The organism is Paraburkholderia sp. J7 (assembly GCF_905220155.1).
Classification (GTDB): Bacteria; Pseudomonadota; Gammaproteobacteria; order Burkholderiales; family Burkholderiaceae; genus Paraburkholderia.
This window is the reverse complement of record NZ_CAJMYZ010000015.1, coordinates 171,026-227,348: the sequence shown is the minus strand read 5'-3', so window position 1 is coordinate 227,348 and position 56,323 is coordinate 171,026. Positions and strand designations below refer to the sequence as shown.

Below are 56,323 nucleotides of genomic sequence, written 5' to 3'. Positions count from 1 at the left end.
ATGGCCTCGGCGTTGTGACCCGCACCCGGCACCTCGAACCACGTATGCCGCAACTGCGGATGTCTTGCGCGCAGGTAGGCGTAGTAGGCGCGGGCGCGCGCGAGACGGTGCGGCCCCTGCGCGTTGGCCGCGCAGGAACGGTCGAGCGCCGCATGCGCGGGATCGCAGTCGCGTTCGCCTCCCAGATAGACCACTTCCCGCCCGATATAGCGGTGTTCAAGCATCGTGGCATCTTGCGTGGCCGCCGCGTAGCGCGGGAGCTTGCGCATGCCGTACTTCCAGTCGTCGACTTCGGGGCACGCGGCGCGATCCGCAGGGCCGAAACCGCCGTCGGGTTGCGGGCGCAACGAATCGAAGTACACCCAGGAAGAGGGATTCGCGATCACGAAGCGCAGGGGCACGCCGAGCCGTGCGCATGGCTCGGGCGCGGCGCTCAAGATGGCGTAGCGATGCGCGACCTGCGCCCCGCCCGAATGCCCCGCGATCACGATTTCGCGCAGCGCCGGGTAACGCGAGCGATCGGCAAGCTGTGCGACGAGCGCGTCGAGGGCGTCGAACGAACTCAAAGGCGCCGGGCCGCGTGCATCGGCGCCGCCCATCCACGCGGTCCACTCCCAGTGCAGGAAGTCCGCATGCGCGCGGTGGTGTTCGACATCGGCGCTTGCGAGGAACTGCGGCACGACGACGAGCGTGGCGTCGTCATGCGCGGACGAAGCGGCGCGAGCGCGCAGTGTCGAGCGCAAGTAGGCGTCGGCGTCGCGCAGGCGGCCGTGCAGCACGACAAGCGCACGCGTGGCTCGCTCGCTCGCCGTGCAACCGCCCACGAACATCGGCACGGTGCCGCTGCCTTGCGCCGTGACGACAGGCAAGAGGACATCGCCGATTGCGCGCACGGGGTACTCGTTGCGCGGGCGTTCATCGCCTGCGGTGCTCGCATTGCTCACAATGGACGGCTCGATCATTACGACTCCGACTCCGCTGGCCAGGCGTTGGGCTCGCGCAGCAGGCGCCGGCCCGACACGCTCGCGAAGACCAGCACGAGCGAGACGATGCCCGTGACGATGAGATACCACGCCGGCACGATGCGCGAGCCGGTCACGCCGATCAGCGTCGAAACCGTGAGCGGCGCCATGCCGCCGAACAAGGTGACGGCGATGTTGTACGAGAGCGCGACGCCCGTGGAGCGCGTGGACGTGGGGAAAAGCTGCGTGAGCATGCCGGGGTGCGCGCCGGACATCAGACTCAGCACGACGGTCGCGACCATTTGCGCGGCGAATACGCGCTCGGGCGTGGGCGCGGCAAGCACCCACGCGAAGAGCGGCCAGGCGGCGCAGATCCAGACGAGCGTCACGGGCAGGAAGAGCCGGTAGGCGCCGAAGCGGTCGGCGAGCTTGCCCGCGAGCGGATAGCCGACGATGCCGATGAGGCCCGACGCCGCCGTGCCGAGCAATGCGCTCTTGAGCGGCAGATGCAACTGGCGCTCGACATAGAGCGGCATGTACGAATGCCAGAGATAGTTGGTCGCCGCGCCCACGGCGATCACGCCCACCGCGCACAGCGCCGCGTCGCCGCGCTCGCGCAGGAACGTGCGCAAGGACTGGCGCGGCGCGTGGCCCAGGCGCTCGCGCAGCTGCACGAACTCCGGCGACTCGGCGACCTTATGGCGGATATAGAAGCCCACCGGGCCGACCAGCGCGCCGAGCAGGAAGGGCACGCGCCAGCCCCATGCGGCGAGCGCGGCGGGCGTGAGATGCGTGGTGAGCAGAAAACTGCACGCGGAGGACAGCAGCAGCGCGACGGCCTGGGACGTCATCTGAAAGCTGCCGTAGAACATCTTGCGGCCGGGCGGCGCGTACTCGGTGAGCATCGAGGCGGCGGTGGCGAATTCGCCGCCCACCGAAAGCCCTTGCAGAATGCGCGCGAGCAGCACGATGAGCGGCGCGGCAATGCCGATCGACGCATAGCCGGGCGTGACGCCCATGAGCAGGGTGCTCGCCGCCATCAGCACGATCAGCGCGGAAAGGGTCCGGCGCCGCCCGTAACGGTCGGCGAACGCACCGATCACCACACCGCCTAACGGCCGCACGACGAAGCCGATCGCGAAGGTCGCGAGCGTGAGCGTGATCGACAGAAAACTGCTCTGCACGGGGAAAAACACGTGCGCGATGGTTTTGGCGAAGTAGCCGTAGATGAGGAAATCGAACCACTCGAGCCCGTTGCCGATGACGGAGGCGAGCACGGCGCGGCGGACCTGCGAGGTGGTGAGGTGGGGCGCGTCGAGCGCGGCCGGGTCTGCTTCGAGAATGGATTGCATGGGTCTCCGGATGTCGTCGTCGGTGTTTTGCCTCACAGACTAGGGAGTTGCGCGGCAAATGTAAAATACATATCGGATGGGGTTGCCATATTTAATACCTATACCGGAGCGTCGTATGGAGCTACGTCACCTGCGCTACTTCCTCGCGGTTTGCGAAGAGCGCCAGTTCACGCGCGCGGCCGCGCGCCTTCACATGCAGCAGCCGCCGCTTTCGCAGCAAATCCAGGAGCTCGAGCAGGAACTGGGCTTTGCGCTCTTCACGCGGCAGCCTCGCGGCGTGGAGCTGACCGCGCCGGGCGAGGCGTTCGCTGATTGCGCGCGCAACCTTCTGCGTACGCTGGAGCAGGGCGTCACGCATGCGCGGCGCGTGGCGCTCGGGCAGGTGGGCAAGCTGCATGTGGCGCTCACGAGTTCGGCCGCGTTTCATCCGCTAGCTCCAGCCGTGATCCGCGCGTATCGCGAAGCCCATCCCGACATCGCCATCGAGCTTAGCGAGATCAACGCGGCCGAGATCATCGAGATGATGATGAACGCGCATGTCGATGTCGCGATCCTGCGCAAGCCGATCGAGACGCCCGCTCAGTTGCGCTTCGAGCGCATCGACCAGGAGCACATGCTGCTCGTGCTGCCGGTGGGGCACAGGCTGGCGGGTCCGCGTGCGGTGTCGCTCAAGCGCCTCGCGGGCGAGCCGTTCATTTTCGTGCGGCGGCCAGGCGCGCCTGGCATGTACGCCGATTTCGTGCGCGCCTGCGAAGCCCAGGGCGTGGAGCTGCGCGTGGTCGACGAGGTGCCGCGCATGGTCACAGCAATCAATCTCGTGGCTGCGGGCGGCGGCGTGACGCTCGTGCCGGCTTCCATGCGGCGCTATCAGCAGGAGAGCGTGCGCTACTGCCGCGTGGCCGGGGACGAGGCGTTTCGCGCACCGCTTCATCTCGTGACCCAACCCTCCGTGCGCAATCCGGCGGTGGAGCGGTTTCGCGAAACGGTGTTTGCGTTTGTGGAGCGTTCGCGCGAGGGCGGCTGAATCCTTCAAATATTTTCCTCTGTCCCCTTTCGAATTGCTTCGGCCTGCCGTTAACCCGTATGCCTCTATACGGGCGCCAGGTGCAATCACAAGAGCAACACGAATAAACAGTGGCAACGAGAATCATCGAAGGAGCGGCAGTGCGGGCCGCCGCCGGGCGCGAGACGCCCATCGCAGGCCGCCCGGCGGCGCTGCGCTTGCTCGGCACGCTGCGCAATCACAAGTCCAGGCTGGTGCTGCTGGCCGTCGCGGCGGGCTGCGTCATCACGTTCGCGTCCTGGCTGGACGGACAACTGCAGCCCGCGCTCGAGGCGCGTGAGCGCAACGAGCAGGCCGCCGAAGATCTGCACGAGCGCTTCGCTCCTTGCCTGCCCAATGCAGAGCGCAGCGCGAACTCGTGGTGCGGCGCTGTGAGGATTCCGCCGCCGCCTCCGCGGCCCGTTATGCCGCTTCCCCTGATCGCGGGTGCGCCCGCGGCGTTCTGCACGGCCAACGGCAGCCCTTCCTGCTGATCTCCCCGGGGTCACCTTCGAATGCTTAGCCGGGTGGCGCCGATACCGGTAGCCGCGCTCGTCTTTTTCGCGCGCCGCGTTGCGCTTACGCTTGGCTCTTTCGATACGGAACGGGGAGAGCGAAATGGTCAAGGCAACGAGGCGCGGTGAACCGTATTGCGTGGCGGTGAGCAACGGTCGCGTCGAACTGCTCGCCGATACGCACAAGAACGGTCAGGGCGGCGCGGCCGGCATGCGTCCGCACGAACTGCTAGAAAGCGCTCTGGCGGCTTGCGTGTGCATCTCGATCGAGATGGCGGCGGCGCGCGCGGGCGTGAGCGTGCCGAAGCCGACTGTCGAGGTGCAGGTCGAGCGCAGCGACGAAGCAACTTGTTTTCGCGTTGCCGTGCACTGCGAAGCGCCATTGGCCGATGCGGCGCGCGAGATCGTGCGCGCAGCCGTGGCGCAATCGCCGGTGGCGCAGACCTTGGGGCGCGCAGTGCGGGTGGAGTTGGGGGCAGTGGGCGCCGATACGTGACGGCATCACCGGGGCGTCGCGCCCGCCAACGCCTCACATGTCTCGAACAACAGCGCGCGCACCCACTGATGCCCGGGTGAGCGATGTGTGCGCTCGTGCCACGCGAGCGTCTTGGTGAACCCCGGTATCTCGAGCGGCGGCTCGATCACGGCGAGCCCTTGCGCGCTTCCCCTTGCATCCTTCACGAGCCGCGACGGCACGACCGCAATCAGATCGCTCGTCAGCAAAATGTCGGGCAGCACGAGAAAGCTGTTCACCGACACCGTCACGCGCCGCGCGCGCCCCACGCGCGCCAGCGCCTCATCGGTCACACCGCTCAGGCTTGCGCCCGCATACGACACCAGTGCGTGATCGAGCGCGCAAAACCGCTCCAGCGTGAGGCGCCGCGCGGCAGCGGGGTGATCCGCGCGCATCACGCACACGTAGCGCTCGTCGAAGAGGCGCCGCGCGTGCAAGTCGGCTGGCGCGGTTTCCGGCGTGATCAGGGCCATATCCACATCGCCGCTTTCCAGTTGCGCCTGCAGGCGCTCGTGCTGCACCGGCACGATCACGGCCCGCACGCCGGGCGCGCTTTCCCGCAGCCGCGCGAGAAACGGCACGACCACCGCGCGCAGCGCGTAGTCGGTCGAGGCGAGCGTGAGCGTCATCTCGGCCTCGGCCGGTGCGAAGGCCTGTGGCTGCAGCATCTGCTCGATTTCACTCAGCACCTGCTTGAGCGGCGCCGCCAGTTGCAGCGCGCGCTCGGTCGGCACGATGCCACGTTGCGAGCGTACGAACAGCGGATCGCCGAAACTCTCACGCAGACGCGTCAGCATCGCGCTCACGGCCGGCTGCGTGAGCGACAAGCGCTGCGCGGCGCGCGTGACGTTGCGTTCGTCGAGCAGGGCGTCGAGCGCCCGCAAGAGGTTCAGATCGAGCATTCTGATATCAACACGGTTTATGGAGGAAATAATGATCCGCGATTGGATTTATTTCAGCATAGCCCGCATGATGTTTCGTGTCCACCGCACCTAAACCGACAGCATCGAAAGGTAACGAACATGAACGAGATTTTTTGGCCCGAAGACTATTTGCCCGGCACGACCGACAACTTCTGTTCCAACGAAGTGATCGTCGCGGGCCTGTCCACCGCCGACGTCTGGCCGCTGCTCAACAAAGCGACCGCGTGGCCGAGCTATTACAGCAATTCCGCCGACGTCGGCTTTCACGACGGCCTGGGCCCCGAACTGAGCGCGGGCGCGCGCTTCCAATTCAAGACCTTCGGCTTTCCGGTACAGGCCAAAGTGACCGAGTACGTGGCGCCTGCAGCAGGCCAGCCCGCGCGCGTGGCGTGGCACGGCTGGGCCGAGGGCGACGAAGAAACGCGTCTCGACGTGATCCACGCATGGCTCATCGAAGACCTCTCCGGCGGCCGCGTGCGCGTACTCACGCAGGAATCGCAGAAGGGCAAGCCCGCCGTGGAGCTGGCGAAAACGCGCCCGAATCCGATGATCAACGGGCATCAGGACTGGCTCGACGGTCTCGTCGACGCCGCGCGCAAGGCCAAGGGAGCACGGTCATGAAGGCCGCCGTGCTGCGTGCGCCGGGTGGCCTCGACCAGATCGAGCTGCGCGATATCCCCGAGCCCGGCGCGCCCGCCGCCGGCGAGATCCGCGTGGAGCTGCATGCCACGTCGCTCAATTTTCACGATCTGCTGGTGGCCAACGGCGCCATCCCCACAGCGGACGGACGCGTGCTGATGTCGGACGGCGCGGGCGTGGTGTCGGCCGTGGGCGCGGGCGTGACGGAGTTCAAGCGCGGCGACCACGTGGTGTCGTGCTTCTTTCCGCAATGGACGGACGGCGCGCCGTGGCAAGCCGTGGGCAACTTCGCGCAGACGCCCGGCGACGGCGCGGACGGCTTCGCGACCTTGCACGCCGTGCGGCCCGCGAGTGCCTTCACGCTCGCGCCGCGCGGTTGGACCCACGCGGAAGCCGCCACCATCACGACGGCGGGGCTCACGGCATGGCGCGCGCTGGTGGCCGACGGCGGCCTCAAGGCGGGCGACACTGTGCTGACGCTCGGCACCGGCGGCGTATCGATCGCGGCGCTGCAGATCGCGCGGATGATGGGCGCTTCGGTCATCGTCACTTCATCGTCGGACGACAAACTTGCACGTGCGAAAGCGCTGGGCGCCGACCACGTGGTCAACTACCGGCAGCACGAAAAGTGGGGCGCGCTCGTGCGCGACATCACAGGCGGCAAGGGCGTGGATCACGTGATCGAAGTCGGCGGGCCGGGCACGCTCGCGCAGTCGATCGACGCGGTGCGCGTGGGCGGCCATATCGCGCTGATCGGCGTGTTGACCGGACGCGAAGGCACCGTGCCGACCTCTGTGCTCATGGCGAAACAGGCGCGCCTGCAAGGCTTGATCGTGGGCAGCCGGCGCCAGCAACAAGAGTACGTCGCGGCGCTCGACCAGGCCGGCATTCGCCCCGTGCTCGACCGCACGTTCGGGCTGGACGAACTGGCCGATGCCTTTCGTCATCAGCAGGCCGGGGCGCATTTCGGCAAAGTGTGCGCGGCGTGGTGAAGGCAATGCGGCGCCGTTTTGGCGCCGCGTTCACGGGTCATCACGAAAATTGATTTGGATGCCGAATTAATTGAGACGGTATGCGATGCGTAATGTTTCCGTTCTTTACAACGCAGCACGAAGATATATAAATAAGTAGCACACGGAAAATCCGCGAACGAATCGGCCGAACCAGTCGATCGACAAATCGGCGAATAGCAAGAGCCGGGTACGTTCCATGCTCAGGAGCCCCACCATGCCGTTTTCCCGTCGTCGCTTCATGATCCTCGCCGCCTCCGTGGCTTCCACGGCGGTGCTTTCCAACGAATCACGCGCCGACGCGCCGGTGCTCTCCGAGAGCGATCCGACCGCCATGGCGCTCGGCTACAAAGCCGACGCGAGCAAAGTCGACAAGACGAAGTTCCCGCAGTTCCAGGTCGGGCAGACCTGTGCGAACTGTCAGTTGTATCAGGGCAAGCCGGGCGCGCCGAATGGCCCGTGCGCGACCTATGGCGGCAAGATCGTCGACGCCAAAGGCTGGTGCGGCGCCTACGTGAAGAAGGCTTGACTTATGCGCCGCGAGGAGCACGCTGCAAGCAGTTGATCAATGCGTTTCAGGAGGCGCCATGAAGGCGGTGTGCCCGCTGCACGGGCCAACGACCATCGTCGGTACGAACGCGTATGGGTTTCCGGTTTATGCGTGTTGCCGCGACGACATTCCCTTTGTCATGCCACCGGACGCCTGTACGCGCGAACCGGTTCAATCGGGGGATGAGCCGAAGCGCCAACCCCGGCAGCCAACGTCTGACAAGGAACCCCACTGACGACCCAGTCACCACGCACACGAACGCGGCTGCCCGCGTCCGTGTGCGTTGGCATCAGGTCGCCGGTGCGGTCAGCGACGTGTTGTACGTGGTGCCGGCGATCACCACGTTGGTCAGCGTAATGCCGCTCACATTGCTCGCGAAGACCGGACCCGGCGCGGCCGATGCGGACGTTGCAGGCGTGGTCGGCACTGCGCCCGTGCACACCGGATTGCCGAGGTTGCAGTTCGAGATCGTGACGCCGCTGATCGGACTCACGGTCGGCACCGGCAGCGGACCGTTGTAATCGACGGCCTCGGGGCCCTGCATGACGAGCGCCTGGAAGCACGAGTTCGACCCGGCCGCGAAGCCCGAAGGCATCGAGTACGACACCGCGCCCGAGACATTGCTCGCGTTCACGTTCGTAATATTGATGTTGCTGATCACGGACGGACTCCAGCGTACTGCGTCGCCGGACGGGCTGTAGTCGCAGTCGAACGTGATCAGGCCGCCCTGGCCCGTGGACGGGTTCGTAGCAAGGCCGGTCGTTCCCGTACCCGTGATCTTGCTGATCGCCGCGCCGAGCGAACCGCCGCCGTACTTGCCGGCGAGGTTCACGCCGTTGGACAGCGTCACTCCGTTGATCCACACGTTGTTGATGAACCCGCCGCGGTTCATGTTGCTCTTGAACCGCAGCGCGATATTCAGCGGATTGCTCGCCCAGTTTTCATTTTGCATCGTCAGGTTGCGAGCGTAGACGTTGCGCACGCCCGCGCTCATTTCACTGCCGATCGTCAGACCGCCGTGCCCGCTTTGCATCGTGCAGTTTTGCACGACGATGTTCTGCATCGGGCCGTACTCGGTGTCGAGGTACTTGCCGGACTTGATCGCGATGCAGTCGTCACCGGTGTTGAACTGAACGTTCTGCACCAGCACGTGGTTACACGCGTCGGGATCGAAGCCGTCGTTGTTCGGCCCGACGCTGTCGGCGAACACGCCGTCGATCACCACGTTCGTGCAGTCGGTGGGGTGGTGTTGCCAGAACGGCGTGTTCTGCGTGTGATAGTTCTGCAAATACACATTCGTGCAGCCGATGAACTCGATCATGCACGGACGCAGATAGTGACCGTTGCCGAAAATGCGGTTCTCGACCGGCACGCGCAATTCGGAAAGCGCGGGCAGATAGTTCTGGTCCTGGTTCCAGCCCGTGCCCGTGAGCAGGCCCATTAGGGTAGTTGTCGTTCCGTACTGATTCGTGAAGGAGACGTTGGCCTGCGGGTTCTGGATTTGCGCGGCGGGGAGGCTGGTGAGCGCGACGTTGTTCGGATTCGCATAAGCCTGCGAGGGCGTTGACGAGCCCGCGCAACCGTACGTGTTGCTGCTTCCCTTGTAGGTCCACCAGCAGGAGGTTGGCGCCTGGGTGCTGGGTTGCATGGGCGTCATCGCCTGACCGTTCAGCACGCAGGTGTTGTCGTCGGCGGTGACGGCAATGTTGGTCTGGCGGAAGGCGTAAATCGGCGAGCCGAAATTCAGGCAGTCGTTCGCCTGCCAGCGCGTGTGGTACAGATTGCCGTTCGCCGTCTTGTACGGGCCATTCTTCGCGTAGTCCGCCGGGTTCGGACTGAAATAGATCGTGCAGCCCGACTCCAGGTGGAGATTCACATGGCTCAGCAGCACGATCGGGCCGCCGCAATACCAGTTGCCGGCCGGGATCACCACGCGGCCGCCACCGGCGCGACTCGCGTCGATGATTGCGGTGTTGAATGCGCTGCACGAGTCGTATTGCGTGCCCGTGTAGTCGCACGGGACCATCACGCCGGAGCCCGGGCTTTGCAGGTCGCTGGTCGGATGCGCGGTCTGCTCCGTGCCGCCCGTCACCCATGGAATCTTGCCGCTCGGCCATGCGGTCGACGTAATCAGCGCGGCGGCGGGGAGCGTGCGCGCGCCGTAGCTCGTCACGTGAAATTCGGCGCGGTTGAACAGCGAGCGATCGACGTGAGCGAGCCTCCTGATGATGGCCGTGGCCTGGCCGTCCGGGCCCCAGATCGGGTCGCCGGCGGCGTGGCCTGGCGGCTGCGGAAGGTGCCCGCCGAAGGTGGCAGGCGTGGGGAACATGGAGTCTGCTGCTGCCGCGCCGCGGCTGGCCGCGAGCAGGCTTGCGCCTGCGGACGCGCCGGCAAAGGCCATGAACGCGCGCCGTTTGGGCGAGGCGGGAGCGTTGGTGTGGCCTTCGGAAAGCAGGGGATCGTCTTTGCCTTGTGTTGTCATTTGATTCGTTCTCCTATTTTATCTCGCTGATTTATTTCGCTGACAGGGTGGCTGGACTTCGGCGGCCTTTAGGCCGCGTGACGACGCTATTGCGAACGGGAGAGGCACGGTTACAGCGAAGAGATCGAACAGGAGCGGCTGGCCGATCACCATGGATATTGTTGTCAGACGACATCGAAATCGTCAATCAGATTTATCTAGGTGATGAACCTGGTGCTTCCAGTTGTCGCGCATATCTACAGCTAGCTTACGGGCGTTGGGAATTTGTCTGACGAGCGGGGTGGGGTTCTCCGATGCAACGCGGGCGGCGTTGTTTGGTGTGAAGGTGTGTTGGGTATTTGTAATGGAGGCAAAGCCGATGTTGAAGTTTGCGACGCATAAGGGCAGGCAACGAGTGCGTGCGGTCTTTCGGCGTTCGAACGAGCAAGCGGCGTTAGTTGATGACGAAGCCCGCATGCGATTGTCCGGGGCGGCGATGATTGACTGTTAATTTGGATTCCTGATTGGTGAATTCGCACGCGCATCGGCTTGGCCGGGCGAGAACACCATCGGTTGCGGCCCAATGCGGAGCGGCGAAAGCGTGGCAGTGAGCCTGCAGGGCGCACAATCGTCATTTGGCAGCCCGCTGTCTCCAGTCGGCTTCGGGCCTCGAACGCCACCCCCGGCGCTCCCGGTCCGTCAAAATAAGGGAACCGAACGGTCGACTCTTTCATATACTGCTCGTAACAACAGTCTGATTGCATTCGACCTGCTCGCTGCCGACGCAGGTGCAATTCAGGAGAAGCGGCGATCGACGCCGGCGGCCTCACTACGCGTCGCCACGCTAATGCAATCTATGCGCGGAAGTCGAGTGCGACCGGCGGCGTCGCGCCGCGTGAGTCGTGCCTATCGGACGCGTGGAGATACGCTATGAAAACCCTCCCGAGAAACTGCGCGACGCTTGCTGCATTGGCGCTCATGCTGATGGGGTGCGTCACCGCAGGCGCGCCACAAAGCGGGCCGCATCTGAGCCCTACGGAGTGCCGTGACCTGGCCGCGCTGAAAAGCAACCCGTCGCCAACGAAGGCGCAACGCCAAAGCGAGCTTTCGGCGTTGAGGAAGGCGGGCTACGACCCGGCGCCCTGGAACGACGACCCAAACTACCCGGATGATCTACACGCGGCGCAGCGGCTGGTCGACCACTGGTTCCAAACGGATTGCCAACAGGTTCAACCCGGGTGAGATGCCCCGGCGGCCCTGCGGACCTCCTCGCACCTGGCGAGCAGCAACCGTGCGCGCCGGCAATCACGCAGGCACGACTGAACGTCGCGCTTCTTATGATTTGCCGTCGGTATAACTCTCTCGCGGAGGGTACACACCGGCGAGGCGCGCGATCAGGATCGCGACGAACAAGCTGCCGGTGATCTGTTCCACCATGCACATGCCGCGCGCCGGGCGCGTGAGTGGCGTGATGTCGCCGAAGCCGGTGCTTGTGAGGACGGTGATGCTGAAGTAAAGCGCGTCGGCATAAACGAGCCGCCCCGATTGTCCGACGATCATGTACGACTTCGGATAGAAGAATCCGATGCTCGCGTATATGTACGCCCAAAGCACGCCAATCAACAGATATGCCGCCGCCGCGCCAAACAACTTGTCAGGCGTCATGATCCTGGGCTGGAAAACGTAGCGCAGAAGATAGGCAACCGTGATGGAATAGAGCACTGCGCAGAACAGCCAGGATACGGCAAGGCTGCTATCGTCGTCGTGCCAAAGGCCGAGGTACTGGAACCACATGGCCGGAATGGCAAGCAAAAGCGCGATCGCAAACGACAGTGTCGTGCGTCCGACCGCTGCCACGGTTGCGATCAGAAGAAACATATTGACGACGTTCAGGAACAGGCGGCCACTATCGCTCGCCGGGACAAACGAAACCGCGCCGATGAGAGCGAGCAGCACGACAAACAGCCAGAAACAGCGCTGGTAGAAAATGCGGGACAGCGCTTCGCGCGTGGTATGGAAGGCCATGATGTTCTCCCCTGGGTTCGCGCATGTCTCGGCCAGACCCGCCGGGCCGCGTGTGACGGAAGTATAGAGCGGTAGCACACGCAGCCGCGTTCGCCCGCGTTGGCGCAAGTCGACCCGTGGCGGGCAGTCACGATTACCTTAACAGGACGTTCGCAAGGGTGAAACCGGCTATTTGCCTTGTAATGTGGGTGGCGTTACACTGCGCCCGCGCTGAGGCAGCGCCAGGTGGCAAGCTTCCAGTGAGGGATCTGCGAGATGCCAGTGAAAGCGAGTTAGGGCGAAGGAGGAAACAGTAACGTGACTGCTCCATTTTCCGGCGGCTGTGCATGCGGATCGATCCGTTACGTATGCTCGCGCGCGCCAATTGCGACGCTAAACTGCCACTGTCTGGACTGCCAGCGCTCAAGCGGCGCTCCTTTTGCTTCCGGCTTCATCGTCCGGGTCTCGGACATGACGATCACGGGGACGCCGAAGACGTACTCGGTCCGCGCTGGCAGTGGCCGGCTCGCGACTCGCAGCTTTTGTTCCGATTGCGGCTCTCCTCTGTTCACCTATGGCGAGACTGCACCAGAAGTCATGTCCGTTCGTTTCCCTACGCTCGACAATTCGTCGGAGTTTCAACCGATGGTGGATATCTGGACATCGAGCGCCCAACCGTGGGTTTGCCTTAGTCAGACAATTCCTCACTATCCTCAGTCGCCCTGATTCGCTCGCCGCTATCGTGCGATTGTGCGATTGTGCGATTGTGCGATTGTGCGACTGTGCACGAGCAGCGCCCTATGTCGGCGAGGCCGTTCAAACCAGCCGCTTTTCAAACCAGTGATGGGCATAGGGTTCCGCGCTGAACGCATCGACTTCGATGTATCCGGATTGCCGGTATAGCGAAATCGCTTCGCGCAGAGCGCGGTTTGTCTCCAGGCGAATCACGCGCGCTTTGGCCTGCCGGGCACGCTTCTCCGCCTCGACAATCAACCGGCGGCCTACACCCAAACCCCGGGCGGCGGGACTCACCCACATCCGCTTGAGTTCGGCCGGAGACTTCTTGTGAAACTTCAGCGCGACGCAGCCTATGGGGCTTCCATGGAGTCTCGCGACGATCAACGCGCCTTCCGGCGCCGTCAGTTCATGAGCGTCTGCGGGCAGGCTCATGGACGGGTCGAATCCCGCCTCGAAGCGTTCGTTTAGCTCGCCGAAGTATTGTTCGAAGCACCACCGCGCATCATCGCTATCCGGCTTCTCAAGCACGTATTGCACAAGGGACGCCTGTAGCAAACGCTCAACCTCAGACATGGCTGCAACCAGTCTGCGTCGCTGCTCATCGCTGAGCGGCTCGAGCGCGCGTGAAGCGACGGCGTCGGAGAGCCGTTCGAGTTCGGCCCTTTCGATGAGCCCTTGCGCAGTCAGGCAGGCCCGGCGTACGCGCCGGTCGTTCGGATGAGTGAGGACGGCAACAAGGTTTTGTCGCTCAAGAGACGCCAGGGTCCGGCTGACATAGCCTGAATCCAGGTTTAGCCGCGCGCGTAGCGCGCGAATATCCGCACCTTCGACACCAATCTCCCATAGCAGGCGTGATTCACCCATCGGGCGGCCTCGTCCGAGGAAATGATCGTCGATGGCGCCGATGCTTTCGGCGACGATGCGGTTAAAGCGACGAATCTGGAGAATGTCGGCTGTGCTCATATCTCTGACTTTAGTCAGAGATGTGGCTTCCGTCAACATAGAGTCGATGCTGTGCCGCCCCCAAAGGACAGGCTCGGACCGGATGAATGCCGGCCGCGAGCCGCCAGCCTGCTCCACGGCCGGCGTGACTTATCCCCACGGATCAGGGTTGGCGTTTGCCGCGGCCGCCCGCGGGTTTGCCAGCTGGCTTACGTGAACCCGCAGCTGGCTTGCTGGCGGGTTTGCCGCGTGGCTTTTGCACGCTGAATGGGCTACCGCTGGTCAGGCTCGTGCCTTTGCCCGCGGCCGCCGTGCGCTGCGCGGCAGGCTTGGGTTTGTTTGCGCCATTTTGCGGGCGCGTTTTTTTGCCGGGCGGCTGCACGGCACCCGTCGCCGCTTGCGGCACTTTGGGCTTCTTGGGCTTTTTGGGTTTCTTGATGATCTGGCCCGTCGCGCTGGTTTCCGGCACGCGGTGTTCGGCTTCGAAGCCCGGCTCTTCTTCGCGGCGCAGCGTTTGCCGGATCAGCGCTTCGATCGCGGCCAGTTGCGGCGCTTCATCGGCGCACACGAGGGACACCGCCACGCCGCTGGCGCCCGCGCGGCCGGTGCGGCCAATACGGTGCACATAGTCTTGCGCCACGATCGGCAGATCCACGTTGATCACGAGCGGCAGGTCGTCGATATCCAGCCCGCGCGCAGCCACGTCGGTGGCGACCAGCATCTGGACTTCGCGCGTCTTGAAGCGCTCCAGCGCCCGCAGACGCGCGGGTTGCGGTTTATCGCCGTGGATGGTGTCGACCGCATAGCCCGCATCTTCCAGCATGGCCGCCAGGTAATCCACGCCACTGCGGGTCTTGACGAACACCAGCGCGTGCTCCCAGTGGTTCTCGGCCACCAGGTGCATGAAGAGGTCGGGCTTGTTCCTTTTATCGACCGTCACCACCCATTGCTTGATCTTGCTGGCCGTTGCATTGGGCGGGCTGACGCTGATATTGACCGGGCCGTGCAGAATGTTCGCCGCCATGGCGCGGATATCGTCGGTAAACGTGGCAGAGAACAGCAGGGTCTGGCGCTGCGCGGGCAAGGCTGCAAAAACGGCGTTGAGTTCGCGCGCAAAGCCCAGATCCAGCATGCGGTCGGCTTCGTCCAGCACCAGCGTTTGTACCTGATCAAACTGCACGGCGTTCTGTCGATTCAGGTCGAGCAAACGGCCCGGTGTGGCAACGAGCACATCCACGCCTTTGCGCAACTTCATCATCTGCGGGTTGATACTCACACCGCCGTAGGCGGCCAGAAATCGTAAGTCGAGCCCTTTGCCGTAAGCCATGAAGCTTTGCAGCACCTGTTCAGCCAGTTCGCGCGTGGGCACCAGCACCAGAACACGCGCGCGGTTGCTCGACACCGCCGGTCCGTGTTGCACCAGCCGTTGCAGCAGCGGCAGCGCAAACCCCGCCGTTTTGCCAGTGCCGGTTTGTGCCCCAGCCATGACGTCACGGCCGCTGAGGACAGCAGGAATCGCCTTGGCCTGCACCGGCGTAGGTGTCTGGTAATTGAGGTCCTGCACATTGCGCAGCAAGGGATCGATCAGGCCAAGCGAGGCAAAAGACATTGGCGTATTCCGGGCTAAAATCGCAATTCTAGCGGTTACCGGCTGATCGCGCCGCGCTGGCAAGCTGTGCTACGAGGCGGCGATGCGCGGCACCGCCGCCACCCGCTGCCCGAAACAAGGATGGAGTCTTGTCAGGCCATGCGTTGTGGATATAAGCAATCCTACTCATTTACGAGTGCTATTGCTTCCTTTTCGTTAGCGAGACGCGACCCTCAGATTTTTGCCGATCGATCTGAAACATCATGTCTGTGCTGTCCTGATTCCCGATGGGTACACGCTGAATTGTCGATCAATCGGGTATTCCCAAATTCGCGCAAGTCGGTAATCTGCGAGGTATCGGTGAACAAAAATGCTTCGCTGCCGAACTGCAACCATTCGGATCCTCCATGACTGAGCCTCGTTTGACGTTCCTTGACCAGAATGAATGGGAAAACTGGTTGACGCAAAACGGCGCGACCTCGACCGGGATATGGCTTCGCCTCGCGAAAAAGGGCGCTGGGAAGCCAACCTTGACCTACGAACAGGCGCTGGAAAGCGCCCTTTGTCATGGCTGGATCGACGGCCAGAAACAGACAGAATGTGAAGCATACTGGTTGCAACGCTTCACCCGACGCTCCGCGAAAAGTATCTGGTCCAAACTCAACAAAGACCGCGCCGAAGCGCTGATCGCGGCAGGCAGAATGCGTCCTTCGGGCATGCGGGAAGTCGAGAAAGCCAAAGGGGATGGCCGTTGGGAGGCCGCCTATACCTCGGCCAGCAACTCGGTCGTGCCGGACGACCTGCAGGCCGCACTGGATGCCAATCCCGAGGCCAGCGCGTTCTTTGCGACGCTGAGCGGCCGAAACCGCTACGCCATCCTGTTCCGGATACAGAATGCCAAAAAGCCCGCAACACGGGTGCGCAAGATCGAGGAGTTCATCGGCATGCTGAATCGCGGCGAAACCATTCATCCCTAGTCGCGCATGATCGGCCGTTACGACAATCCGGCTGAGCGTCGGGTTCTGGCCGCGCGGAGAAGCCGCGAGGTTGCAAAAGACCGCTGCATCACGCAAGCGGACCCTCGGTATCCTTCCTGCTTATGGCGACGGCAATTGCACTACCGACAATCAACGCTATTCCGAAGAGGGATAGCGGTTGCATCGTCTCATGCCACACGATGTAACCGAACAACGCCGCCCACACGATGCTTGTGTAGTTGTAGGGCGCGAGCCTGCCTGCGTCCGCCTGACGAAAAGCCATCGTCATTAAAAGTTGCCCGGCTGTCGCGAAGGCCCCGAGAATTGCCATAATCAGCAGCGAACTGGCGGACGGTGTTCGCCAGCTGAATAGAAGTGTGCATCCGGTAACGACCGTTCCCACCATGGTGAAGAAGAGAACTGTCGTCTCCGAGTCGTCGGTAGAACGAATGCGCTTTATCTGCAAGATGGACAACGCGCCGAAGACCGCGCTCAGTAGAAGGAAAGCCGGGCCGAGCCAGCTCGACTGCCCACCGCCCGGACGCACCACGAGCAGCACGCCCAGGAATCCAACGATCGCTGCCGCTACCGAACGCAGCGTCAAGCGTTCTCGCAGAATCAACGGTGCGAGGAGAATAACGATCAACGTCTCGGAATAGGCAAGCGCTACCGCTTCACCCAAGGGGACGTAAGGCAATCCCGCGAAAAAGAGGCCCGATGCGCCCAGAAGCATCAACGCCCGCACCGTTTGCCCTCCAAGATCGACATTTGCCAGCCGCCTGGTCAGGGGAACAGGTCCCACACAGCACATCGCCACCGCGGGGACCAAGCCGAACAGCATCCGAAAGAACGTCACCTCATTGGCTGGATATTGCAGCGCAACCGTCTTCGCCAGCGCGTCCACCACGGCAAAGCAGAACATGGACGCGAGTATGCTGCCGATGCTGCTCAGGGGAAGGGCGTTGGCGGACGTTGCGCTGGAAGATGACATGACCTGCCGCATTAGACGTGAATCCTGGCATGATCTCATAGGCTTGGTGAGATCCAGGCCGAAAATCATGGCCTTGCGTGCGCTATTGCGACCGACCGGCCAGCGAGAGATACGTCTTGCGTGATTGTCGGCTCTGCCGGTCGAGGAGGCGCGCCGCATTCACGCGCCGCCGCTGCCTCTTATGCAAAAGTCATAACCCGACCTTCAGGAGACGTTCGCGTCTTCCCGATGCGGTCATTCGAAAATGAACGAACAGGGTAGCAGTGGGCCATCGGGAAGGCGGCTTTTCTCAACGTCCGGGGCGAGAAAACAAGTTAACGAGATTCCCATCCGGGTCGCGCAGCAGGAGCGAGCGATTGCCCCAAGGCATCAACGTCGTCGGCATCACGATGGTTGCTCCGGATGCATTCATCCGTTCGAACACCGCGTCAACGTCCTCCACTTCGAACTCCAGGATTGCCGATTGATTGGCTGCGGCAGTGGCGGCGCCGACATTGAATAGCTTGATCAGGTGCTCAGATGATATCGCCAGTGTAGAGCCCTCGAATCGCATTTCGGCAAACCCATCGGCGAGACGGACAGCCTCGATCCCGGAAAGCCTCTGATAGAACTCGACCAGCTTTTCGATATCCGTGGTCACAACGCGAACCGATGCGAACTTCATTTTGAACTCCTCGCCAAGAAAGGAGCTTCAGTCTACTGATCCATACTGTCAGATTCTGGCAGTATGGTGCGGCTGGCGGCCTGATTGCGCTTGCGCCACTCACGAAGCAGTGTGGAGCGCCTCTTTGGGCAGCGCTCCTCCATCTGCTCGACACTCAAGATCCGATCCGAACGGAAATTCCGAAAATCGGCTCGCAGCTCGCACCACGCCATCAGGACTCGCGCCTGGTCGAAATACACCAGGGCAAAAGGCCAAACGATACGCCGGGAGTGAATGCCCGCGCCGTCCACGTAAGTTATTTCGAGCTTTCGTTCCGCGCGGACAGCGGCACGCAAAAGGTCCGGCGAGATTATGTGGGCCGGTCTCGACAACGGTGCGCCGACCAGCAGCGAAGACTCCTCCAGTTCGCGGCGCAATTCAGCGGGCAGTACGGCGGCTATTTTCGCAAGCGTGCTGAGCGCGCCGGCCGATAGCGTCTTGTCGCCGCGATCGGCCACCCAGCGCATTCCGAGCACCAGGGCATCGAGTTCCTCCGAGCGGAACATGATGGGGGGAAGCATGAAGCCCGGCTTCATCACGTAGCCAATGCCTGGCTCCCCCTCGATCATGGCGCCTTGCGCCTGCAAACTGGCGATGTCCCGGTATAACGTGCGGATGCTTACGCCGAGCTCGTCAGCGAGGGCCTGGCCGCTCACAGGGCGTCGATAACGACGTAACACTTGCAGGAGTTGAAGGAGACGTTCGGCACGGGACATAACTCAATCCGGATATCGATACTGAAGGAAATCGACGACGCGCCCCGTTGCTGCAGACCGAATGCATTGGGTACACGTTCAATAATCAATCGGCTCACGGCCCGCTGGCTTTAGCAGCGACAATGCGCGCGCCGACCCTGGAAAAACAGTCGGCAACAATCTCGAATGCCTGCTGCGCAGCGGGCACGAGCGTGCGCTCGGCGTGATGCACGATGCCGAGCGTCAGGTCCATGACCAATGGCGGATCGACGGCGAGCGCCACCGCATCGCCAGATTCCAGTTTCGAGACGATCGCGAGTTCGGTCAGGGCGACGATGGCGTCGCTCTTTTGCAGAATGCTGTGAACCGTGCCGACGTCGTCGGTTGTCACGGAGAAATAATCGATGACAGGCGCATTCAGGCCATAAAGGTCGCCGAGGCGCCTGGCCAGCGAGGGTTCGACGTAACCGGCGGCAATGAGCGGATACGCGCGCATATCGTCGAAAGTCACCTTCCGGCGGCCCGCGAGCGGATGTCCGCGCCGGGCAAACCAGCCGAAGGTGCAGGGGTACAGCGCCATGACACGCAAATCGGCGTGCTCACGCGCAACGCGAATATCGCCGACAAAGAAGTCCAGGCGTTCGGCCAATAGCGCGGCCACCAGCCGTTCGGATGTTTCGATCACGCTATGCAATTTCACTCCGGGCGATGCGTTCATCAGCCCGAGCACGATGGGCTCGAGGAGGATGGGCGCGAGTGACGAACCCATTCCGAACGCGAGCGATCCCGATTCGCCCGACTGCATCAGCGCCAGCAGGCGCGCGCCTTCCTTTTCATCGAGAATCATCCGCCGCGCGCGGGGCTCGTAGGCCTGCGCGTAGGGCGTCGGCCGCAGCCGGCGCTCGGTTCGGTCAAAGAGCGGCACGCCCAGCAGGTCTTCCATCGAGCGGATGCTGCGGGAAAGCGCGGGCTGGCTCAAATGAACGGCTTCAGCCGCGGCCGCAAGCGAGCCGTGGTCGAGCAAGGCGAGAAAGTGCCGGATCTGGCGAGTGTTCATTTCGTGGGTTCACTTGCAGAAACTGCATTGTATCCCCCAGAAATACGCAATGTACACAAGTCGCAGGGCTGCTTAGACTGCGCGGGCATTGACTCACTCTTCACGCCCATGCCTCTCGATACGACCCCAAGCCAGCGCCGTCCTGTTGTCGGCATCATCTCCGACAGCATCGAGCACTACGGGCATCGCGGGCATTCCGTCCTGCACGGCTACGTGCGTGCCGTTGCCACGATCTCGCGGGCGTTGCCCGTGCTGTTGCCGGCCTGCACCGAGGCGCTGGACGGCGAGACGCTGGCCGCGACGCTCGACGGCATCGTGCTGACCGGCAGCCCTTCCAATGTCGCCGCCGAGCGCTATGGCGCTTCGCCGCTGCCGGAAACGACACGGCAGGACCGCTGGCGCGATGCAGCCGTTCTCGACGTGTTGCCGGACCTGATCGCGGCCGGCATCCCGACGCTCGGCATTTGCCGTGGCTTGCAGGAGCTCAATGTCATGTACGGGGGCACACTCGAGGCCGCGGTGCACGCGCAGCCTGGCCGGCTCGATCATCGCGAAGGCGATCACGACCGGCCTATCGAACGCTGGTACGACGACAGCCACGCTGTGCGGATCATGCCCGGCGGTGTGCTCGACAAGATCGGCACGAACCCGGTGGAGCAGGTGAATTCGCTGCATCACCAGGGCGTCGACCGCCTGGGCGCTGGGCTGCGCCCGGAGGCCGTCGCAACTGACGGACTGATCGAGGCGTTCTCGATTGGCTGCGTGCCGCAGTTTGCGCTGGCAGTTCAGTGGCACCCCGAGATGCGCATCGACGACAGCCCGCTGTCGCTCGCCATTTTTGAAGCCTTTGGTGCCGCCTGCCGTTCGCGCCGTGACGCGCGCGCACACAATGCGCGCGTTTGACGTGCGCGCGACACAGCAACCCCCTCATCGAATCATGTCGAACACTCAATTTCGCGCCCTGTTCAGTCGCAACTACGCTGAAGCGCGCGACAAATTCCTCAATGCCGCCACTGCACGAGGCCTCGCCGTCGACTCGCATGTCCTGCCGCTCGAAGGCAAAGATGGAGAAGTGCTCGCGACCGATGTCGTGCTCGACGGTCCGCGTGATGCTGCGAAACTCGTGATCCTCATTAGCGGCGTGCACGGCGTGGAAGGCTATTGCGGTTCGGCGATCCAGACCGGCGTGCTCGGTCTCGGGCGTGTCGCCGACGCCGACACCGCTGTGCTGCATATCCATGCCATCAACCCGTACGGCTTTTCGCATTCACGTCGCGCAACACACGAGAACGTCGATCTGAACCGCAACTTCGTCGACTTCGGCACCGCGCAGCCGGTGAACGAGCGCTATGCGCAAATCCACGACCTGCTGCTGCCGGCCACGTGGCCGCCCGCTGACGACAACGAATCGACGCTCGACCTGTTGCGCAGGCAATGGGGTGCCCGCGGCTTTCAGCGTGCAGTCGGACTGGGTCAGTACGTTTTCGAGGATGGTCTTCACTACGGCGGCGCCGAACCGGCGTGGAGCAATCGCACGTTTCGCCGGATTCTTCGCGAGTACGCCCAGCGTTGCCTTCGCATCGGCTCGATCGACATTCATACGGGTCTCGGTCCCTATGGCCACGGCGAGCGGATTTTCGCCTGTCTCGATGAAGGCGGCGCGTTGGCGCGCGCGCGGCGGTGGTGGGGCGACGATGTGACCTCGGTGAATCAGGGCACGTCGACCAGCATTCCGATGACCGGCCCGATTCAGTACGGACAGTTCGAAGCGTGCCCGCAGGCCGAGCACACCAATATCTGCCTGGAGTTCGGTACGCATCCGCCTTCGCTCGTGCTGCCCGCTATGCGCGCCGAGCACTGGCTGCACCGAAGCGGCGGCGCCGACGTGGCGCAGGCCGCGTCGATTCGTCAGGCGCTCAAGGACGCGTTCTATCCGCAGGCCGACGACTGGCAAGCCGCGATCTGGCAGCAGGGGCGCGACGTATTTCTGCAGACCGTGCGCGGTTTGCAGGAGCCAGCAAACGCGACCGAGGCCGGTTGACGCGCCCGCGAACGAACCGCACCAGATAACGGAGACATCATGCGATCCACCCTTGTCGACGCACCCGGCAACTGCCAGGGCGCCCCAAACACAGAGCCGGCCGGAACCGTCAGCGGCGTGCGCCCGGTCATCAGCCGCAAGGCCGTTGCGGCAGCGGTGACCGGCAATGCGCTCGAATTCTACGATTTCGTGATTTACGCGTATTTCGCCGTCTATATCGGGCGCGCCTTCTTTCCGGTCGGCGGCCAGTACGGGAGCCTGCTGCTTGCGGCGGCGACGTTCGGCGTGGGCTTTTTCACGCGCCCGCTAGGCGCGGTGCTGATCGGCGCTTTTGCCGATCGTGCGGGGCGCAAGCCCGCACTCATTCTCACGGTTGCGCTGATCACGGTCGGCACGCTGGGAATGGCCGCCACGCCGTCGTATGCCAGCATCGGCATGGCGGCGCCGCTCATCGTGGTGCTGTGCCGGCTTCTGCAAGGCTTTGCGCTAGGCGGCGAGGTCGGTCCGGCGACGGCGCTTCTCATCGAAGCCGCGCCACCTGGGCGGCGGGCGCTCTATGCAAGCTGGCAACTCGCAAGCCAGGGCATTGCAGTCGCCGTGGGGGGCGTATTCGGTGTTCTGGTATCGATGACATTGCGCGCGGACCAGCTGGCGGCATGGGGCTGGCGTATTCCGTTCATCGCGAGCCTGCTGCTCGTTCCAGTGGCTGTCTATATTCGCCGGAGTTTGCCCGAAACGCTCGAGGACAACGACGCTCGCACGGCGTCTGAGGTATTGGGCGGCGTCGTGCGTACGCATCGGCGCTACCTGGTGCTGGGCGTGTTGATGACGCTCTCGGGCGCGGTCTCCTCGCAGATCGGCAACTACATGACGACCTACGCCATCCAGACGCTGAAGCTGCCGCCAACGATCGCGCAGACGAGCGCGCTGGTCGGCGGCCTGTTGACGTTTGCAGGCGGCCTCGCCGGCGGATGGCTGTGCGACATGCGCGGCCGCAAGATCGTGCTGATTGCACCGCGCGTGCTCCTGATGTTGTTGAGCGTGCCCATGTTCCTGTGGCTGCAGGCCGCGCCGGGTGCAACGAGCTTCCTGCTGGTGACGGTGATTCTCGCGTTGCTGACGGCCATGAGCGCAACGGCGGCGATGGTGGTCATGCCCGAATTGCTGCCCGCCAGCTTTCGCAGCACGGGTGTGTCGCTCGTCTACGCAATCGGCACGACGCTGTTCGGCGGCACCACGCAGTTCGCCGTGACGGCCTTGATTGCCTGGACCGGAAGCCCGATGGCGCCCGCGTGGTACATGGTGGCGACCAGCGTGCTGAGCCTTGCCGCCATGGCGATGCTTCCCGAAACACGCAACGTGGACGTGTCCAGATAGCGTCCTGCGCCGTGCGCGGCAGCGCCCGCGCCCGGCCAGCTACTCACCGCACCTTCGCATCATGCCGGGCGTAAGCCTGGCAGGGGCGCTCGCGCGCCTGCATTTTTCACCATAAAGACAATAGAACGAGACATGAAAAAGACCATGATCGCCGGCCTCGTGCTGGCCGGTATGCACGGTGCTGCGAACGCGCAGTCGAGCGTGACGATTTTCGGCAGCCTCGATACAGGGCTGACCTACGTGAGCAACGTCCACGGCAGTTCGTCTTTCGCCATGGCAGACGGCATCAACAAGAGCAACTCGCTAGGTTTCACGGGTGTCGAAGACCTGGGCGGCGGCAAGCATGCGCTATTCAAGCTGGAAAACGGCTACTCGGTGAACACGGGTACGCTGGGGCAAGGCGGATTGCTGTTCGGCAAGCAGGCCTATGTCGGCCTGGGCGATGCGTCGATTGGAGATGTGACGCTCGGGCGTCAATACGACTTCGCGTACTCCATGATCCGCTATTTGCCGTGCTTGTCGTGTGGCATCTACAGTGTTGAAAACGGCGACCTGGATCGCGTTTCCGGCGAGCGGTTGAACAACACCGTGCAATTCATGTCGCGCACGGTTGCGGGCTTTTCGGCTGGAGCACAGTACAGCTTCGGCGCAAGTTCCGGTAACACCACGACAAACGCCGGTCGCGCCGTGAGTGCAACGTTGCAATACGCCAGCAGTGCTTTTGCCGCAGGCGCCTTCTACACCGATATCAATGGTGCGCCCGTCTATGTCGGCATGACTGGCGCGGCGGAAATCTTCGGGCGCCCGATCACGCCCGCTACCGCGTTGCTCGTCGACAAGCAGCGCATCTTCGGATTTGGCGCAGCCTATACACCGGGTCAATGGCGGGTGTCAGCGGTTTATACCAATACCCATCTGGAACTTGGAAACGCCAGCGCACAGGATCAGGTGATTCACGTTGGCGGTGAGTATCGGCCCCGGCCCGATCTCGTGCTCGCCACCAAGCTCACGTACGACAAGCTCGATGCGTCGCATTGGCTTACGCTCTCATGCGGCGTGGACTATTTGCTCTCGAAGCGCACGGATGTCTACCTCGACGTGCATGCGCAGCGGGCATTCGGGGACAGCACCAAGGCATCGATCGCGCTGGCCGGCACGTCGTCGACAGACAAGCAATTCCTGTCGCGTGTGGGCATCCGGCATTTGTTCTAGCCGTTCTCGCGGGTACGGTACGGCCTGATTTTCGGGGGCGACGCTCTGGTCACACCCCGATGCCCAGCGGCGATCAGAGGTCTCCGCGCACTTCACCCGTGCCCAGCACGTTTCGCTGCCGGTTGACCTCCGCCCAAAGGGCATCGCTGTCGTCGTCGCGCAGCAGGATCATCCACTCCAGTTGATCGTCGGTCACACCGAAGTATTCCAGGATCTCCCTACGAACGGCATCGACGAACTGCGCGTATTCCGGCGTTGCCTGGGCCTGCGCGTGCAAGGCGTCGTATGCCGCATCGTCCGCGCCGCCGCCGTGCTCGTCGATGTAGCGCGAGATCCACTGGTCGCGTTCGCGGTCGTAGTCGGCCTCGGCGCGCATCGCCTGCACAGCCGTGTAGAAGTCCAGTTGGGCAAACGCGGCGATCGCCGCCGTTGTTGCCTCGTCGAATGGGGTTGTCATCGCATATCTCATGTGGGCCGTGGCACATTATCGCGCGGGCCGCGACTGGACACCCGAGACTTCCTCACTTTCGCACCTGCCATGCCCGCGCAGGCGGCCTGCGGCGCGTTCGAACGCTGTCGATGCGGCAGCCGCCACACACCGCGTTCTGCCCGGGTACGCCCGCCTGGGGGCTTGCAGCGCCGCCGATAGAGGCGTAACGTTGTTGCAGGAGATGGCATTCTCCTGGAACCGCCCCGACGGGCTAATGATGCCTACCGGCCTGGGAACAGGCACTGTCGGTGCATGCGGTTTCTTCGCTGGCCCCACCTGTGTCTGTGCCGTCAAGACGGCAACTCCCGGTTCACATCGTCACAGCCCAACCTTCGTTGGGCCTGGGTTTCGTCGCGCTTTGCCAAAGGCGTGGCGACGAGGGACTGGAAATGGGATTTCACAGCATCCTGTTTGAGACGCCCGAAGACGGGCCGCCTGCTGGCGAAGTGCACGAGCCGGAGTGCTTTGGCGACCTGAATCTCGACCAGATTGAGCTGAAGGTCACGCAGGGCTATGACGAGTACAACCTGAAGCCATTCTTTCGTGCAGCGCTCGACCGTGAGAGTGCAATACAGTATCGGCACGACGTGATGCGCGACCTCGGGAACCACGAGATTTCCCGCTGTATTCACGCCTTTGCGCAGGCTATGCGCAAGATGCGCTCAGCGCTGGCACAGGCAGAGAAGCTTTACTATCCGCGACAAAAGCAGTGGTGGTTTCTCGAAGCTGCGTTCCGGTATTGCGATGCGCTTGGGACGTTAGGCGCAACGCTACATGAGGCTCAACCGAAGTCGGCAGGCTTGCGAGAATTCAGCGCGTGGCTTGCAGAGTATCGTCGTGGCGAGGTCTTCATTGGACTCAGGCGAGATGTGGTGGAACTGCAGACGGCGCTGGAGGCCGTTAGATACGCGGTTCACATTCACGGCAACGCGGTGACCGTGCTGAATGACGACCGCGAGAGCGATTACAGCGCATACGTCGTGGCTATTTTCGAGCGATTCAAGCAGGGTGAGGTCAAGGACCACAGTGTCGAGGTCAAGGAATGGCCGGAAATGAATCACGTCGAGGCACAGATACTGGACTACGTCGCCAGGCTCCAGCCTCAACCGTTTGCGATGCTCGCCAGCTTCCAGCTCAATCACACTGACTTCCTTGATGCCACCATCGCCTCATTCGACCGCGAGGCGCAGTTCTACATCGCGTACGACGCCTATATTCAGAATTGCCGGGAGCAAGGTCTTCCATTCTGCTTCCCGGTGGTTTCGTCGTCGAGCAAGGCCGAACGTTGTCACGATACGTTCGACCTGGCGCTCGCGCACAAGCTGTGCGCAGACAAGCTTCCAGTCGTGCGCAACGACTTCTGGCTGGAGCGTGCTGAGCGCATTATTGTTGTCTCGGGTCCCAACAATGGCGGCAAGACGACTTTCGCCAGAGCGTTCGGGCAACTTCACTACCTCGCGAGGCTTGGCTGCCCGGTGCCTGGCAGTGAGGCGCGCCTGTATCTCTGCGATCAGCTCTTTGCACATTTTGAGCGCGGAGAGAATACGAAGGACATGCGCGGCAAGTTGCAGGATGACCTCATGCGCATGCACGCCATCCTGGCGCGAGCCACGCCCCGCAGCGTCATCGTGGTGAACGAGATTTTCAGTTCCACGACGCTTGCCGATGCGCTATTTCTCTGCCGCCGAATCATCAACCGGATGATGGAACGCGACGCGCTTTGCGTATGCGTGACTTTTGTCGAAGAGTTGGCCAGGCTCGGCGCGCAGACAGTGAGCATGGTCAGTGAAATCTGCCCGTCCAATCCGGCTGGGCGAACGTTCCGTATTCGCCGAAAGCCCGCCGATGGACGCGCATACGCCGTCTCTGTTGCCGAGCAGTACGGGCTCACCTATGAACGCCTGAAGGAGCGCCTTGTACCATGAAAGCATGGTTGCTCTATGCGCAGCGCGATTTCGACTGGCATCGCGATGAACAATGGAACGAAACCACACTCACGCGGGATCTCGAACTCGCCAGCGTTTTTGCGGCGATGGGGGCGGGCGACGAATTTCTCGAGGGTGTGGCGAAGAAGGTCGTGACCGTCAGTCTGGATGAGCTTGACGACATTCTTTATCGACAAGCCGTGCTCAGGGATTGTCTGAGCCACGAGGCCGTTGTACGGCGGCTCTATGCGATTGCCGTGGAGGCACAAGAGACAGAGCGCAAGAGCTTCTACTGGGGATTGACGGCTTCGGCTAGCAGCGTCCTGCACGCGGCCCGAGACCTCGTGCAGGCGTATCTCGCCTCGTTGGTGAAGTTGCGCCAGCTCGCTGACGATGAAACGTCGTCATTCGAATCAGCCGGGTTCAGACGGTTCTTCGCGATGGTGCGCGAAGCGTTGCCGGATGACTATTTCGCGGCCGTGAAGTATTGCCTGAAGGAACTCAGGTTCAACCGCGGTGTGCTGATGAGTGCGCAACCAGGTCGTGGCAACAAGGGCACACACTACGTTTTACGCAGACCCCACGAGCCGGACCCGAATCTGATTCGCCGTCTATTCGCAAGGCGGCCACCCTCATACACGTTCCGCATTGCCGAGCGAGATGAGAACGGCGCCCGTGCAGTCGCCGAACTTGAAGCGCGCGGCATCAACCACGTTGCAAACGCGCTTGCCCAGTCGGCTGATCACATCAAGAGCTTCTTCGCGATGTTGCGCGCGGAGCTTGGCCTCTATCTGGGTTTCATGAATTTGCGCAACAGACTGGCAAAGCGAGGCTTGCCAGTCTGTTTTCCTGTGCCTTTTCCGGTTGAGCAGCGCAGGCACAGCTTCTCAGGCCTGTACGACATCAGTCTCGCACTGCGTATGGAGCACGCACCGGTGGGCAACGATGTCGACGCGAACGGCAAGGATGCTATGGTCGTGACCGGCGCGAACCAGGGCGGGAAATCGACTTTTTTGCGTAGTATTGGAATCGCACAGGTACTGCTCCAGGCGGGCGGCATCGTCGGCGCCTCGGCATTTGAAGCAAACGTCGCAACTGGGATCTTCACGCACTACAAGCGGGAGGAAGATGTCACGATGCAAAGCGGAAAACTCGACGAAGAGTTAAGACGCATGAGCGAGGTCGTTGACCATATCCGGCCTCACGCGCTCTTCCTGTCAAACGAGTCGTTTGCATCGACCAACGAACGTGAGGGCTCGGAAGTCGGTAGAGCGATTATCGACGCTCTGCTCGAGGCGCGCGTAAAGATATGCCTTGTCACGCATCTGTTCACGTTGGCAAAGGGTCTCGCTACTGAATGCGCGTTTCCCGCAGTCTTTCTGCGGGCCGAACGCCGGGAAGACGGCGAGCGCACGTTCCGCCTGATTCAGGGAGAGCCGCTGCAAACGAGTTTCGGGCAGGACTTGTACCGCGCCTTATTCGAGGAAGACGCAATGGAGTCAGACGATGCTGGGCATATGCAGGAGCGTTCGCCACGCGTTAAGGCTTGACCCCAGGGCAGCAGCCAGCGGGGCGTCGTCGCTTCTCTGGCTTTTGGCCCAGCACAGTTCATTAACTTGATCAGGAGGTGTTTATGCAAGGTAGTCAACTGACCATCTATGCGGCTAATCAGAGTCATCGTGTCCGGCACCTTTCGGTCGTTGACTGGATACTTGAGGAAGCCAGGAGTTCGGACATTCATGGCGCCACCGTGGTCGAGGTAGCCGAAGGTGTAGACCACAAGGGAAAATATCATGCGGCTCGTTTTTTCGAGCTTGCGGAACAGTCGGTCGCCGTCACCCTTATCGCCGGAGATGCGCAGATTGACAACCTGCTCGACAAGCTCAACGGCGGCGGTGTTCCCCTCTTTTATACGCGTACGCGAATCGAATATGCCACGCTTGGAACGAAAGCTGCGGACTGAGGACAGAACACGCTGAGCTTGTCCCCTATGTCGCCCGCGTGCGCTGCAATGCAGCACATGTCGGCGCCAGACCCTTGCACTAGAATGGATTGAGGGTCCTTCGGTGGCGGGTCGGCACCGAGACCTTCCGGCTGCAGCTTCTGCTCAGCGGTCTCCCGCGCGTGGAGGAGGGCATGAACGGCTTTCAGCTTACGTTTTACACCGAACATGACCGCCATCACGGACATCGGACGGTGTGCGAATGGCTGCTTCACGAAGCGGGCCGCCTGGGAATTCATGGCGTCACAGTGATCAATTGCGCGGAGGGGACTGGGCATGCCGGCGCACATCATGGGGCGCATCTGCTGAATCTCGCTGACCAACCGGTGCAGGTTATTCTCGCCGTCACGGAAGATGAGGCGCAGCGCATGCTCGACGCCGTTGAAGCTGAGCACGTTCACGTCTTCTACACGCGGTTTCCCGTCGAGTTTGGGGTGCTCGGCGCGGACTCGCAGCAGGTAGGGAAAGCGCGCTTTTCCCTATTCGGTCATAAGTCGAAATAGTCACTTCACAACATGCGCCGCCAGGTCTTCGTACTGCGAATCTGCGGCGGCGCCGGCGTGCTATTCACGCGCGTGTGAACTATTCTGAAGTGGTGACTAGCGGTTGGTTTTCTTCTACGCATTCGACAGGAGGTGTGCCATGTCGATGTCGACCACTCTGCAGGAACGCCTGCGCAGCAAGGGCTCACGCTACGAAATCGTGCGCCACCCATACAGTCATTCGAGCATGGAAAGCGCTGCGGCAGCGCACATTCCCGGCGACCGCCTTGCAAAAACCGTACTGCTCGAAGACGAGCACGGCTATGTGGCCGTCGTACTGCCCTCGACCTACGCCGTGCAATTGTCGGAGCTTTGGAACAAGACAGGCCGCAGGCTCGCCCTCGCGACAGAAGCCGACCTGCGCGAGCTGTTCAAGGACTGCGATGCTGGGGCGCTGCCGCCGATCTGCGGGGCGTATGGCATGAAAACCTATCTCGAAGCGAACCTGGCGGGGCAGCCGGACATCTATTTCGAGGCGGGCGATCACGAAGAACTGGTTCATATGGAAGCGGACGAGTTTCTGGCGCTGATGGACGACGCCGAGCGTGCCCATTTTGCAAGGCGCATGCGAGGCATGAGTGGCCGCGCGTGAGTGAGCGGTGCGGGGCCGCCGCGCATTGAATGTCGACGTAGCGGTAAAACTCCCCCGTTCGCGTGCAGATCGTGCGCGACGAAAGGGCGCGCTCGTGCTCGTGCGAAAGGGCGGCAGCACGCGCGGGCGCGGCGGCGATACCCGCAGCATCGAAGGAACGCACGGCGGCGACTCAAGGAGCGAACGATGAAGTTCTATGCGCGTGAGTACGAAGGGCGTCTGGAGGTGTTCAGCTTCGATGGCGTTTATCGAATCCGTATCACCCAGTTGTGCGGCGCGGCACAAAAAGCGTTCGTGGATACCGTCCAGCTATGGATCAATGACGGTGTATCGGCAGACGAAGCCATTGCGCGAGAGGCAGAGTCGTTGGCCCGGTTAATTAAGGAATACTAGAAAATCTGGCGTTCGGCGAAGCCGCGACGTGCTCCCCCGCCCCGTAGGAGAACCCGGATGGCCTCGCCCGAAGAGATCAACGCCGACATGCTTGCCTTCTGGAACGGGAACGGCGGCGACATCTGGGTGGCGCGACAGGAGCACACCGACATCACGCTCGCGCCGGTGACAAACGCCTTGCTTACCTTTGCCACACCGCATGCCGGAGAGCGGGTGGTGGATATCGGCTGCGGTTGTGGCGCGCCCACGCTGGAGTTCGCGCGCGCCGTGGGTTTGTCGGGCCGCGTGGCGGGGGTGGACATTTCCGGGCCGATGCTTGCTGAGGGTAAAAGGCGCGCGAGCGCCGCCGGCATTGCCAATGTCGATTGGCGGCACACGGATCCGGCAACCGCCGCGCTGGACGAATACGATTTGCTGATCTCCGCGTTCGGCGTGATGTTCTTCGGCGACCGGGTGGCGGCGTTCGCCAATATGCGCCGCGCCGCCGCACCGGACGCGCGCATGGCGCTCGTGTGCTGGCGCGCGCTGGCGGAAAACCCGTGGATGGAAGTGCCGATGGCCGCGGCTGCGCGGCACCTGCCGCCGAGGCCGCAGCCGGTGCCCAACGCGCCCGGAATGTTCGCCTTCGCCGATCGGAACCACGTGACCGAGGTTGCCACGGCGGCCGGCTGGGCGCCGCCGCACTTCGAGAAGCTCGACATGGACCTCGATATCGCCGCTGGCCGTGGGCTGGAGGAGGCGGTGGTTCAGTCAACCCAGATCGGCGCGGTGAATAGTTGGTTGCGCAATCAGCCAGCAGAGATTGTCTCTGCCGCCACCGCATCGGTTCGCGAGGCGCTTGCGCCCTATGCGGACGGTGCGAGAGTGCGGTTGCCCGGCGCGATGTGGTTAATCAGCAGCACGCCCGCTTGAATGAGCGTTGGCCAGCTGCCGTACCGATCAGGCTGTGCCCCTTTCAGCGCGCGGCAAGATGCCATCCTCGACGAAAAAACGCCGACGCGCCGTTTCGTCCGACGGAGCCTCGGGCCCCATCCCTCTGATATCGGGCATGCGATCGGGTTCCATTGCGAGACACGGCAGAACACGGGCGCGGCGCTCATCAGCACTCTTTCCGCGCTCGTACAGCAGTTGGGCGAGCCAGTCGTGCACACGGTGCAGAGCGCCGTAGTACCGGTCGTGCTCAAAAGCGTATGCGTGCGCAGCGGCTTCCCAGTCATCACCCGCAAGCAAACGGTGAAGCAGCACCCTGACGTCACGCAGCGTCAACGACAGCCCTCCTCCCCACGCCGGGTCACTGGCCGCCGCGGCGTCCCCAATCAGCACCACGCCGCCGTTGCAGGGATGATCGACCCAACTATCGGCACCGGGATATGACGCAAGCGGGCCAATGGCACGCGCGTGTTCGAACCAGTCGCGCGGCACGCCCGTGTCGACACACGCATCGACGAATTCGCCGATGTGGCCGTTTCCGCTGATGGGCCGCGCAAGCTGCCCGACCCGCGAGACAAAATACGTGCGAAATCGCTGACTGCCGATTGGATAGATCAGTGCGGTCTGTCCCAATGCCGGGCACTGGAAGTGGTGGATCGCGTCTTCTGGAGCATCCAGCCCTTCACACAAAACCCCGGCAACAACCAGTCGTCCGGCGTCCTGATTAAGCGAAAAGCCCGCGGTCCGGCGCACTACCGACCTGCGACCGTCAGCGCCCACGACGAGGCGCGCTTTCGCCCAATGTTTGCCTTCGTTCGTGCGTATCTCGGCAACCGGCGCCTTGCCCGGCACATCACCGGGTTCGACGCCTACCACCTCGGCTCCACGCAGCACAATTGCCCCCGATGCTTCTGCCGCGTCCAGCAGGGTGCGTTGCATCGCCGGGTGAAAAAAGTTCAGACACGCGGTGTGGGCGGGGGTAGTGGCGGCAAGGTCCCGGCAATCCATATGACCCGGTCCCGTGTATTTCTTCCAGAAGGGCACCACGTGCGCCCCATCGTCGAGAAGCAGGCGTTCAATCCCGAGCGTACTGGCTTCGACCACGCCCCACGGGAAGATGCCTTCGCCACGCACGCGGTCCTTGAACATCGTTTCGCGCTCGACAATGAGCGTGTGCGCTCCGGCGCCCGCCAGTGCGCGGCCAAGCGCGGCGCCGCCAAGGCCGCCGCCCGCGATCACGACGTCGTAGCTGCACGGTGTCATCTGTAGACCTCCGCCGCGAATGACGTTAGTAAACCGGCATCGAATGAACAGGCGCCAGTGCACCTGGCCGCGCATTCGTCCATCGCCATTATGCAGCTTGCATGCTTTGGCGCTCCACAATTCGGTGAACTGTCAACTCGCGCTCGAACTTGCGAGCGGTCCAGGTCGCGCGCTGGCCGCGAGTCTGTTTGCCTGCGTGAAAGCGACCGGTCGTAACAGACAGCCCCGATTTCGGCAAAAAGACAGCATAGGTGAGAGTATTCAGGATGCCGAAGAAGCAGTTCCAGCAGCGTGATGAGCCGACGCGGACTCCGGCGGACACGCTGTGATTGGTTGTCGTTCCTGGACAACTATCTGCCTTATTCTGGAATGCCGCCAGGTCCGTAGTCGATAACCTCGTTACAGGCGACTTCGGAGAATAAGTATGCAAGCGCAGTTTTTGATCGGCGTCGCGGCCGCCGTTTTTGCAGCCTTCTCGTGGTCACTGAATTTCGTGGCGCCCTATGTCGTTGGCCCCTACACCATTTACGACATGGCCGTGACACGCTTCCTGCTCTCGGGAATTTTGGGCCTGCTGTTGTTCGTGGCGGTGAAGGATCGGGGCGCACGCACCGACACAGGTGACTGGCTGGTCGCCGCGTGGCTCGGTTTCGTCGGGTATGTTGGCTATTTCGTGACCATCATGGCGGCCGTACGGTTCGCCGGCCCGATTATCCCGCCTGCCATCGTCGCAACTGTGCCCGTGGTGTTGGCCATCGCCGGCAACCAGGGCCCACAAGCCACGTCGTGGAGAGTGTTGAGCCTGCCGCTCGGCTTCATAGCATTAGGGCTGGTAATGGTGAACTGGCCCGGGCTCGTCGCGGCACTCAACGGCCTGTCGGCAAGCGTCATCGCCGGAGTCGCGATTTCATTCGGGGCAGTCTCGCTGTGGACAGCGTTCGCACTGTCGAATCGGAACGCACTCAAAAAGCGCCCGACAATGGACCCGCGCAAATGGACAGCGATGATGATGATCGGTGGCGCAATCGAAATCGCGTTATTCGTTCCTGTGGCCACGCATCTGTCACTACTGAATTTCGCCAGCCTCGGATTGCAATGGCCTTCGTTCGGGATCATCCTCCTCAGCTCCCTGGTGCTCGCCGCGGTTGGGTCGATTGCCGGTTCGTGGGCATGGACGATTGCGTCAAAGCGGCTTCCGATTGGGCTCGCGGGTCAGCTTATCGTCACGGAAACCGTGTTCGCCACGTCGTTCGGTCTGGTGGCGAGTCGCCGATGGCCGACGTTCAACGAGGCAGTCGGCGTCGGAGCCATTGTCTGCGGCGTCGTCCTCGCGCTTAAAGTTCTGCCTTCGTCAGCGGTCGAGGCGGAGGAGGTCGTCACTTAGATCGATACCTCACGCGCATGCGACCTGCGCATGGCTACAACCGGCGTTGTGCTAAGGTTCATATGACGTTTTCCGTGGGTTCGCCAGTGCGGCGCCGATGCGCCGCAAGGAGACCGAATATGGTTTGCCTGAGCATTGAGGGGCGCGAGCTGGAAGCGCCGGCCACCTGCTCGATCCTGCAGGCCTTTGTGCACGCTGGCCAGACGCTCGTCGAAGGCGTCGGTTGCATGGGGCAGGGTGTGTGCGGGTCCTGTCGCGTCATGGTCCGGCGCAGCGGTGAGCCGGAGGTCAAGACCGTACTCGCGTGCGAGACGCTGGTCGAAGAAGGCATGCAGGTCGCTTTCCTCGATTACCTGACGACGCCTGCGCGCCACGTGTATCGCATGGAGGACCTCGGCGATAGCTGGCAGGCGCTACGCACCATGTCCGAAATATTCCCGGAAGCGTCCCATTGCCGCCATTGCAGCGGCTGTGACCGCGCCTGTCCGAAAGGCCTCGAAGTCCAGCGTGGTGTGAACCTGGCGGTGGAGGGCAGGCTCGACGCATCCAGTCAGGTTTTCGACGAATGCGTCATGTGCAACCTCTGCACGCTCGCTTGTCCCGAGCACATTCGGCCCAACCATCTCGGCCTGTTCGTGAGGCGCATGATTGCGGCTCACTCGCTGCGTCCGGCCAATCTTATTCGCAGGCTGCAGCAGATCGAGCGCGGCGAAATGAAGATCGACTTCGACGCACCAGGCGCGCAGCCGCCGCGTTGACCGTTACCTACGAACATGTCTATCGGCATCCCTTACGAAAACGCGCTTCTGCGCTACCGCGCCGGCGTTGCGCCCGTGCTGCGTGCGGACGACCAGTCCGTCGACGATCTCCTCAAGGGCTATCACCCCGACCACGGGCCGAATGCGCGCGCGGCCCTGGCCGTTGGTGTGAACCGGGGCGAGTCCTGCCAGCCGGATCTCGCGCGCCAGTTGCAGGCCAACGCGTTGATCGACGACGTCGACCTGGCCGGCGCGCAGCTCGTGCATACCGACGTGCTGGTCGTCGGCGGCGGAGGCGCAGGATGCGCTGCGGCGCTCACCGCGGCGAAAGAGGGCGCGCAGGTCATGCTTGCCTGCAAGCTGCGCCTCGGCGACAGCAACACCGTGATGGCCGAGGGGGGAATCCAGGCGGCCGTGGGTGAGGACGACAGCCCCCAGCTGCACTTCGAAGACACATTGCGTGCCGGCCATTTCTGCGGCGATCCCGAGCTCGTCGCACAAATGGTGATGGACGGCCCCGATGTGATTCGCTGGCTCATCCAGCTCGGCATGATGTTCGATCTCGAGGATGACCGGCCGATCGGCGGCAATCTGTTGCGCAAGAAGCCCGGTGGCGCTTCGGCGGCGCGCATTCTCTCGTATCGGGACTACACCGGGCTCGAGATGATGCGCGTACTGCGCGAGGCCGTCGACCTCGATGCCGGCGTCGAGGTCTGGAACCGCTGCCCGGTGGTCGAACTGCTCTCGGACGAACGCGGAAACTGCGCGGGTGCCGTGCTCTACAACCTCGAATGGCGAACTTTCGTGCTGGTGCGAGCCCGTGCTGTGATCCTCGCCACGGGCGGAGCGGGGCGGCTGCATCTGAATGCCTTTCCCACCTCGAACCACTACGGCGCAACCGCCGATGGCCTCGTCCTGGCGTATCGAATCGGCGCGCGGCTGCGTGAGCTCGACTCGTTCCAGTATCACCCGACCGGGGTCGCCTGGCCGCCCCACATGGCGGGCGGCCTGATCTCGGAGGCGGCGCGCTCCGCAGGGGCGAAGCTGATCAACGGCGAAGGAGAGCGTTTCGTCGACGAACTCGAGGCGCGGGACGTGGTGGCGTCGGCAATCCTGCGCGAATGCGCGCAAGGGCGCGGCATCACGCACGACGGTCAGGTCGGGGTGCTCCTCGACACGCCGACGCTCGAAATGGAGAATCCGGGCATTCTGGCGCAACGTCTCGTCACGTTGCGCCACCTTGCGCACAAGTGCGGTATCGATCCGGCACGGCAGCCGTTTCTTGTTTATCCCACTCTTCACTATCAGAACGGCGGCGTCGCAGTGGACAAGGACGGGGCGACGAGCGTGCCCGGCCTGTACTGCGCGGGAGAGGTCACAGGAGGGATTCACGGGCGCAACCGGCTGATGGGCAATGCGCTGCTCGACATTCTGAGCATGGGGCGCCGGGCCGGGGCGAGAGCGGCAGCGTCGAAGGCGCGCACGATGGCCAGTCGCGCCGGCATCGGGCACGTTCACGCGTGGCAGCGCGAGCTCACATTGGCTGGACTGCCGTTGCACATGAAGGCGCCGCAGCTCTTCCCCGACTACGCGCATTTCGATTTGCGTGCCGACGCGAGCTTGCGCCCGGATGCACGCGCGCGTGTGGCCGGCAGCGTCCGGTAACGCGATCCACGGAGCGCCAATGGACAAGCTCAATCAGATTCTGTTGCGCGATGAGATCCGCGTAGGCGCGAATCTCGATGGCTGGCTCGCGCGCGGTGGCGGTGAAGGACTCGAGAGGGCGCTGCAAGACCCCACAGCGATCATTGCGGAAATTGCCGCGGCGGACTTGCGCGGCATGGGCGGCGCGGGATTCCCGACGCATCGAAAATGGACGCCTGTTGCCGCCGCGCCCGAAGGGGACAAGTACATCATCTGCAATGGCAACGAAGATGAGCCCGGCACCTTCAAGGACCGCTTTCTGCTGGAACATACGCCTCACCAGGTGATAGAAGGCGCGCTCATCGCCGCACTCGCCACTCGCGCCAACCACGTCGTGCTTTATGTGAACCCGCATGAGCAACAGGCACTCGCGGTCACTCGCGAAGCCGTGCGGCAGTGGCACGAGCATCCGCTATTCACGGCGATCGAACAGGTGATCGGAAAGACCATCACACTTCTCGTTCTCCCCAGTTCGGGTCTGTACATCGGGGGAGAGGAGACGGCGGTCATTGCGAGTGTGGAGGGCGGCTTTCCGTTTCCACGGCGCAAACCCCCATTCCCCGCACAACAGGGGGTACACGGCGCGCCGACCATCGTCAACAACACGGAGACGCTGGCTCACGTACCGGGAATCCTGCGCCATGGTGCACAGTGGTATCGGGACCTGGGCATTGGCAATGCCGCGGGAACCAAGCTTTACTCGCTCTCCGGCGACGTCTTGCGTCCCGGTCTGTACGAACTGCCGATGGGCACGAGCCTCGCGACGCTCGTCTTCGAGTGCGGCGGCGGCATGCTGCAGGACAAGGAGTTCAAGGCGGTCTTTACCGGCGGCCCCTCCAACACCCTGCTGACGAAACGCGAACTCGATGTCGCGCTCGACTTCGACTCGGTCCGGCAACGCCGCTCACGTCTTGGCACGGGCGCGATGATCGTCGTTTCGGAAGGCACCAGCATCGTGCGTAAGGTCGCGGAGTACGTGAGCTTTTTCGCCCAGGGCTCATGTGGGCAGTGTCCGCCGTGCAAGGGCGGGACGTTTCAGTTGATGCGGCTTCTCAACCGGCTCGACACCGGCCGAGGCGTACGCGCCGATCTCGATTCGCTGGAGAACCTGTGCCGCATTCTTCCGGGCAGCGGACGTTGCGGTCTCATCGACGGCGCGGTGACTGTCGTGGAAAGCTCGCTCAACCAGTTCCGCGAAGAATACGAAGCACTTCTAATCTAGCTGACCTGGCTAACCTAGCTCACGAAAGGCAGCTTTTCATCGCGTGCGGTTGCGAGCATCGACAGCGTGATCTTTCGCACCTCCAGCTTGCTTTGCGTAATGTGAGCGCGCAGCAGGATGCTCGCTTCGGCAAACTTCCTGCGATCGATGAGATTGAGCATCGTCGAATGCTCGTCGTAGGTCGCGCTCGTGCGATGCGCCTTGAGAAAATCGAGCCGCCGAACGATACGGATACGCTCGGTCACCTCGTTATGCACGCGCAGCATCTCGTCGTTGCCCGCTGCGCTCACGAGGCCGCGATGAAAGCCCTCGTCCAGTGCGAACATTGCAGCCGGATCGCTTTCGCGTTCGCTTTCCTCGATGCACCACACGGCCCGCAACGCGTCCATGGCGTGGTGGGGAACGCCGGGGAGCCGCTCGATCGCCGCCAGTTCGAGCACGATGCGCAGGTCGTAGAGCTGGTCGAGCCGGTTGAAGTCGATATCGCAGACTTTCCAGCCACGCCGGAATCCCACCTCGAGATACCCTTCGCGCAGCAGGCGGAACAGGGCGTCGCGAACCGGTGTGCGCGACACACCGTAATGCTGGGCGATGTCGTTTTCGGAAAAGCGGTCGCCGGGAAACAGGCGAAAGTTGAAGATGTCCTGCTTGATCAGCTGATACACCTGTTCCGCAAGCGGGTTCGCGCTATAGACCATCTTCGCGCCAGATGCTGGGGAGGCCTCGGCGGCCGCTTCGGGCAAGTCGTTCATGAGTCGGGTGTAGAAAACGTCGATAGTTTTGCAGCGCGCCCGTGTAACGCGGGCGACGAAAGCCGGTTCCTTATTATCCGCGCTTAGACAGGTTCGATGAGGCTCACGTGCGCCGCCACGATCATCCAGCCGCCGAACGTATCGTCCGGAGTGTGCAGCCGCGCCCACGTCTGCATCTGGCGGCCTGTCAACGGCGTTGCGTCGCTCGTGAACTCCGTGCTCACCGTCGCATAGTCGGCGCCAAAAGTCGTCACCACGGTGCGATGCAGGCGTCGCGAGCGTGGCACGGGCACACAGGTCTCCCGCCAGCGGCGGATCGCCTCGCCGCCGTGCTGAATCTCGGCGATGCCGTAGCGTACGGTTTCCGGTGCGTCCCAGAAGAGTGCGTTCATCGTTTCGACGTCGTTGTCGACAAGCGCGCGCTCGTAAGCCTCGAAAGCCGCTTGCACCTGCGCGACAATTTCGGGCCGGTTCAGTTCGAGCGTCATCGGGCTGCCTCCAGCAGGGCGTCGAGCGGGGCCGTCCAGCCGACGATACCGCCCTGCGAATGAATCATCGCAATCGTGGCGTCGCGAAACGCGGGAATGTAGCTCGCCGTTGCATCCTCGATCAGCAGGGATTCATAGCCTCGGTCGTTGGCTTCGCGCATCGAGGTTTGCACGCAGACCTCGGTTGTCACGCCCGCGAACACGAGGTGCGTGATGTCCCGCATCGCCAGTTCCTCGCCCAGGCGCGTGGCGTAGAAAGCGCCTTTGCCAGGCTTGTCGATGACGAGTTCGCCATCGAGCGGCCGCAGCGAATCGATGATGGCGTTGCCGGGCTCGCCGCGCACCAGGATGCGGCCCATCGGCCCTTCGTCGCCAATGCGCGCATTCGGCGTGCCGCGCAGGCGTTTGGCCGGTGGGCAATCGGACAGGTCGGGTGCGTGCGATTCACGCGTGTGTACCACTTGCCAGCCCTCGGAACGTGCGTGGGCGAGCAGCCGCGCCACCGTTGGCACGATGCCGGAGAGCAGCGACACGTCGTTGCCGAGCGCCTCTCCAAAGCCGCCTGGCTCGATGAAGTCGCGCTGCATGTCGATGACGATGAGCGCCGTGTGGCGCGCGTCGAACGTGAACGGAACGGGCTTGGCCCGGGCGATGGTTGTCATCGCTGTCCTTCTCCCTTTGTGCTGTGTGTCGTTCGAGTGTCGGCTCAGGCGCTTGCATGCAGCACGGTCGCCTCGTCCGGCTGCGGCTTGCCTTCGTCGCCATGGCCTGCCATGTGACGTCCAAGCACCACGCGATCCGCAACGCTCGCCGCCGTCTCGTACACGAGGCGGCCTTCGGCCATCACGACAATGCGGTCGGCGAGTTCCAGGAGTTCGTCGAGGTCTTCGCTCACGAGCAGGACCGCCGCGCCGGCATCGCGAGCCGCGAGAATCCGGGCATGGATATCGGCCACAGAGGCGAAGTCGAGTCCGAACACCGGATTGGCGACGATCAGCACGTTCACTTCCTGACCTAGCTCGCGTGCCAGTACGGCGCGCTGCACATTGCCGCCGGAAAGCGTGCCGATGGCGCGTTCGGGCAGCGGCGGCCGCACGTTGAATTCGGCGATCAGCCGCTCGGCGCGCGCACGCATCGCACGACGGTCAAGCCACCATCCCCAGCGCCGCAGCGGTGAGCGATCGAAATCGCGCAGCGCCATGTTCTCCGCCACGCTCATCCCCGCGACGCAGGCGTTGCGCAGCGGCTCCTCCGGAAGCGCGAACACCCGCAGCCGGGTCATTTCCTCGCGCGTCGCGGCATAGGGCGCGCCCTCTACGCGCATCTCGCCCGAGACGACCTTGCGCTGGCCAACGAGCGCTTCGATCAGCTCCTTCTGGCCGTTTCCGGAGACGCCTGCGAGCCCGAGAATCTCTCCCGCCCGCACCGAGATCGAGGCTTCGCGGACTGCGGCGTGGCCGCGGTCGTCTACGACCGAAAGGCTCGATAGCGAGAGCAGTGCCGGGGCGTCAGGCGAGTGAGTCCGGCGCGCAAGCCGTGCCTCGCCGGCGTCTTCGGCGGCCCCTTCGCGCGCTTCGAGGCTCGCGTCGCTGCCCATCATCCAGGCGGCCAACTGGTCGCGGTTGGTGTTGGCAACGGCGCAGGTCGCGACGAAGCGTCCTTTGCGCAGCACGGTCACGTTGTCCGCATAGGCCATCACCTCGCGGAACTTGTGCGTGATCATCAGGACCGTGAGGTCGCCGCGCGAGGCGAGCTTGCGCATCAGGCCGAGCACTTCGTCCGCTTCCTGAGGGGTGAGCACGGACGTCGGCTCGTCGAGGATCAGGAAACGCTGCTCCAGATACAGCTGCTTGAGGATCTCGAGTTTCTGTTTCTCACCGGCCGCGAGAGACGACACGGGCGCGTCCAGCGCCAGGCGAAACGGCATGCGCCGCATGAACGCGTCGAGTGCCTTGCGCTGCGCCGCCCAGTCGATCTTCCACGGCAGCTTGCCGCGTGCGAGGAGCAGGTTCTCCTCGACGCTCAGCCCGGCCGCCAGCGTGAAATGCTGGTAGACCATGCCGATGCCGAGCGCCTGGGCATCGCGCGGGGACGTAATGTGCACCTCGCGTCCGTCGGCCAGGATCGCGCCGTGATCGAGCACGCCGTAGCCCACGAGCCCTTTCACGAGCGTGCTCTTGCCCGCACCGTTTTCCCCGAGCAGCGCGTGGACGGTCCCGGGCGTCACCTTGATCGTGACGTCGTCGAGTGCGCGGAACGCACCGAATGACTTGGTAGCGCCGATTACCTCGACGCCGAGCGCTCGCGTCGGGCTCGCCATGATCAGCGCTCCAGGGCAGCGACGAGCGCCGCCGAATCGGAGACCGTGCCGAACACGCCTCCCTGCATCAGCACCATGTTGAGCGCCGCGTCGTGATTGCGCTTGTCGGTTGCTCCGCAGCAGTCTGCGAGCAGGGTGCATTCGAAGCCGCGGTCATTCGCCTCGCGCATGGTCGTGTGGACGCACACGTCGGTTGTGATGCCGGTGAGCACGAGGTTGGCAATGCCGCGCGTGTGCAGGATCAGCTCCAGGTCCGTCGCGCAGAACGAGCCCTTGCCTGGCTTGTCGATGACGATCTCGCCGGGCAGTGGCGCCAGCTCGTCGATGATCTCCCATCCAGGCTCCCCGCGCACGAGAATGCGCCCGCACGGTCCGATGTCGCCGATGCCCACGCCATTCGTGCCCGCCTGGCGGCTGCGCCAGCGCTTGTTCGCGGGCAGATCGGACAGGTCCGGGCGATGCCCTTCGCGCGTATGGATGATCGTGAAGCCCAGATCGCGCATGAGACCCAACACGCGCTTGATCGGCTCGATCGGAGCGCGGGTGAGCGAGAGGTCGTAGCCCATCTTGTCCACATAACCGCCGTAGCCGCAAAAATCGGTCTGCATGTCGATGATGACGAGCGCCGTGTTGTCCGGGCGCAGGTCGCCGTTGTAAGGCCACGGGTAAGGACGCGCTTCGATGTACTGGGTCATTTTCGTTCTCCGGGCGTGCGCTTTCGGGCGCACGCGATTCTCGATTCGGGTCGGCCGTTCAGGCGGCGTTCACGCTCAGCGCGTGAGGCTCAGTTCGCCCGGCGCACCGGCCAGCGTGCGGTCGGGCCGGCAGTTGACGATCATGAGCGCGAGCGTCAGCACGTAAGGCGCGGCGTTGAAGAGGTAGTAGCCGGTCGTCACGCCGATTGCCTGCAGGGCCGGGCCAAGCGCGCCGGCGGCGCCGAACAGCAGCGCCGCCCAGAGACAGCGCAGCGGCTGCCAGCGCGCGAAGATCACGAGCGCGACGGCCATGAGGCCCTGGCCGCTCGACAGTCCCTCGTTCCAGCTGCCGGGATAGACGAGCGAGAGATACGCGCCGCCCACGCCCGCGAAGAGGCCGCCCACCGCCGTCGCCAGCACGCGCACGCGCGTGACCGGGTAGCCCATGGCGCGGGCGCTCTCGGCGTTCTCGCCCACGAGTCGCAGCGTCATGCCCCAGCGCATCGAGCGCAGGCCCCACTGCAGCGCGACGGCGAGCACGACGCCGATCACGAAGAGCAGGTTGATGTGCAGCGCGTTGTGCACTTGCGGCGAGGCTGCCCACGCGCCGAGATCGATCGACGGAAGCATCGGCGCCTGCGGCTCGATAAACGGCTTGCCGAGATAGAACGCGAGGCCGGTGCCGAACAGCATGAGCGCGATGCCGAATGCAATATCGGACACCCGCGGCAGCGAGCAGACGAGACCGTGGAGGCAGCCAAGCACGAGACCGGCCGCCGCCGCCGCGAGCACGCCGATCCACGGCGAGCCCGAGAGATACGAGCCCGCATACCCGCACATGGCGCCGGAGACGAGAATCCCTTCGAGGCCGAGATTCACGCGTCCGCCTTTCTCGGTCAGGCACTCGCCGAGGCTCACGAACAGATAGGGCGTGCTCACGCGAATGGCGCCCGCGAATAGCGAGAGCAGCAACACCGCGACAGGCGAGTGGAGGCTAGACATGATGAGTACGCTCCAGCGAGACGGAAGAGGCGTCGAGCGCGGCGGCCTGCAGCTTCACGCGCCAGGCGGCGAGGCGAGGCGCGAGCGCCTCCCACGCGAGCAGGTTGGCGAACAGCAGGCCCTGCAGCACGAGCGTGGCGGCGTCGGGCAGATCGAGGCGGCGTTGCAGCAGACTGCCGCTCGCCTCGATGCCGCCGACCATCAGCGCGCACACGATCACGGCGAACGGGTTCTGGCGCGCCGCGAAGGCGACCAGGATGCCTGCGTAGCCGTAGCCGGAAAGCAGCGACGCATTCGCGCTGCCTTGCACGGCCGCGACTTCGAACATCCCGGCAAGTCCTGCCGATGCTCCGCCGAGCGCGCAGGCGGTGAGCGCGAGTCCGCCCACGGGCAAACCAACGAGGCGCGCCGCGCGCACGTTGCCGCCCGTTATGCGCATCGCAAAGCCAAGCGTGCTGTGACGCACGAGCACCCAGGCGGCGAGACACGCGAGCGCGCCCCAGAAGAGCCCCCAGTGAACGTCGAGACCCGGCAGCGAGCCGATGGTCATGGCGTCGGGGATGGGAAGCGTCGACGGCTTGTTGAGGCTCGCGGGATCGCGCAGCGGCCCTTCGACCAGAAACTTGAAAACCGCGATGGCGATATACGACATCAGCAGGCTGCTGATGGTCTCATTGACGCCGCGCCATTGACGCATCGCGCCTACCGCACTGATCCACAAACCGCCCGCGAGCATGCCGGCGATGGCCATCAAGGGCATGGCGATGAACCAGGGCGTCGCGTGCGGCAGGCATGGCGGCACGACGGCCGCCGCGAGCCCGCCGAGCGCGAGCGCGCCTTCGCCGCCGATCACGATCAGGCCGACCTGGGCGGGCAGCGCGACGCACAGGGCAGTCAGCATGAGCGGCGCGGCGCGCAGCAAGGTGTTCTGCCACGCGAACGACGAGCCGAAAGCGCCCTGGACAATGAGGTCAAGGGCCTCGACGGCCGGCTGCCCCTGGACGAGCAGGAACGCGCCGAACAGCACCAGCGTGGCGGCGATCGCGCAGAGCGTCGGCAACGCAGGCAGTACGGCAAGCAACAGACGCGCAATGCCAGCGGGCAGTCTTCGCGGCCGCCCGTGAACCGGCGAAAGGGAAGTGGACATCACAACTCCTGGTGAGGACGCAAGCAATCCTCAGATCTGGCCAACCACACCGGCAACCAGATAGTTCATGCTTTCGAGCGCGATATCGGTCTGGGCGTAACTCGTGCCGGACGCGATGGCGCTACCACCCTTGTTGTCCTTCATCGGCCCCTTGAAGATCACGTAATCGCCCGCGACCATCTTTGCCTTGATTGCATCGGCATTCGTGCGGGTATCCGGGGTCACCTTCGCGCCATACGGCGACATCTTCACGAAGCCTTCACGCAGGCCGCCACGCAGGATATTGGGTTGCGTCTTGCCCGTTTGTGCGTTGGTGACGAGCAGCTTGTAGGGCGTGGCCCAGTCCCATTCGGCACCCGTCAGATAGCCCTTCGGCGCCAGCGCCGCCTGGCTTGCGTGGTAGCCGCAGCTCATCGCGCCACGCTTTTCCGCGGTCTCGATCACGACCTTCGGGCCGTCCACGTGGCACGTGAGGACATCGCAACCTTGATCGACGAGGCTGTTCGCGGCTTCCGCCTCTTTCACCGGCATCGACCAGTCGCCCGTGAAGATCACATGCGTGGTGATCGACGGATCGACCGATTGCGCGCCCAGCGTGAACGAGTTGATGTTGCGCAGGACCTGCGGAATCGGCTTGGCCGCGACGAAGCCGAGCTTCTTCGTTTTGCTCGCATGGCCCGCCACGACGCCGTTCAGGTACTGGCATTCGTCGATGTAGCCAAAATAGCTCGAGATGTTGGCCGGATTGCCGCTCTTCCAGAGGCCGCCGCAGTGTGCAAAGCGAACCTTCGGGTATTTGGCCGCCATCTTCAGCACATGCGGATCGAAATAGCCGAACGAGGTCGCGAAGATCAGCGTGGCGCCGTCCTGCTCGATCATCGCCTCCATCGTCTTTTGCGCGGCGACGGTCTCGGGCACATTCTCTTCCTCGACGACCTTCACGCCCGGCAGCTTCTTGATGACGGCTGCCGCCTGCGCCTGGGCCTGGTTGTAGCCGTAGTCGCCGCGCGAACCCACGTAGATCACGCCGACCGTGAGCGGTTCGGCGCCGAAGGCGAGGTCGAATGGAAAGGCGCTGCCGAGGGCGAGTGCGCCCGCGCCCTTGAGAAAATGACGTCGGTTGGTCATGGCTGGACTCCTCACGAATTGGATTCGTTAAATTTAGGCATGCGTATCAAACGGATTTGTGTACCTCGACCGCGGTGGCGAGCCATGCGCGCCAGCCACCGAATTCGGTGATGTCGCGTGCGCCACTTCCCGGCCCGACAGCCGCAGGCTCGCAGATGAAGCCTTTGACGATCAACCCGTCGGCTGTCTGCACACTGCCGATGCCCAGCGGTGCCGGCACGCGGGCAACAAAGGCGCCGAAGGTGCGCAGCGGCACCTCCCAGAGTTCGATCTCGATGGGCTGGCCCGGCTCGTCCGGCGTACCCACGAGCGCCGGCTTGGCCGGTGTCGTGCCGGCGAGCGCATAGAGGCGGTACTGCGATGTGGTGCGGGTTGTCTGGATGAACCGCGCGCCCGCCTCGAGCAGTTGCCAGCAGAGAGGCTGCCCGCGCAGATGCGCGCCGACGACGGCGAGCGTCACCGTTGGCTCCTCGAAGGGCAGGGGTTTCGCGGCGATGCTGGCGGCGTCTTCGGCCGCGGCGTGAGGCACGAAAATCGCCTGGATTTGTGCAGCGAGTACGGCGAGCCGCTGGTCGGCCCCTGCGGGGGCGATAAGCGTGACGCCTGCCGGCAGGCCATCCGCTCGACGCACACCGGGCACGGCGAGCGCACAAAGGTCGAGCAAATTCACGAAGTTGGTATACACGCCTAGCTGGCTGTTCGCGCCGATCGGGTCCGCGTGCACATCGTCGAAGCTCGGATGGGTGGGCGTGGTCGGCACGATGAGGACATCGATTTCCTCGAACATCGCTTCGACTTCGCGGCGTAACGCGGCGAGTGCGTATTGACCATTGAACGCATCGACGGCGCTATAGCTGTCGGCTTTGGCGATGACCTCGGCGACAACCGGATCGATATCGGCGCGATGCGCCTCGAAGAACGAACCGAGCGCGGCCCGCCGCTCTGCCACCCAGGGGCCGTCGTAGAGGAGAGCCGCGGTGCGCTGCATGGGCTCGAACGGCACGTGTACCGGCGTGAACGCAAGGCGCGTGGCAAGCGTGTCGAGCGTGGCGGCAAAGGCCTGCTGCGCCTGCGTGTCGCCGAAGAATGTCAGCGGCTCCGGCACGGCGAGGCGCAGCGCTGCATGGGGCAAGCCAAGTGACGGCACGCGGCGCGCGTAGTCATCGTGCCCGTCGTACTTGGCCATCTGCAACAGGACTTCCCAGGCGTCGCCGACGTCGTGCGCGAAGATCGATACGCAGTCGAGGCTTCGGCATGCCGGAACCACGCCGCGCTTGCTCACGAGGCCCGGCGTTGGCTTCAGACCCACGAGTTCGTTGAAGCCCGCAGGGACGCGCCCCGAACCCGCGGTGTCCGTGCCGAGTGAGAACGCGACGAGCCCGGCTGCAACCGCGACCGCCGACCCTGAACTCGATCCGCCGGAGACGTATGCATCGGATTCGAACTGGCGCACCCGGCCGTAGGGCGAGCGCGTGCCGACGAGGCCCGTCGCGAACTGGTCGAGGTTCGTCTTGCCGACGAGGATGGCGCCCGCATCGAGCAGGCGGTCGACTGCAAAGGCCGATGCGCGAGGCGTGTAGGCGAAGGCGTCGCAAGCCGCAGTGGTGGGCATGCCGGCGACGTCGATGTTGTCCTTCACGGCGAACGGTACGCCGAAGAGCGGCATCCGCTCGAAGACCGCAGCGCCCTGGCGCGCGTACGCTTCTTCGAGTTCGGCGGCGCGGCGGGCGAGGTCGTCCTCGCTCACACGCGACAACCAGACTTCCGGGCGCCTCGCGGCCGCGATACGGGCGATCAACGTCTCGACGACCTCGCGAGGCGTTGCGCTTTTGCGGGCATAGGACTCGAGCAGGGCGCGGACCCTGAAACGTGCGTCTTTAGACATGAGTTCAATCTTGAATACAAGTTTGAACTCAAGTTAGCAGTAACTGTGCCATCAAGCCGGTTGTAGCCTGAGGGGCTTGCGGGACAAGGGTTTCAGGGGGAAGAGGATGCCGGGGAGCGGGCGTGCACTGAACCGGACTTGATCCGGAATGGGTCGCAAATGTGCCCGCGGTGGTGCATGCATCCCGCACATCGTGCAGGACCTTGCAAAGTCCTTCAAAGGCTGGAGAGGGGGGGGGCTTACTGCACGGCTCTGGCGGTAGCGGCGATAAGCATCGCAGCGCTGGCGACGGGGGGGTGGGTCGGGTGGAGGCTGTGGGTCGGTCTGCGGCCACTACCAGTCGCGCACACTGGATCTCCCTTCAGCCGGAAGGAGATCGTCACGGCAACGCGTCGGCAATGGGCCGGCTGCTGACGGTGACCGGATGGCCGAGTACCCGTAGGTAGTCGGGCAACAATTGGTGGACGCGAACCAGTCAGTTGTTGTGGCAGCATCGTCGCAGGTTCGGGACGGCAAGAGCCGGCCGATTTCGCTCGAACGGAGCTGGCCTCCAATTAAACAATCGACCTTCGCACGGTGATCTACGTACGCAGAAAATAGCAGCGAAGTGGACGCGCGAGGAGACGACACTCGTCAAGTCACGAGGCGACGCAATGTTCGTCGCAACTACTTAATAAGTCCACTCGCACGCGACCGTCCCCGCACCTGCCGCGAAGAGGTGTGAGCCGCATGGACAAGTTGCGCTACCTCGCCGATGATAAGGCTGGATGGGCATTCCAGAGATGCAGCAATGACCGACGATCTGACGACATGGTTAGCGCAGGTTGGCCTTGGCGCGCACGCTGCAAAGTTCAGGTCGCAAGGGATTGACTGGGATGTGCTCGGCGATCTTTCCGAGGCTGACCTGAAGGAACTTGGCCTTACCCTTGGCGACCGGAAGCGGCTCGCAAAAGGACTTGCGGCGCTGACCGAATCCCACGCACATTCGATTGTGCCGGTGGAGGCATGCAGAGCCTTGTCTTCGTCGCCGGCTTCCGAAGCCATCGATGCAGAGAGGCGGCAAATCACGGTGATGTTCGTCGACCTCATCGATTCGACAGCGCTAGCGGAGCGATTCGATCCAGAGGACATGCGACGTCTGCTAGGGGTCTACCATCAAGCTTGTGCGCGCGCGATTGAAGCTCACGAAGGCCATATCGCGCATTATATCGGCGACGGCCTGGACGTCTATTTCGGCTATCCTGATTCGCACGAAGACGATGCCATACGTGCAGTGCTTGCCTCTCTCGCCGCCATCGCCGCGCTTCGTGAGGCCAACGAATTCATCGAGCCGGAGTACGGCGTGCGCCTGCAGGCGCGGATCGGGATCGAGACGGGACTTGTCGTAGTCGGCGCGATTGGCGCTGGATCTTCGCTCGTTCAGCGCTCGATCGTTGGAGAGGCGCCAATCATCGCCGCGAGGCTACAGTCGCTCGCCCCGCCCGATGCGATAGTCGTGGGACCGGCCACCCAGCGCCTGATCGAAGGATCGTTCAAGCTTGAAGACCTTGGATGCCATGAACTGAAGGGGGTCACGGGTCCGGTCCGGGTTCAACGTGTACTCGCGCAAGCGGATACGATCGACCGCTTCGAAATCAGGGCGGCCCAAGGAATCACACCGCTCATCGGCCGGGCCGCGGAACTCGAGATGATCCGGGGTCGCTGGAAACAGAGTGTCGATGGCGAGATGCGCTGCGTGCTGTTGACCGGCGCGCCGGGAATCGGCAAATCTCGCGTGCTGCGGGCGCTCTGCGACGGCATGAGTGAAGATGCCCATACGATCGTTTCGCTTCACTGTTCCGCGTACTATCGCAACAGCCCATTTTGGCCGGTACAACGCTGGCTGCAGCGCACGTTCGGCGTCGGCCTGGACGCTTCGAATGCATCGGATAGGGAGCGACTGGCGGCAGGAATTGCAAGACTCGGGGTCGATGCCGACGAGACGCTTCTTGTTCTTTCAAACTTGCTCTGGATGCCAAAAGGAGATCGCCGTCCGGCCGTTGACACCTCTTCCCCTTCCTTCAAGCGCCGGACGCTCGACGTGCTGGTGGCGATGCTCGAAGCGTCAACGCGCGTTCAGCCGGTACTTGTCGTTGTTGAAGACGCGCACTGGATCGATCCGTCATCCCTGGAGTTTGTTCGGCTTGCGGTTGAACAACTGGTGTCCGCCAGGCTAATGGTACTGGTCACCGCGCGGCCCGAGTTTGAACCGGGATGGACTTACCCTCATCTCGTACAGATCAATCTCGATCGGCTATCGCGCCGCGATTGCGTTGCGATGATCAGGCGACTGACGGGTGGCAAACGGCTTCCGGATCTGGTACTCGATCAGATCGTCTCAAAGACGGACGGTGTGCCGCTTTTCGTCGAGGAACTGACCAAGGCCGTGCTCCAGGGCGATCTGTTGCAGGATGCCGGCGTCAGCTACGAGTTGAAAGGCACGGCGCAGACGATCGCGATTCCGGACACGCTGCAGGGCTCGCTGCTGTCGCGGCTCGACCGGCTGGAGCCAGCAGTCAAGGAAACCGCGCAGATCGCAGCGACAGTGGGACGTGAGTTCGGCAGGAAGCTGCTTGGGTTGATTGCGTCGCGGCCGGAGGATGAACTTCAGCAAAAGCTCAATTGCCTGATCGCGGCCGAAATCATTATTCCAGCTTCAGGGAAACTCACTGGCGGGGACGCCTATTTATTCCGGCACGCATTGATCCAGGAGATTGCATATCAATCCCTGCTGCTTGCGCACCGTCGCCACTACCATGCGCTAATCGCCGCCGCTCTTGAAGAACATTATCCGGACGTCGTCGAGCGGCAACCCGAACTGATCGCTCAAAACTTCGCTGCAGCCGATCTGCCGGATCGCGCGATCGGCTATTGGCAGCAGGCCGGGCAGCGGGCACTTGCGGGTGCCGCCTACGACGAGGCGATCGCCCATGTGCGGCGCGGTCTTGAGCTGGTCAACCGCTGCTCCTGCAGCGAGCCGACTCGGTCCAGCCACTTGCTGACGCTGCTGCTGACAAGAGGCAGAGCAGAGCTCAGACTGGCGCAGCGCGAGGCGATCGCGACCTTCCGCGAGGCGGCCTGCATTGCCCGCGAACGGAAGCTGACGTCGCATCTCGTGCAGGCAGCGTTGGAGTTTGACACCGCCGAGACGTTCCTCGAAGGCTCCGGAGATGAATCGATTGCTCTGCTGGAGGAGGCGCTGACCCTGATCGGCACCGAGGAGTCGGTCGAACGTTGCCGCCTGTTGAGTCGCCTTGTTCGCACAGTTCATATGACCGGTGCACGCGAACAACGTAGTGAATTTTCCCTGGAGGTCGTCGATCTCGCCAGACGCCTGAACGATCTGCCGAGCCTGTTCGACGCATTGGCGTGCGAATTGATGCATGTCGGGGCTCTCCCGTTGCCTGCTAACCGGTTTGCGCAGCGAGAAAGCGTGTTGCTTGAGCTCAGGCAGATTGCGGAAGATCTCGGCGATGCCCATACCATCGGTCATGCGTGCGCCAGATGTCTTGCCGGCTATCTGGAGATCGGCGAGGTGGACAGTTTTGAGAGCGCGCTGGAACGGTATCGGGAGATTGCCGCCAGCGGACAGCACTTCGTCGACAAGTGGTGCGTTACGGGGGCCCAGGCAATGCGGGCCATACTCGTTGGCGACTTCGCCGAAGCGGAGCGCAAGGCGCGCGACTCGTTGCAGATGGCGCAGAACGCTGACGCGAATCTCGCAACGGGCGTCTATGGCATGCAGATGTTTACGGTCCGCCGCGAACAGGGCCGGCTCGCTGAGGTAGCGCCGATCTTCAAGCGGTTTGTCGATGAGCATTCCGAGGACACTACGTGGCGGCCAGGATTCATGTTGATTTGCAACGATCTTGGCTTCGAAGCGCAGGCCCGTGACAATCTCGAACGGATCGCGGAATCGGAATCCGGTATCCCCGTGGACAGCAAGCGGCTTGTTACGTTGACCTATCTAGCTGAAGTTGCCGCGCGCCTGCGGGACGTCGAACGTGCCGAACGGATTTATGCCCTTCTCCTGCCATTCCGCGATCAGGTCGTCACGGTTCCAGTCTTTACGCTTTGCTGCGGATCTGCGGCACGGTTTCTTGGCGTACTGGCCCATGCTCTCGGCGATTGGTCTGCTGCCGAACAGCATTTCGAATACGCGCTGCACATGGATGAGCGCTTGCGCGCGTGGCCCTGGCTGGCGCATGGCCGGCATGAATACGCGCTCATGCTGGCGGCGCGCAATGGCAGCGAAGATAGAGCACGAGCGCAAAATCTGCTGTCGATGGCCGCAGCCGCAGCCAAAAAACTCAAGATGTTCGCGCTCGTGGAGCGCATCGGCACCGCGCAGACAGAAGCTTGGCCCAGAAGATAGCACAGGCTGGCGCACCGTTTGACGCGCAATGGTCCGCCGCTACTCAAGGAGAATCACATGCCGCGCTTTATGATTGAACGCAATTTTGCGGAACAACTCGAGGTCACGGGCGAAAGTGCCGCAATTGTGAAAAGAATCAACGACGAGGAGGGCGTCGAGTGGCTTTTTTCGTTTCTCAGCGCCGACAAGAAGAAGACTTATTGCCTGTATGAGGCGCCCAACGCCGACGCCATCCGCGCCGCCGCACGTCGGGCAAATCTGCCGGCCGATGTGATCATCGAGGTCAGCGACTTGCGGCCGGAAATGTTTACTTAGAAGGTGGGGGCACGGATGCAATGTCTGATGGCTGTCTATGCAACGACAGCATTGCCGCCAACGAAAGCTCCAGCGGCGGCAATCCGCAAGTGGCGACCGACATTCGGCCGCCATCGCGGCGCACAGTACGACCTCCCACGCCGTCCCAACTACAGACGGCATGCTCCACATCGCCCAGATCAATCAGACGAAAACGCTTACGACCCGCCAAAGAAAACCGGCTTCATCCCACTCGGGCTGGCCGGACGTCCCGTCTGGGACGACCCGTTCGTTGCAGGGCCATAGCCGCTGCTCTGGCCCGCAGCACTGGTCTCGTTGGCCTGCATACTGGCAGGAAAGTCGACGGTATTCGCATTCGCCGGATTGAAGCCGGCTTGTTGTAGCTGAGCGATTTCTGCTTGCACTTGCGAGCGCGTCAGCGCTCCGTCTGACTGCGCCGACGATGCAATTGGCATCGCAATAACGGCGACCGCGCAAACTGTGTGGACTAGCGGCTTCATGATTGCCCACCTCCAGGTGAGTGACTCCAGTTGATTCGGGCCGCAAACGGCCCGGACTTTCGTTCGACGTTTGCCGCACTTTATAGCGCTCAAACGTTGACGTTGTCGTTCATTTCAATCGTATGCGCGAGTGATCGTTTTGGCCTCCATCATTTGATGGAGGCTGTCCAACGTGAAAACGAGAAGCTGCTGTCTACGCGTTCTATCGTGATGAAGTAGCTCGATAAGCCAGACTAACCCAGACGATCAATTTCGGATAACTAACCCACGGTGGCGTAAGCCAGCTCTGGACGCGAATGTCATGCTTATAGGGGAGTCACTGGGCACGTTTCCTAACCAGGTCATGCCGTGCTCGCCACTATTTTGTGGCTGATTTTCGCCACACGACCTAAGCTGATAAAACCGAGCGAGGGTCGAATCCATGCATATCAAGCAAAACGTGACCTGCGCGCTGCTGCTTGCCGCGACGCTGGCTGCAGGTTGCAGCGGTGGTGGTGGAGGCGGCAACACCACGCCCGTGTCGGCGCCGGCTGGATTGACCGAACGCGATGTTGCAGTGGTCTACTCGCAGGGCGCTGAAATTGTTCCCGATACGCTCAGCATCAGCGGTGGCCCCATTACACAGTGCAGCATATCGCCGCCTTTGCCTGCGGGGCTATCGCTCGATCCTCAGACCTGCGCGATCAGCGGCACGCCAAATGGCGTTTCTCCCGACACCATTTACACGATCAACGCCAGCAATGCGGCAGGAAGCGAGTCTATCAAGGTCGAGATCGAGGTCAAGGCCGAAGTGGTTCCTCCGGAAAGCCTGAGCTACCTGAACGCCGCAGTGATCTATACGACCAACGCGGCAATCATTCCCAACACGCCGATCGCCACAGGCGGAGAAATTACCCTGTACAGCATCTCGCCGGCGCTGCCTGCGGGGCTTCAGTTCGATCCGCAAACAGGCGTCATTTCCGGCACACCGCTGGCAGTCAGCCCGCCGGCCGTCTACACGGTGACCGGCAGCAACAGTGCCGATTTTGTCGAGACCCAACTCACGATCGAGGTGCACGCTGCCACTCAGCCGCCGGCAAGCCTCAGCTATTGGGATCTCGCTCCCATCTACGTCGTGGGCCATCCGATCTCGTACGACGAGCCGCAGTCCACCGGCGATGAAATCACCTCCTTCTCGGTCTCGCCCGCGTTGCCCGCCGGATTGAGCCTGAATCCGCAGACGGGCGCGATCAGCGGGACGCCGACCACGGCGCAGCCGCCGACGACCTATACGTTTACCGGCAGCAACAGTGCTGGCAGCGTCACGGTGCAGATCGTCATCGGCATCGACGAACCGGCGACCGGAGCGTGGACACCGGCTGGTTCCATGAGTCAGGGGCGGTTCCGGCACACGGCCACGCTCCTGTCCAATGGCCAGGTCCTCGTCGCTGGGGGGCAAAGAAAACAGGTCACGGCCTCCACCGAACTGTACGATCCGGTTGCGAACACCTGGACATTGACTGGCGGCCTGAGCCAGGCGCGGCAATCCCACTCGGCGACACTGCTCCCCAACGGCCACGTGCTCGTGGCGGGTGGATTCAAAACGGGCGTTGGCAGTGAACAGTCGTCGGCGGAGTTGTACGACCCGGCTTCCGGTAGCTGGTCGTCCACCGGCAGCATGAGCGATGCGCGTGACGCTCACACGGCCACGCTGTTACCCAACGGCCTCGTGCTCGTTGCGGGCGGCGAGGGAAAGTCGGGAACGCTGTCGTCGGCTGAGTTGTACAACCCGGCAACGGGAACCTGGTCGCCAACAGGCAGCATGGCGCAAGCGCGCTTCTCCCATACTGCGACGCTGCTGGGCAACGGTCTCGTTCTCGTCGTGGGCGGGGCGACGGATTCAGGCGTCCTGGCTTCTGCGGAACTCTACAACCCGTCAACGGGCACCTGGTCACCCACGGGTAGCATGAGTCAGGTGCGCACCAACTTCGCCACGGCGTTGCTGCCTGACGGTACGGTGCTGGCCATAGGCGGAACGGACGGAAACGTCGAACTGTCGTCGGTCGAACGGTACGTCCCCGCTGGCACATGGACACCGACTGGCAGCCTGATCCATGCGCGCGACTTCCTGAGCGCCACGTTGCTGCCCAACGGCCGCGTGCTTGCGGCCGCCGGACTGGCCGGGAGCGACCTCTACTCGGACGAGCTCTACGATCCCGCCACGGGCACCTGGACGCCGACCGCAAGCCTGAGCTGGGCGCGCGAGCAGCACACGGCAACGCTGCTAGCCAACGGTAGCGTGCTCATAACCGGGGGACTCGGTCGCGGAATTCTGGCTCACGCCGAACTGTTCCATTGATACGCGAATGCAGATCGCGACCGCCATTTCATGCGCGCTGTCTGTCTCAAGCCGGGATCATTTCTCAAACTGGGCATGCGGTTGCTGATTCCTGATGTAGGCGCGTCGGTAGAGAATCGACCAGACCGTCAGCCCGGCATAAGCGCCATATCTGACCAAAGTCGAGAGCCGATCCACGTCGTGCCCGGCAACGTGCCCGACGATATAGACCCGAATCACGTTCTCAGCGACGAGGCCGATTCCCCAAACGGCCGTCATGAGCCGGATCGATCTCACGAGTGCCGGGCGCGATTGCCACATCTCGTCGAATTCCCGTTCGCGTCCCTCGCGCTCTCGCGCCAGCGTCGATCTCGCGAGATAGAACACGAGTGGACGCTTGACCGGCAACGAGAGGAGAAAAAGCACGCCAATGAAACCGCCTACCAGGGGTTCACGTGCTTCGCGCAACCATCGACCAGCAGGCGACGTTAGCAAGGCGAGCGACAGCGCCAGGCTCGCGAGGACGATTGCGCTCAAGGCATCGAAGTGCCGAAAACGCGCGAAATCGAAAGTGATCCAGGCCAGCAACGGTATGCTCGACGCCATCAGCGCGCCGGGTATCCCCCAGTGGGGAAGCGCCATCCGGTAAGCCAATGCAGGCAATGCCACATTGACAACGAATGCCAGAACGTACCGGGCAGAGGGGATCATCTCGAGCGCATGGACTTTGGCGAGGGCCGATACCGGCGCGAAGTGAACGTCCGAATCTCCGATGCACCTTACCACCGACTGGTCGTTTCTGGCCGCACGGCGTGGGTCGTTCAAGGTGCGGGGCGAGGGCGCTCAGGTCGGGTTGCGGGCCGACCCAAGATGACAAATCGGTAATCCACGCGTCACTTTTCGGCAAGCAGGGCCATGGAGAATTGAAGCTCCACAAACGCTGCGCGATACAAACATCATGATGTTTCTTCGTACCAGAATGGCGACCGTTGTCGCTACCGTTGTGGCGCTCTTCGTCGTGCTCGGCGCCGCAGGTTTGGCCTTCATGTACTCCGGGGTGTATGACGTCTCGGCAAGCTCCAAAGACAATCCGATCGTCGCGAAGCTGCTGCACGGAACTTACGAGGCCTCGTTGCATAGGCATGCCGGGTCCGATGTCGCGCCTGGCGACTTGCTTTCATTTGAAAACATTCGTTCAGGTGCGCGAATGTATGACGCAAGCTGTGCCCTCTGCCATGGTGCACCTGACCGGCCACTGAGCGCCGTTGGGCAGGGTATTCAGCCCGCCGCGCCCTCGCTGTTGTCAGCGAGCCGCCGGAATAAGCCCGCGCTGATGTTCTGGACGATCAAACATGGCGTGAATATGACGGCCATGCCGTCGTTTGGGAAGACGCAATCGGACGACGCGATCTGGCAAGTCGCGGCCTTTATTTACGCCGAACGCGGAATTTCGAAGGATAAGTACGACCTGCTCGTACACGGGAACGCCCAGACTGACAGCACGGCCGCATCTCTGAAGCGCCCCATGCCCGCGCCTGATCAAAACTGACGAAGCTGTCCGGATGTGCACACCCGCCTGGCTGAATGTCTTTCCTGGGTCAATTCCATGTTGCGCGTTGTCGTGGCTCTCCAGTTCGCAGTGCAGTTGGCCGCCTGTTCAACGGCCCCGTCAACCCACTTGGCGGCGGTTGATGTCGTCGATTACGCGGGCCAGGTATGTGGCGATCAAAGCGGTCACGTAAAAATGCCTGTATGCCTTTTTCCTCGAGCGATCGCGCAAATGCCCGGGCAACGCTCACAATCCGGGCTCCTAAGCGCTCGTTGACGCCGCCTTTTGGTTGCAACCGCTACCGTCGCGATCA

53 protein-coding genes and 1 riboswitch (2 of these 54 cut by a window edge) are annotated in these 56,323 nt (G+C 63.1%); of the genes, 28 read left to right on the top strand and 25 right to left on the bottom strand.

Annotated features, from left to right (window positions below; genetic code table 11):
• Both U5A58_RS24560 and U5A58_RS24555 read right to left on the bottom strand, forming a co-directional pair.
• A protein-coding gene (locus tag U5A58_RS24560) for a hypothetical protein (protein WP_321963403.1) crosses the window boundary here: on the bottom strand, positions 1 to 962 show its 5' portion. It extends 106 nt beyond the left edge of the window; 962 of the gene's 1,068 nt are visible here — the first part of the coding sequence; it begins with the start codon at positions 960 to 962; its stop codon lies off the left edge, out of view.
• The gene (locus U5A58_RS24555) at positions 962 to 2,314 is read right to left on the bottom strand and encodes an MFS transporter (RefSeq protein ID WP_321936895.1); all 1,353 of its coding nucleotides are present in this window, start codon (positions 2,312 to 2,314) and stop codon (positions 962 to 964) included. The genes U5A58_RS24560 and U5A58_RS24555 overlap by 1 nt, the downstream gene beginning before the upstream one ends.
• Positions 2,315 to 2,429: 115 nt before the next feature.
• On the opposite strand from U5A58_RS24555, the gene U5A58_RS24550 reads away from it, so the two are divergent.
• The 3 genes from U5A58_RS24550 to U5A58_RS24540 all read left to right on the top strand — a co-directional run bounded on the left by U5A58_RS24550 (position 2,430) and on the right by U5A58_RS24540 (position 4,367).
• On the top strand, positions 2,430 to 3,338 hold the full coding sequence (locus tag U5A58_RS24550) for a LysR family transcriptional regulator (protein ID WP_321963402.1): 909 nt from the start codon (positions 2,430 to 2,432) through the stop codon (positions 3,336 to 3,338).
• Between the two features lie 110 nt (positions 3,339 to 3,448).
• Positions 3,449 to 3,850, top strand: coding sequence for a hypothetical protein (locus U5A58_RS24545; RefSeq protein ID WP_321963401.1), 402 nt, complete (start codon positions 3,449 to 3,451; stop codon positions 3,848 to 3,850).
• A gap of 124 nt (positions 3,851 to 3,974) precedes the next feature.
• Positions 3,975 to 4,367 carry an OsmC family protein gene (locus U5A58_RS24540; protein WP_321963400.1) on the top strand — a complete coding sequence of 131 codons (393 nt, stop codon included), beginning with the start codon at positions 3,975 to 3,977 and terminating at the stop codon, positions 4,365 to 4,367.
• 5 nt (positions 4,368 to 4,372) lie between these two features.
• Here U5A58_RS24540 and U5A58_RS24535 read toward each other — a convergent pair whose 3' ends face one another.
• A complete protein-coding gene (locus U5A58_RS24535) occupies positions 4,373 to 5,287 on the bottom strand; it encodes a LysR family transcriptional regulator (protein WP_321963399.1) in 915 nt (304 codons plus the stop codon).
• A gap of 120 nt (positions 5,288 to 5,407) precedes the next feature.
• On the opposite strand from U5A58_RS24535, the gene U5A58_RS24530 reads away from it, so the two are divergent.
• The 3 genes from U5A58_RS24530 (at position 5,408) to U5A58_RS24520 (ending at position 7,486) form a co-directional block, all read left to right on the top strand.
• Complete coding sequence (locus tag U5A58_RS24530; RefSeq protein WP_321963398.1) at positions 5,408 to 5,929, top strand: SRPBCC domain-containing protein; 522 nt, start codon at positions 5,408 to 5,410, stop codon at positions 5,927 to 5,929.
• Positions 5,926 to 6,939 carry an NAD(P)-dependent alcohol dehydrogenase gene (locus tag U5A58_RS24525; protein ID WP_321913218.1) on the top strand — a complete coding sequence of 338 codons (1,014 nt, stop codon included), beginning with the start codon at positions 5,926 to 5,928 and terminating at the stop codon, positions 6,937 to 6,939. Before U5A58_RS24530 ends, U5A58_RS24525 begins: the two co-directional genes overlap by 4 nt.
• Positions 6,940 to 7,174: 235 nt before the next feature.
• Positions 7,175 to 7,486, top strand: a complete 312-nt coding sequence (locus tag U5A58_RS24520) for a high-potential iron-sulfur protein (protein ID WP_321963397.1) — start codon at positions 7,175 to 7,177, stop codon at positions 7,484 to 7,486.
• A 310-nt stretch (positions 7,487 to 7,796) separates the two neighbouring features.
• Here U5A58_RS24520 and U5A58_RS24515 read toward each other — a convergent pair whose 3' ends face one another.
• Positions 7,797 to 9,989, bottom strand: coding sequence for a glycoside hydrolase family 28 protein (locus U5A58_RS24515; protein ID WP_321963396.1), 2,193 nt, complete (start codon positions 9,987 to 9,989; stop codon positions 7,797 to 7,799).
• 909 nt (positions 9,990 to 10,898) lie between these two features.
• On the opposite strand from U5A58_RS24515, the gene U5A58_RS24510 reads away from it, so the two are divergent.
• Entirely contained in the window at positions 10,899 to 11,210 is a 312-nt protein-coding gene (locus U5A58_RS24510) for a DUF4148 domain-containing protein (protein WP_321913221.1), read from the top strand.
• 93 nt (positions 11,211 to 11,303) lie between these two features.
• Here the strand turns inward: U5A58_RS24510 and U5A58_RS24505 are convergent, their stop codons facing one another.
• The gene (locus U5A58_RS24505) at positions 11,304 to 11,993 is read right to left on the bottom strand and encodes a potassium channel family protein (RefSeq protein WP_321936904.1); all 690 of its coding nucleotides are present in this window, start codon (positions 11,991 to 11,993) and stop codon (positions 11,304 to 11,306) included.
• A gap of 297 nt (positions 11,994 to 12,290) precedes the next feature.
• Here U5A58_RS24505 and U5A58_RS40880 point away from each other — a divergent pair, with 297 nt between their 5' ends.
• Positions 12,291 to 12,698, top strand: coding sequence for a GFA family protein (locus U5A58_RS40880; RefSeq protein WP_415774064.1), 408 nt, complete (start codon positions 12,291 to 12,293; stop codon positions 12,696 to 12,698).
• A 90-nt stretch (positions 12,699 to 12,788) separates the two neighbouring features.
• Here the strand turns inward: U5A58_RS40880 and U5A58_RS24500 are convergent, their stop codons facing one another.
• The gene (locus U5A58_RS24500; protein WP_321963395.1) at positions 12,789 to 13,673 is read right to left on the bottom strand and encodes a helix-turn-helix domain-containing GNAT family N-acetyltransferase; all 885 of its coding nucleotides are present in this window, start codon (positions 13,671 to 13,673) and stop codon (positions 12,789 to 12,791) included.
• 142 nt (positions 13,674 to 13,815) lie between these two features.
• The gene (locus U5A58_RS24495; protein ID WP_321963394.1) at positions 13,816 to 15,261 is read right to left on the bottom strand and encodes a DEAD/DEAH box helicase; all 1,446 of its coding nucleotides are present in this window, start codon (positions 15,259 to 15,261) and stop codon (positions 13,816 to 13,818) included.
• A 386-nt stretch (positions 15,262 to 15,647) separates the two neighbouring features.
• Between U5A58_RS24495 and U5A58_RS24490 the strand changes: the two genes are divergently transcribed.
• Positions 15,648 to 16,217 carry a YdeI/OmpD-associated family protein gene (locus tag U5A58_RS24490; protein WP_321963393.1) on the top strand — a complete coding sequence of 190 codons (570 nt, stop codon included), beginning with the start codon at positions 15,648 to 15,650 and terminating at the stop codon, positions 16,215 to 16,217.
• Between the two features lie 88 nt (positions 16,218 to 16,305).
• On the opposite strand, the gene U5A58_RS24485 is transcribed toward U5A58_RS24490, so the two are convergent.
• From U5A58_RS24485 to U5A58_RS24470, 4 genes are all read right to left on the bottom strand, one after another.
• Entirely contained in the window at positions 16,306 to 17,208 is a 903-nt protein-coding gene (locus tag U5A58_RS24485) for a DMT family transporter (RefSeq protein ID WP_321963392.1), read from the bottom strand.
• Positions 17,209 to 17,497: 289 nt separating this feature from the next.
• The gene (locus U5A58_RS24480) at positions 17,498 to 17,872 is read right to left on the bottom strand and encodes a VOC family protein (protein ID WP_321913227.1); all 375 of its coding nucleotides are present in this window, start codon (positions 17,870 to 17,872) and stop codon (positions 17,498 to 17,500) included.
• Positions 17,873 to 17,904: 32 nt separating this feature from the next.
• Positions 17,905 to 18,627, bottom strand: coding sequence for a YafY family protein (locus U5A58_RS24475; protein WP_321963391.1), 723 nt, complete (start codon positions 18,625 to 18,627; stop codon positions 17,905 to 17,907).
• A 94-nt stretch (positions 18,628 to 18,721) separates the two neighbouring features.
• A complete protein-coding gene (locus U5A58_RS24470) occupies positions 18,722 to 19,663 on the bottom strand; it encodes a LysR family transcriptional regulator (RefSeq protein WP_321913229.1) in 942 nt (313 codons plus the stop codon).
• On the opposite strand from U5A58_RS24470, the gene U5A58_RS24465 reads away from it, so the two are divergent.
• The 4 genes from U5A58_RS24465 (at position 19,586) to U5A58_RS24450 (ending at position 24,293) form a co-directional block, all read left to right on the top strand.
• Entirely contained in the window at positions 19,586 to 20,566 is a 981-nt protein-coding gene (locus tag U5A58_RS24465) for a gamma-glutamyl-gamma-aminobutyrate hydrolase family protein (protein WP_321963390.1), read from the top strand. The genes U5A58_RS24470 and U5A58_RS24465 overlap by 78 nt on opposite strands.
• A 34-nt stretch (positions 20,567 to 20,600) precedes the next feature.
• Positions 20,601 to 21,704: a M14 family metallopeptidase gene (locus U5A58_RS24460; protein WP_321963389.1), complete on the top strand. Its 1,104-nt coding sequence runs from the start codon at positions 20,601 to 20,603 to the stop codon at positions 21,702 to 21,704.
• A gap of 39 nt (positions 21,705 to 21,743) precedes the next feature.
• Positions 21,744 to 23,081: an MFS transporter gene (locus U5A58_RS24455; protein WP_321963388.1), complete on the top strand. Its 1,338-nt coding sequence runs from the start codon at positions 21,744 to 21,746 to the stop codon at positions 23,079 to 23,081.
• Between the two features lie 132 nt (positions 23,082 to 23,213).
• Positions 23,214 to 24,293 (top strand): porin, encoded by a 1,080-nt coding sequence (locus tag U5A58_RS24450; protein WP_321963387.1) that lies wholly within the window; start codon positions 23,214 to 23,216, stop codon positions 24,291 to 24,293.
• Positions 24,294 to 24,366: 73 nt separating this feature from the next.
• Here the strand turns inward: U5A58_RS24450 and U5A58_RS24445 are convergent, their stop codons facing one another.
• On the bottom strand, positions 24,367 to 24,750 hold the full coding sequence (locus U5A58_RS24445) for an ATP-dependent protease (RefSeq protein ID WP_321963386.1): 384 nt from the start codon (positions 24,748 to 24,750) through the stop codon (positions 24,367 to 24,369).
• 201 nt (positions 24,751 to 24,951) lie between these two features.
• Positions 24,952 to 25,014: riboswitch (Fluoride riboswitch) on the top strand.
• A gap of 158 nt (positions 25,015 to 25,172) precedes the next feature.
• Here U5A58_RS24445 and U5A58_RS24440 point away from each other — a divergent pair.
• From U5A58_RS24440 to U5A58_RS24410, 7 genes are all read left to right on the top strand, one after another.
• Positions 25,173 to 26,708, top strand: coding sequence for a MutS-related protein (locus tag U5A58_RS24440; RefSeq protein ID WP_321963385.1), 1,536 nt, complete (start codon positions 25,173 to 25,175; stop codon positions 26,706 to 26,708).
• Positions 26,705 to 28,258 carry a MutS-related protein gene (locus U5A58_RS24435; protein WP_321963384.1) on the top strand — a complete coding sequence of 518 codons (1,554 nt, stop codon included), beginning with the start codon at positions 26,705 to 26,707 and terminating at the stop codon, positions 28,256 to 28,258. Before U5A58_RS24440 ends, U5A58_RS24435 begins: the two co-directional genes overlap by 4 nt.
• Positions 28,259 to 28,341: 83 nt before the next feature.
• Positions 28,342 to 28,671 carry a DUF190 domain-containing protein gene (locus U5A58_RS24430; protein ID WP_321963383.1) on the top strand — a complete coding sequence of 110 codons (330 nt, stop codon included), beginning with the start codon at positions 28,342 to 28,344 and terminating at the stop codon, positions 28,669 to 28,671.
• 173 nt (positions 28,672 to 28,844) lie between these two features.
• The gene (locus U5A58_RS24425; protein WP_321963382.1) at positions 28,845 to 29,213 is read left to right on the top strand and encodes a DUF190 domain-containing protein; all 369 of its coding nucleotides are present in this window, start codon (positions 28,845 to 28,847) and stop codon (positions 29,211 to 29,213) included.
• Positions 29,214 to 29,352: 139 nt separating this feature from the next.
• Positions 29,353 to 29,844, top strand: coding sequence for a YbaK/EbsC family protein (locus U5A58_RS24420; protein ID WP_321913239.1), 492 nt, complete (start codon positions 29,353 to 29,355; stop codon positions 29,842 to 29,844).
• Between the two features lie 186 nt (positions 29,845 to 30,030).
• Complete coding sequence (locus U5A58_RS24415; protein ID WP_321913240.1) at positions 30,031 to 30,237, top strand: hypothetical protein; 207 nt, start codon at positions 30,031 to 30,033, stop codon at positions 30,235 to 30,237.
• A 57-nt stretch (positions 30,238 to 30,294) separates the two neighbouring features.
• Positions 30,295 to 31,149, top strand: a complete 855-nt coding sequence (locus tag U5A58_RS24410; RefSeq protein WP_321963381.1) for a class I SAM-dependent methyltransferase — start codon at positions 30,295 to 30,297, stop codon at positions 31,147 to 31,149.
• 27 nt (positions 31,150 to 31,176) lie between these two features.
• Here the strand turns inward: U5A58_RS24410 and U5A58_RS24405 are convergent, their stop codons facing one another.
• Complete coding sequence (locus tag U5A58_RS24405) at positions 31,177 to 32,505, bottom strand: FAD-dependent oxidoreductase (protein WP_321963380.1); 1,329 nt, start codon at positions 32,503 to 32,505, stop codon at positions 31,177 to 31,179.
• Positions 32,506 to 32,854: 349 nt separating this feature from the next.
• Here U5A58_RS24405 and U5A58_RS24400 point away from each other — a divergent pair, with 349 nt between their 5' ends.
• The 4 genes from U5A58_RS24400 (at position 32,855) to U5A58_RS24385 (ending at position 37,498) form a co-directional block, all read left to right on the top strand.
• Positions 32,855 to 33,814 (top strand): DMT family transporter, encoded by a 960-nt coding sequence (locus U5A58_RS24400; RefSeq protein ID WP_321963379.1) that lies wholly within the window; start codon positions 32,855 to 32,857, stop codon positions 33,812 to 33,814.
• Between the two features lie 119 nt (positions 33,815 to 33,933).
• Positions 33,934 to 34,572 (top strand): 4Fe-4S dicluster domain-containing protein, encoded by a 639-nt coding sequence (locus U5A58_RS24395; protein ID WP_321913244.1) that lies wholly within the window; start codon positions 33,934 to 33,936, stop codon positions 34,570 to 34,572.
• 15 nt (positions 34,573 to 34,587) lie between these two features.
• Complete coding sequence (locus U5A58_RS24390) at positions 34,588 to 36,237, top strand: FAD-dependent oxidoreductase (protein ID WP_321963378.1); 1,650 nt, start codon at positions 34,588 to 34,590, stop codon at positions 36,235 to 36,237.
• A gap of 19 nt (positions 36,238 to 36,256) precedes the next feature.
• Positions 36,257 to 37,498 (top strand): NADH-quinone oxidoreductase subunit F, encoded by a 1,242-nt coding sequence (locus U5A58_RS24385; protein WP_321963377.1) that lies wholly within the window; start codon positions 36,257 to 36,259, stop codon positions 37,496 to 37,498.
• A gap of 14 nt (positions 37,499 to 37,512) precedes the next feature.
• Here U5A58_RS24385 and U5A58_RS24380 read toward each other — a convergent pair whose 3' ends face one another.
• The 9 genes from U5A58_RS24380 to atzF form a co-directional block, all read right to left on the bottom strand.
• Entirely contained in the window at positions 37,513 to 38,250 is a 738-nt protein-coding gene (locus U5A58_RS24380; RefSeq protein WP_415774287.1) for a GntR family transcriptional regulator, read from the bottom strand.
• A gap of 83 nt (positions 38,251 to 38,333) precedes the next feature.
• The gene (gene hpxZ, locus U5A58_RS24375) at positions 38,334 to 38,738 is read right to left on the bottom strand and encodes an oxalurate catabolism protein HpxZ (protein WP_321913247.1); all 405 of its coding nucleotides are present in this window, start codon (positions 38,736 to 38,738) and stop codon (positions 38,334 to 38,336) included.
• Positions 38,735 to 39,400, bottom strand: a complete 666-nt coding sequence (locus U5A58_RS24370; RefSeq protein ID WP_321963376.1) for an isochorismatase family cysteine hydrolase — start codon at positions 39,398 to 39,400, stop codon at positions 38,735 to 38,737. Before U5A58_RS24370 ends, hpxZ begins: the two co-directional genes overlap by 4 nt.
• Before the next feature lie 44 nt (positions 39,401 to 39,444).
• Positions 39,445 to 41,058 carry an ABC transporter ATP-binding protein gene (locus U5A58_RS24365; protein ID WP_321963375.1) on the bottom strand — a complete coding sequence of 538 codons (1,614 nt, stop codon included), beginning with the start codon at positions 41,056 to 41,058 and terminating at the stop codon, positions 39,445 to 39,447.
• Positions 41,059 to 41,060: 2 nt separating this feature from the next.
• Entirely contained in the window at positions 41,061 to 41,753 is a 693-nt protein-coding gene (locus U5A58_RS24360; RefSeq protein WP_321963374.1) for an isochorismatase family cysteine hydrolase, read from the bottom strand.
• A 75-nt stretch (positions 41,754 to 41,828) separates the two neighbouring features.
• Positions 41,829 to 42,755, bottom strand: coding sequence for an ABC transporter permease (locus U5A58_RS24355; protein WP_321963373.1), 927 nt, complete (start codon positions 42,753 to 42,755; stop codon positions 41,829 to 41,831).
• Positions 42,748 to 43,902 carry an ABC transporter permease gene (locus U5A58_RS24350; protein WP_321963372.1) on the bottom strand — a complete coding sequence of 385 codons (1,155 nt, stop codon included), beginning with the start codon at positions 43,900 to 43,902 and terminating at the stop codon, positions 42,748 to 42,750. The genes U5A58_RS24355 and U5A58_RS24350 overlap by 8 nt, the downstream gene beginning before the upstream one ends.
• A gap of 30 nt (positions 43,903 to 43,932) precedes the next feature.
• Positions 43,933 to 45,030, bottom strand: a complete 1,098-nt coding sequence (locus U5A58_RS24345; protein ID WP_321963371.1) for a BMP family ABC transporter substrate-binding protein — start codon at positions 45,028 to 45,030, stop codon at positions 43,933 to 43,935.
• Positions 45,031 to 45,076: 46 nt separating this feature from the next.
• Positions 45,077 to 46,915 (bottom strand): allophanate hydrolase, encoded by a 1,839-nt coding sequence (gene atzF / locus U5A58_RS24340; protein ID WP_321963370.1) that lies wholly within the window; start codon positions 46,913 to 46,915, stop codon positions 45,077 to 45,079.
• Positions 46,916 to 47,705: 790 nt separating this feature from the next.
• On the opposite strand from atzF, the gene U5A58_RS24335 reads away from it, so the two are divergent.
• Together U5A58_RS24335 and U5A58_RS24330 are read left to right on the top strand one after the other, a co-directional pair.
• A complete protein-coding gene (locus U5A58_RS24335) occupies positions 47,706 to 51,329 on the top strand; it encodes an AAA family ATPase (protein WP_321963369.1) in 3,624 nt (1,207 codons plus the stop codon).
• 57 nt (positions 51,330 to 51,386) lie between these two features.
• Positions 51,387 to 51,644, top strand: coding sequence for a DUF4242 domain-containing protein (locus U5A58_RS24330; protein WP_321963368.1), 258 nt, complete (start codon positions 51,387 to 51,389; stop codon positions 51,642 to 51,644).
• A gap of 197 nt (positions 51,645 to 51,841) precedes the next feature.
• On the opposite strand, the gene U5A58_RS24325 is transcribed toward U5A58_RS24330, so the two are convergent.
• A complete protein-coding gene (locus U5A58_RS24325) occupies positions 51,842 to 52,144 on the bottom strand; it encodes a DUF4148 domain-containing protein (protein ID WP_321963367.1) in 303 nt (100 codons plus the stop codon).
• Between the two features lie 421 nt (positions 52,145 to 52,565).
• Between U5A58_RS24325 and U5A58_RS24320 the strand changes: the two genes are divergently transcribed.
• Positions 52,566 to 54,482 carry a kelch repeat-containing protein gene (locus tag U5A58_RS24320; protein WP_321963366.1) on the top strand — a complete coding sequence of 639 codons (1,917 nt, stop codon included), beginning with the start codon at positions 52,566 to 52,568 and terminating at the stop codon, positions 54,480 to 54,482.
• Between the two features lie 57 nt (positions 54,483 to 54,539).
• On the opposite strand, the gene U5A58_RS24315 is transcribed toward U5A58_RS24320, so the two are convergent.
• Entirely contained in the window at positions 54,540 to 55,286 is a 747-nt protein-coding gene (locus tag U5A58_RS24315; protein WP_321963365.1) for a VC0807 family protein, read from the bottom strand.
• Positions 55,287 to 55,419: 133 nt separating this feature from the next.
• Here U5A58_RS24315 and U5A58_RS24310 point away from each other — a divergent pair, with 133 nt between their 5' ends.
• Positions 55,420 to 56,010 (top strand): cytochrome c, encoded by a 591-nt coding sequence (locus U5A58_RS24310; protein ID WP_321963364.1) that lies wholly within the window; start codon positions 55,420 to 55,422, stop codon positions 56,008 to 56,010.
• A 310-nt stretch (positions 56,011 to 56,320) separates the two neighbouring features.
• Here the strand turns inward: U5A58_RS24310 and U5A58_RS24305 are convergent, their stop codons facing one another.
• Positions 56,321 to 56,323, bottom strand: the 3' portion of a protein-coding gene (locus U5A58_RS24305; protein ID WP_321963363.1) for an AAA family ATPase. 5,484 nt of this gene lie beyond the right edge of the window; only the last 3 of its 5,487 coding nucleotides appear in the window; its start codon lies beyond the right edge, outside the window — the gene reads right to left on this strand; the stop codon is at positions 56,321 to 56,323.

Coding starts and splice junctions, on each gene's coding strand:
- U5A58_RS24535 (WP_321963399.1), bottom strand. CDS start 5,287: ATGCTCGATCTGAACCTCTTGCGGGCGCTCGACGCCCTGCTCGACGAA.
- U5A58_RS24445 (WP_321963386.1), bottom strand. CDS start 24,750: ATGACAACCCCATTCGACGAGGCAACAACGGCGGCGATCGCCGCGTTT.
- U5A58_RS24530 (WP_321963398.1), top strand. CDS start 5,408: ATGAACGAGATTTTTTGGCCCGAAGACTATTTGCCCGGCACGACCGAC.
- U5A58_RS24510 (WP_321913221.1), top strand. CDS start 10,899: ATGAAAACCCTCCCGAGAAACTGCGCGACGCTTGCTGCATTGGCGCTC.
- U5A58_RS24310 (WP_321963364.1), top strand. CDS start 55,420: ATGATGTTTCTTCGTACCAGAATGGCGACCGTTGTCGCTACCGTTGTG.
- U5A58_RS24350 (WP_321963372.1), bottom strand. CDS start 43,902: ATGTCCACTTCCCTTTCGCCGGTTCACGGGCGGCCGCGAAGACTGCCC.
- U5A58_RS24345 (WP_321963371.1), bottom strand. CDS start 45,030: ATGACCAACCGACGTCATTTTCTCAAGGGCGCGGGCGCACTCGCCCTC.
- U5A58_RS24380 (WP_415774287.1), bottom strand. CDS start 38,250: ATGAACGACTTGCCCGAAGCGGCCGCCGAGGCCTCCCCAGCATCTGGC.
- U5A58_RS24325 (WP_321963367.1), bottom strand. CDS start 52,144: ATGAAGCCGCTAGTCCACACAGTTTGCGCGGTCGCCGTTATTGCGATG.
- U5A58_RS24420 (WP_321913239.1), top strand. CDS start 29,353: ATGTCGATGTCGACCACTCTGCAGGAACGCCTGCGCAGCAAGGGCTCA.
- U5A58_RS24465 (WP_321963390.1), top strand. CDS start 19,586: ATGAACGGCTTCAGCCGCGGCCGCAAGCGAGCCGTGGTCGAGCAAGGC.
- U5A58_RS24485 (WP_321963392.1), bottom strand. CDS start 17,208: ATGTCATCTTCCAGCGCAACGTCCGCCAACGCCCTTCCCCTGAGCAGC.
- U5A58_RS24460 (WP_321963389.1), top strand. CDS start 20,601: ATGTCGAACACTCAATTTCGCGCCCTGTTCAGTCGCAACTACGCTGAA.
- U5A58_RS24550 (WP_321963402.1), top strand. CDS start 2,430: ATGGAGCTACGTCACCTGCGCTACTTCCTCGCGGTTTGCGAAGAGCGC.
- U5A58_RS24495 (WP_321963394.1), bottom strand. CDS start 15,261: ATGTCTTTTGCCTCGCTTGGCCTGATCGATCCCTTGCTGCGCAATGTG.
- U5A58_RS24520 (WP_321963397.1), top strand. CDS start 7,175: ATGCCGTTTTCCCGTCGTCGCTTCATGATCCTCGCCGCCTCCGTGGCT.
- U5A58_RS24490 (WP_321963393.1), top strand. CDS start 15,648: ATGACTGAGCCTCGTTTGACGTTCCTTGACCAGAATGAATGGGAAAAC.
- U5A58_RS24500 (WP_321963395.1), bottom strand. CDS start 13,673: ATGAGCACAGCCGACATTCTCCAGATTCGTCGCTTTAACCGCATCGTC.
- U5A58_RS24410 (WP_321963381.1), top strand. CDS start 30,295: ATGGCCTCGCCCGAAGAGATCAACGCCGACATGCTTGCCTTCTGGAAC.
- U5A58_RS24370 (WP_321963376.1), bottom strand. CDS start 39,400: ATGACAACCATCGCCCGGGCCAAGCCCGTTCCGTTCACGTTCGACGCG.
- U5A58_RS24480 (WP_321913227.1), bottom strand. CDS start 17,872: ATGAAGTTCGCATCGGTTCGCGTTGTGACCACGGATATCGAAAAGCTG.
- U5A58_RS24450 (WP_321963387.1), top strand. CDS start 23,214: ATGAAAAAGACCATGATCGCCGGCCTCGTGCTGGCCGGTATGCACGGT.
- U5A58_RS24400 (WP_321963379.1), top strand. CDS start 32,855: ATGCAAGCGCAGTTTTTGATCGGCGTCGCGGCCGCCGTTTTTGCAGCC.
- atzF (WP_321963370.1), bottom strand. CDS start 46,915: ATGTCTAAAGACGCACGTTTCAGGGTCCGCGCCCTGCTCGAGTCCTAT.
- U5A58_RS24405 (WP_321963380.1), bottom strand. CDS start 32,505: ATGCGCGGCCAGGTGCACTGGCGCCTGTTCATTCGATGCCGGTTTACT.
- hpxZ (WP_321913247.1), bottom strand. CDS start 38,738: ATGACGCTCGAACTGAACCGGCCCGAAATTGTCGCGCAGGTGCAAGCG.
- U5A58_RS24385 (WP_321963377.1), top strand. CDS start 36,257: ATGGACAAGCTCAATCAGATTCTGTTGCGCGATGAGATCCGCGTAGGC.
- U5A58_RS24505 (WP_321936904.1), bottom strand. CDS start 11,993: ATGGCCTTCCATACCACGCGCGAAGCGCTGTCCCGCATTTTCTACCAG.
- U5A58_RS24455 (WP_321963388.1), top strand. CDS start 21,744: ATGCGATCCACCCTTGTCGACGCACCCGGCAACTGCCAGGGCGCCCCA.
- U5A58_RS24470 (WP_321913229.1), bottom strand. CDS start 19,663: ATGAACACTCGCCAGATCCGGCACTTTCTCGCCTTGCTCGACCACGGC.
- U5A58_RS24525 (WP_321913218.1), top strand. CDS start 5,926: ATGAAGGCCGCCGTGCTGCGTGCGCCGGGTGGCCTCGACCAGATCGAG.
- U5A58_RS24415 (WP_321913240.1), top strand. CDS start 30,031: ATGAAGTTCTATGCGCGTGAGTACGAAGGGCGTCTGGAGGTGTTCAGC.
- U5A58_RS24435 (WP_321963384.1), top strand. CDS start 26,705: ATGAAAGCATGGTTGCTCTATGCGCAGCGCGATTTCGACTGGCATCGC.
- U5A58_RS24540 (WP_321963400.1), top strand. CDS start 3,975: ATGGTCAAGGCAACGAGGCGCGGTGAACCGTATTGCGTGGCGGTGAGC.
- U5A58_RS24430 (WP_321963383.1), top strand. CDS start 28,342: ATGCAAGGTAGTCAACTGACCATCTATGCGGCTAATCAGAGTCATCGT.
- U5A58_RS24440 (WP_321963385.1), top strand. CDS start 25,173: ATGGGATTTCACAGCATCCTGTTTGAGACGCCCGAAGACGGGCCGCCT.
- U5A58_RS24475 (WP_321963391.1), bottom strand. CDS start 18,627: ATGTCCCGTGCCGAACGTCTCCTTCAACTCCTGCAAGTGTTACGTCGT.
- U5A58_RS24555 (WP_321936895.1), bottom strand. CDS start 2,314: ATGCAATCCATTCTCGAAGCAGACCCGGCCGCGCTCGACGCGCCCCAC.
- U5A58_RS24425 (WP_321963382.1), top strand. CDS start 28,845: ATGAACGGCTTTCAGCTTACGTTTTACACCGAACATGACCGCCATCAC.
- U5A58_RS24320 (WP_321963366.1), top strand. CDS start 52,566: ATGCATATCAAGCAAAACGTGACCTGCGCGCTGCTGCTTGCCGCGACG.
- U5A58_RS24515 (WP_321963396.1), bottom strand. CDS start 9,989: ATGACAACACAAGGCAAAGACGATCCCCTGCTTTCCGAAGGCCACACC.
- U5A58_RS24360 (WP_321963374.1), bottom strand. CDS start 41,753: ATGACCCAGTACATCGAAGCGCGTCCTTACCCGTGGCCTTACAACGGC.
- U5A58_RS24365 (WP_321963375.1), bottom strand. CDS start 41,058: ATGGCGAGCCCGACGCGAGCGCTCGGCGTCGAGGTAATCGGCGCTACC.
- U5A58_RS24335 (WP_321963369.1), top strand. CDS start 47,706: ATGACCGACGATCTGACGACATGGTTAGCGCAGGTTGGCCTTGGCGCG.
- U5A58_RS24355 (WP_321963373.1), bottom strand. CDS start 42,755: ATGTCTAGCCTCCACTCGCCTGTCGCGGTGTTGCTGCTCTCGCTATTC.
- U5A58_RS24330 (WP_321963368.1), top strand. CDS start 51,387: ATGCCGCGCTTTATGATTGAACGCAATTTTGCGGAACAACTCGAGGTC.
- U5A58_RS24390 (WP_321963378.1), top strand. CDS start 34,588: ATGTCTATCGGCATCCCTTACGAAAACGCGCTTCTGCGCTACCGCGCC.
- U5A58_RS24395 (WP_321913244.1), top strand. CDS start 33,934: ATGGTTTGCCTGAGCATTGAGGGGCGCGAGCTGGAAGCGCCGGCCACC.